This window comes from Kurthia sp. Dielmo (genome assembly GCF_000307285.2).
Taxonomy (GTDB): domain Bacteria; phylum Bacillota; class Bacilli; order Bacillales_A; family Planococcaceae; genus Kurthia; species Kurthia populi.
In genome coordinates, this window is record NZ_HE578967.1 from 7,720 (window position 1) to 55,329 (window position 47,610).

The following is a 47,610-nucleotide window of genomic DNA, read 5'->3' on the forward strand; positions in this document are numbered from 1 at the left end:
CGCAACGAAAAACCGGAACCGCGCCACCGCGCGATTCCGGTTTTTCTTATGCTCATAGGAACGGTTGTTTTTATACGTATGTCCCAGCCTCTTTTTCTATTGAGTAAATGTTACAAAGGTATTTAATAAAATATGCGCAATCATCGGTGTAATAATGCGACCGGTTTTAGTATATAAAAATGCCATAACGAAGCCAGTAATCGCATAAAGTAAAATATGCACAAAATCAAAATGCATAAGCGCAAAGAATAACGAACTAATCAGTGCTGCTACCCAGAAGCTTGTGCCCTGATAAAGTGAACCGAAGATGACACGACGAAATACGAGCTCCTCTAAAATGGGACCAAAGAGGGCGATAGCTAAAATGGCGATTGGCACAACATCCGTTATACCGAGAAGGGATGTTGTATTTTCAGAGCTGCCGCTAATACCGAGCAATGACTCAATCATGCCACCAATCATTTGGCCAGCGAGCACCATAACAAAACCAATAATTCCCCAAAGAATCGCTTGTGGGAGTGGCATTTTTTCTTTAAAGTTGTCAAAAAATTGTTTGTCGCGTGCAATGAAAAGAATCGATACAATCAGTGCTAAAAGCATACTAAAAAACATATACCAGCCCTGCGTATGAAGTGCCAATTTATCGTGCGTCCATGTAGGGTGTTGGTCTTTATAGAAAGTATACAGCGGTTGCAGTAAAACAGCACCACTTAGCTGCATAATAATATACGTAATCAGTATATAGAAAGCTGTTTTTTTATTTTTCACAATAGGAATCCTTTCCTTTACAGTAAGTGTTCTTCTTTATTGTAGAGGAAAGAATGTTAAATTCAAAATTTTTATGCGTAATACTTGCAAGTTCAGTTGAAATTCATTAATATAATACTTGTGTTAGCACTCAAGACTAAAGAGTGCTAATAAATTAAGATATCTTATTAGGAGGTTGTTTCATTTGTTAAAACCATTAGGCAAACGTATTATTATTGAGGTCGTAGAAGTAGAAGAAAAATCTGCATTCGGCATCGTATTACCAGACTCTGCAAAGGAGAAACCTCAACAAGGTAAAGTATTAGCTACTGGATCAGGCGTTACTTTCGACGTGAAAGAAGGCGACGATGTTGTGTTCGCAAAATACGCAGGCACAGAAGTTACTTACGGCGATACTGCTTACTTAGTCCTTTCAGAAGAAGACATTTTAGCGGTAATTGAATAATCCTTGCATATCTTACTTTATTAATTTAAAAATTTCAGGAGGTTTTCAAACATGGCAAAAGATATTAAATTCAGCGAAGAAGCACGTAGCTTAATGCTACAAGGTGTTGATAAATTAGCGAATACAGTAAAAGTGACATTAGGTCCAAAAGGTCGTAACGTTGTTTTACAAAAATCATTTGGCACACCACTTATTACAAATGATGGTGTAACAATCGCAAAAGAAATCGAATTAGAAGATCCATATGAAAACATGGGTGCAAAACTTGTATCTGAAGTAGCTTCTAAAACGAATGAAATCGCTGGTGATGGTACAACAACAGCTACTGTACTTGCACAAGCAATGATTACAGAAGGTCTTAAAAACGTAACTGCTGGCGCAAATCCTGTTGGCATCCGTAAAGGGATCGACAAAGCTGTTGCGACTGCAGTAACAGAACTACAACAAATTTCTAAAACTGTTGAAACAAAAGAAGCAATTGCACAAGTTGCGGCAATTTCAGCAGCGGATGAAGAAGTAGGCGAATTAATCGCTGAAGCAATGGAACGCGTTGGTAACGAAGGTGTTATTACATTAGAAGAATCTCGCGGCTTCACAACTGAACTTGAAGTTGTAGAAGGGATGCAATTTGACCGTGGTTACTTATCACACTACATGGTGACAGATAACGATAAAATGGAAGCTGTTTTAGACAATCCATACGTATTAATCACAGACAAAAAAATCACAAATATCCAAGAAATCTTACCAGTGCTTGAGCAAGTGGTACAACAAAGTCGTCCACTATTAATCATTGCTGAAGATATCGAAGGCGAAGCTCTTGCAACAATCGTTGTCAATAAATTACGTGGTACATTCAATGTCGTAGCTGTTAAAGCACCTGGCTTTGGTGACCGTCGTAAAGCAATGCTTGAAGATGTAGCGGTATTAACTGGTGGTACAGTGATTACAGAAGATATCGGCTTAGATTTAAAACAAGCAACAATCGATATGCTTGGTAATACTGGCAAAGTCGTTGTGACAAAAGACCATACAACAATTGTTGAAGGTGCTGGCTCACAAACTGAAATTGAAGCGCGCGTTGAAAACATCCGTAAACAACACGATCAATCAACTTCAGAATTCGATAAAGAAAAATTACAAGAACGCCTTGCAAAACTTGCTGGTGGTGTAGCTGTAATTAAAGTCGGAGCTGCAACTGAAACCGAATTAAAAGAACGTAAATTACGTATTGAAGATGCATTAAACTCTACTCGTGCTGCTGTACAAGAAGGTATCGTAGCAGGTGGTGGTGTTGCACTTGTATCAATCTACAATAAAGTAGCAGAACTTGCAGATGCAAACGAAGGCGACGTAGCAACAGGTGTACGCATTGTATTACGCGCATTAGAAGAACCAATCCGTCAAATCGCAAACAACGCCGGTCTTGAAGGTTCAGTTATCGTAGACCGCTTAAAACGTGAAGAAGTAGGAATTGGCTTCAACGCAGCAACTGGCGAATGGGTAAACATGATTGACGCTGGTATCGTTGACCCAACAAAAGTTACACGTTCAGCACTTCAAAACGCTGCATCAGTTGCTTCTCTATTCTTAACAACAGAAGCAGTAGTAGCAGAAATTCCTGAAGCAAGCGCTCCTGCAATGCCTGATATGGGCGGCATGGGCGGTATGATGTAATACCACGTTAGGACTTTATCTACCCTAGCGCTTAGCACACATTAATAAAAAGAGCCTTACGACGCTTTGTCGGAGGCTCTTTTTTGTCTATTTTTTTAAAGCCATAATACGTGCGCATACCTTCTAAGGTCGCGACCATAAAGCGTGTTTTTTTCGATTTATATTCAGCCGTCACATAGTATTCATCGACTTTATAAAGGGCGATGTTTTTACGACCGTCTGTATAGCTGACTTGATTGCTACGTGATTTTTTTAGCGTTTTTTCAGTTGTTCTGCCGTCATATAATACGGCAATGCCCTTTGCAGGAATGCCAGGCAATACGACATCATTTGCTAGGAAATAGTAGGTAGTTTTTTGAGCCGAGTAGCTAAAAAAGCCGTCGTACATATTGATCAGCGCATCGTCATCACCGGCTGAAATCGCGTCCCAATCTTATACGGATGGTCCGGTAAACGTCCTTTTTCAAATTACTTTACAAACGATGCTTCAAATTTTTTCGCATTGGTCAATTCGTTAAAACTTGTAAGGCTTCATACGATTACTGTTAAAAAGATAATATAATTACGTATACGACACCTTATCTCCCTTGAGTATATTATAATGAAAAGAATGCTGGATAAGATAATATGATTTTTGAGGAAGTGGAAAATTGAAGAAATTGAGTGTGGTGTTATTATTCATTTGCTTTGTGGTAACAAGTGGTATCCAAGCAAATGCAGCAAAAGGCGATACGCTTGTTCATGAAGTACATAAAAAATACGGAGAGTTTTTAATATTTGATAATAGTGATGTCAACGATTCGGAGCGCGAGCGTGTTCTAGTTACTTACACAATAAAAGATGATAAATTGACGAAGCCAAAAATTAAAACACATCAGGCAAAATATCAAAAAATGGCAAAAGATAAAAAAACACATAATAAGTTGTGGAAGCAATTCGCGAATATGATACCTAAAAAAACCGTCAAGAAATTACGCAGTTTCATGTTTTCACTGATGGCCATGATGAACTACTCGCATATGTATTACCCCTTAATTATTCAATATCAAATTGGGCCTTAGCTGTAGATTATAAGGATAGCATCGCTAATAAAAATATGTATTATTCAACACTTGTTCATGAATACGGCCATATTTTAATGTATAAGCAAAAGCAATGGAATCGCATGTTTTCACCATTTTGTAGTAACTATGTCTCACTCGGTAAATGTTCAAATAAAAATTCTCGTGCTAATCAATTTTATGAGGAATTTTGGGCAGGTGATTTAGAGAAGGATTGGAAGACAATGCGCGTAGATGGTGAAGTAGACTATGAATTTTACGATTTATATGAAGCTGATTTTGTAACGTTTTATGCGATGACAGACCCAGATGAGGATTTTGCGGAAACATTTGAATATTTCTTATTTACAAAAGAGCCTACTAAGACAAAAAAAGGAAAATATAAAAACTTAGCAGATGCAAAGCTTGGATTTTTCTTTGAAGATCCTCAAATGCTCAAATTACGTGAGAAGATGTTGAAGAATTTATTGAAGCATTATTAAAACTTTTTTATTTCTCTAGACGTCTAATTAGAGGAACAGAAAAAAGCCGAATCCATGTTAGATTCGGCTTTTTTCTCCATTATTTTCCGACAACGGTTTCTTTTTTGTTTTGGATGAACCATCTTTGGTAGTCGCTGTGACGGTGATTATTGTTTTCCCTTTTGTGAGCTCCTTTTTGTATTACTTATAGTTATCCCTTTTAAACTACCAATTGAAACCTTCTTACACGTTATGTTTTTTAATGAAAGGGGAACAATAAGTAAAAAAGGAGTGGAAGCTTATGAAAGCTGTTATGATTGTTAATCCTTCTGCAGGAAAAGAAAAAGCCGTTAGCTATAAAGAACATTTAGAACGGGAACTTTCAAAGAAATATGATGAGGTAGAAGTTCTTGAAACACAGCAAGAAGGGGACGCTACAAAATTTGCGATAGACTGTGCAGCAACGACTGATTTAGTCGTTGCGATGGGCGGCGATGGGACGCTTAGTGAGGTGATTATGGGGATTGCACCGCTTGAAAAGAGACCGACACTTGCTTTTATGCCACTTGGTACAGTAAATGAATTTGCACGTGCGCTTGATATGCCACTTGTCCCTGAAGAAGTGATTGATGAGATTTTGACCTACAAGCCGCGCAATATTGATTTAGGCTATATTGAAAATCAGTATTTTACAAATAGTGTTACAATCGGCACAATTCCAAGAGCGATGCATGAAGTGCCATCCGAAGCTAAAACGATGTTTGGCCCGTTTGCATTTGTTATGAAGGGTGTTCAGACATTAGCGAAAAATGAAAATTATCATTTTGATATCACGTATGATGGAAAACATTGGCAAGGAGAAGCGGCAATTGTTATGATTGGGCTAACGAGTTATATTGCAGGGCTTGAGCATTTTTTCCCGAATGCGACACCTGATGATGGTCTTATGCATGTCATGATTATTCCTGAGCTCGGTTTTAGTGAGTTAGTCAAACTTGCACCAGATTTATGGAAAGGAAAAATTATGGAGTCAGAGCATGTAGAAATGCTGACGTGTAAGACATTAACGGTTTCTGCAAAAGAGCCACTCGTAACGAATGTAAACGGAGATGAAGGGCCTAAACTACCAGTAGAAATCACCGTGAAACCACAGTTTCTAACGGTATTATCGCCACATTAAAAAAACAAAAAAACCGCACATTTCGCGCGGTTTTCTTCTTTTTAATGATTAGTCAAAGTAATTAATTACACCTTTAACAATACCTTGTGCAACGTATTTACGATAGCTATCTTTATTGATTTTTTTCAGCTCACTTGGTGTAGACATATAGCCATATTCAACAAGTGTACCGATGTATGGGTTTTCACGTAATACATGTAAGTTTTGGTAGCGGTAACCTTCATATGGCACTGTTGTTTTCGTTGAAAGCACACTCTTCATGCCGCTATAAACCGCTTTTGTGAATGCTTTTTCTTTACTCTTTGTATAAAGTACTAAGTAGCCTTTATCAGTTTTATTACCAGTTTTACTAGCGTTGTGATGCAGACTAATATAAGCATCTGGTTTTATTTTTTTCGAAATTTTAACACGGCCTGGAAGTGATAACGTTTTATCTGTAGAACGTGTCATCACAACTTCAGCACCTTCGTATTCAAGTTGTTTCTTTAATTCTTTAGCGGCTTTTAAGTTCACGCTTTTTTCAGATGTATTGTAATAAAACGCACCGTCATCTGTGCCGCCGTGACCTGCATCGACCACAATGGTGAAGTTATCTAATGGGAATGTTGCACTTTTGATTGCAACTTTACGAAGATATTTTGTTGAAACCCAACCACTTTCACCTTTGTATGTAATTTTAGACCAACTACCTGATACTTTAGTACGTGTAACAACGGTATTATAGTTTAATTTACGGATTGTCGAATATTTCACGCCCGGACCCTTACGCATATTCAATTTGTCTGTGTTTGGTGCAGTAACTTTCATTTTTACACTAGCAGCATTTGCACTTGATGAAGACATCACAGTAAGCGCTGCTGCGGCAATTGTAAACATTGAGATCGCTGCAATCCATTTTAAAATAGTTTTTCGCATGATGTTCCCCCCTACTTGTTCTATCATAATCTTTTTGTATCGGAATGGCTCTCGATTTCGTTATCTGTGACAAAATTGTATTATTTGTAATTTTGATGCAATAGATAGTATAGGGAAAAAGACTGGGGACTCTCGTTTGACTAATAGAAGAATGTTTTTTAAAATTTGTAAAGTATGAATCGAACCGTGGATTTGAGGAGTTTTTTTAGTAGGAGGATTTACAATGCCACAACCTGTCAAAAAAAATCATCGGTACATAAGTGGTTTGGATGGATTACGCGCAATTTCAGTATTAGCTGTTATTTTATATCACCTCCATTTCCCATGGATTAATGGGGGATATTTAGGTGTTACCGTATTCTTTGTCTTATCCGGTTATTTGATTACCGATTTATTAATTAATGAGTACCAAAAAACAGGTACGATTGATTTCAAAAGTTTCTGGGTGCGTCGCCTAAGACGATTGTTACCGGCACTTTTCGTCATGCTTATTTTAATTACGGTATGGATTACGTTATTCCAACGTGATTATCTAGCAGGACTACGCGGAGAAATTGGAGCCGCCTTCGTTTACATTAGTAACTGGTATTACGTTTGGCAGGAGCACTCATACTTCACGAAATTCTCACCGCCATCGCCACTACAGCACATGTGGTCACTTGCGGTAGAAGAACAATTTTATATTATTTGGCCAATTATTATGCTAATTGCATTAAAATTTGCGAAATCGACAGGTAAGCTTGCCTTTCTAGTGATGCTATTATCCGTTGTATCAGCAGAAATGATGGCATTCATGTTTACACCGGGCACAGACCCAAGCCGCGTATACTATGGTACAGATACACGTGCCTTTTCATTATTGATTGGTGCGGCACTAGCGATTGTATGGCCAAGTCGACGTTTGAAACCAAATGTTACAACTGAAATGAAGCGTGCGCTAAACATTACAGGTGTTGTAGCATTTGCGCTCATGATGGTATTTATTGTCTTTATGCGTGAAGATGGTACATTCCTTTATTATGGTGGTATGTATTTAGCATCAGCTATCGTTGCGTTGTTGATTGCAGTCATCGTCCACCCAGCAAGCTTTATCGGCGATATTTTAAGTTGGAAGCCGTTATTATGGGTAGGTGTGCGTTCGTACGGTATTTACATTTGGCATTTCCCAATTCTTGTCCTTCTTGGGTTAGGTGTCGATACGGGTGATTTAAGTATGTGGCGCATTTTATTAGCGCTCGTTCTAACGTTAGTGTTATCGGCATTGTCATGGACATTTGTTGAGGATCCGATTCGAAAAGGTGAATGGAAAACATGGCTGAAGCATATGCATCCACGCAATTGGTCATTCAATATTCGCCATTGGAAGGTTCGTACGCGTGTAATGAACGGCTTGCTTGCCGCGTTATTAATCGTCTTTACAGTTGGCTTAATGATTGAACCATCACCAAAAGCGAGTGGTAACAAAGCGCTTGAAATGCATCTGCAAGATCAACAGAAAAATTTAAAAATGACAGCCGAAGAGAAAAAGGCGGCCGAACGTAAGGCGCGAGCCGAAGAGAAAAAAGCGGCGGCAGAAGCGGCAAAACGTCAAAGTGAAAAAGAGAAAAAAGAAGCAGCGAAGTTCAACAAAGATGTCAATCAAGCAAAAGCGAAGCTAACGAATGTACCAATTACAGCAGTAGGCGATTCAGTTATGCTGAGTGCTGCGACCACGCTTCAAAATAACATGCCGAAAATGACGGTGGATGCAACCGTTGGACGCCAAGTAAAAGAAGCCATTGACGTACTTGAAACAATGAATAAAAAAGGCAAGCTTGCGAATAATGTTGTACTTGGACTTGGCTCAAATGGAACGTTCACTGAAAAACAATTTGACGAAATTTATCAAATCTTAGGTAAAGACCGTCATATTTACTTAGTAAATGTGCGCGTACCACGTAGCTGGCAAGATAGCGTGAATACAACGCTTGCTAATGCTGAGAAGAAATATAGTAATGTGTCGATGATTGACTGGTATGATGAATCTGCTACAAAAACAGATATCTTCTATGATGATAAAATACATCCGAATGTTGAGGGTGGAAAATATTATGCTGGTTTAATCACACTTGAAATTGCAAAGCAGTTTAATAAAAAATAAAAAGAGGCTGGGACATACGTATAAAAACAACCTCTCCTATGAGCATAAAAAAACCGGAATCGCGCGGTGGCGCGGTTCCGGTTTTTCGTTGCGAACGCTAAAAAAAGAACATAACGTGTTTTGTCCCAACATCTCTTGTGTCAGAAATTAATCGACGTATTCATACAACGATACACTTTCGATGTAATTAACGAAGCGTCGTAGTTCTTTTTCTTGCTCACGTGAAATTTTACCTTCTTCGTACATATGGTGAATTTCACCACGCTGAACCTCCATCACTTGTAGGTGAAGTTCCTCGCGAAGTTCCTCCTCACGAGCAGAATCAATCGTGACGACTTTACGTAATTTTTCATAGGCTTTTTCATATTCGTAAATGACGATAACATATAGCGGACGTTTGCGTGGGTCGACCGTTTTACGTTCCTCTTTTAAGAAATGAAGTGCCTTTAAATAGCACTGACGACGGATATCTTGGCGCATTCGAATGTAGGAATAAAATTGTGTTTTATCCGTATCATTTTTGCGCGTCATAATCCACATGCGAATGACTTGACGCAAGGTAATGAAGAAGCTCATAAACATATTCGTTTCCTGTCGATTCAAGCGATCTTCAATTGTTGATAAAAGATTTGCATACATATCATCATCGAGCTGATTATCATCATGCAGTTCCTCAATATGCTTTCGTTCAATGTTAATGGCGCGCTCGCGTAATTTCGCTAGCTCTTGTTTTTGTTTATCTGATTGTTCCGCATTTGCTTCTAACTGCAGCTGCCTAAACATTTGCTGCAACTCATCTATTAGCTCATAGGTGATGCGTCGATTTTCATCATTAATCGATGTTTGTAGTGATTTAACGGATTTTAAGAGCACTTGCATTTTTGCACGATTAAATGAGTACTGTCCTTCTGCAAGCTCAATTCCCTCATCCTTATCGGTAAGCATCGGAAGAAAAATCGTCGCTGCAAGTAATGTGAATAAAATAACAGCAGACGCTAAAAAGATAATAAGTGAGCGCTCTGGGAAGTTTGCTGTCCCATTTTGAATAAAGTAAGGAAGCGATAAAATCCCGGCCATTGTAACGGCACCGCGCACACCGACAAGGCTACTGATTAAGCTCGTCTTTAATGTTGGACGTACTTGGTCGCGCCCGAAGCGATATTGGAATGTACCAAATGTATAGGACCAGATGAAACGAACACCTAAAATAACAAACCCAATCGCTACAGCATCAAAAATTAAAATCCAGTTATTCGTATGACGATCGGATAAAGAATTCGCCATGGAATCAGGAATGTTTAAGCCAAGTAATAAGAATACGAGACCATTTAAAATAAATAGCACAATCGACCATGTATTTTCTGTGAGCATCTGCTCTTCCGCAAGCATAGGCTCGGCTTTTTCATTAATGAGCGCATGAACAATCCCACCAATTACGACGGCGATAACGCCAGATGCGTGAAATAAATCTTCGGCGATCAAATAAATAATAAACGGTGTGACGAGTTGGAATAACGTATGGAACACCGTATCGCGAATACCTGAGCGACGAAGCCAAAAGCGAATTTGACTAAGTACAATGCTAATTGCCAGTCCGAGTAGTGCCCCAACGATAAAGGTATAAGAAAATTCAACAACGGCTGATTTTAACGAGAAATAGCCTGATACTGCGGCACCAACCGCAAATTTAAAGGCAACTAAGCCTGATGCATCATTGATTAATGATTCACCACGAACAACACTTAAAATACGCTCAGGGATTTGTACACGTTTGGCAATCCCGTTCACCGCAACGGGATCGGTTGGTGATAAAATCGCCGCAAGCGCAAAGGCCGCCGCATATGGAATAGATGGAATGAGCCAGTGAATAAACAAACCACCGAGCACAGTCGTAATAATTACGAGCACAATGGCATTACTTAAAATAAAGCCGCGCATATTCCATAGCTCTTCACGCGGGAAATTGCGCCCATCATTATAAAGAAGTGGTGCAACGAATAACAGCAAGAACCATTCGGATTCAAGCTGGATATCAAAGCTTGGGAAGATAATGGCTAAAATAATCCCAAAGCCAATTTGGACAAGTGCCATCGGAAGAAATGGCAAATAATGACCGAGAATATTTGATAGTAATAAAGAAAGCATTAATAAAATAACTAAAATAAGTAAGTCCACTGAATTTGACGCTCCTTTCTTAAAATATGTACAATTCATGGAAATGAGTAGAACTGCTAGCGATGCCACTAAATGAACGAGTATACTAAAAGACGAAGAAGTTAAAGGAGGCCGAATAATGGCTCAGTCTATGAAAACTATCGTTGTTGTAGGTGGCGGTATCACTGGATTATCAACGATGCACTACTTAACACGCGAATTACAACATAAAAATATACGTCTTGTATTAGTTGAAAAAGAGGCACAGCTTGGCGGTAAAATGGCGACGCATGAGGAAAACGGCTTTATCATGGAGCTTGGCGCAGATTCCATTGTGGCACGTCATAAAAGTGTCATGCCTTTAATCGAAGAATTAGGGCTAGAAGATCGCGTCGTTTATAACGGCACAGGCGTCTCTTATATTTATACCCAAAATGAGCTACATGCTATCCCATTTGAGAGCATGTATGGCATCCCGATGAATAAGGAAGCACTACAGCAAAGCACCCTTATTTCTGAAGCGGGTAAGCGAGCTGCTCTAAATGATTTAACATTACCAAATGAGCAATTTACAAAGGATTCATCTATTGGCGAATTCCTTGAATATTTCTTTGGTGAAGAGCTCGTGAAAAAGCAGATTGCCCCTGTATTATCGGGTATTTATTCAGGTGATCTGTATTCATTAACATTAGCATCTACCATCCCCTATTTAATCGATTATAAAAACCAGTATGGCAGTATTTTAAAAGGCTATGCGGCGAATAAAGACAAGTTTATCAATCTATCACATAATAAGTTTTTATCATTTAAAAATGGCTTACGTGAATTATTTGAGCGCTTTGAAGAAGTATTAACGACAGTTGAGTTTTTAAAAAATACGGCTGTAACGAAGCTTGAAACAGTGAATGAGAAAACCATCGTTCATTTTGACCACCATGAGGCGATTGAAGCAGACCATGTCGTATTAGCGACACCACATCGCATGGCACAGGAAGCGCTAGGTGATGAACGTTTAACACCTGCCTTTGATGCCTTTAAAACGAGCTCGATTATTACCGTATATTTAGGTTATGAAGTCGGCAATGACGTCCTACCAGCAGAGGGCACTGGTTTTATTGTAGCAAATAGTGACGCCGTAAACTGTGATGCCTGTACCTGGACAAGCGCAAAATGGCCAAATACATCAGAAGATGGCAAGCTACTACTGCGTGTCTTTTATAAAAAAACGAATCCGAAATTTGCGGAGTTAATCAAGCTCACAGAAGAAGAGTTAGCACAGCTTGCGATGAAGGATGTCGCGACATCCCTTAATATTGAGGAGCAGCCGTCGACAATTAAAGTATCGAAATGGACACAGCAAATGCCGGTGTATAATTTAGAGCACGCGGCCGCTGTGAAAAATCTAGAGCAACAAATGCAGAGCTATTATCCAACTATTACACTGGCAGGCTGCTCGTATTATGGTGTGGGCATCGGGTTATGCATCGCGAACGGTAAAGAGATTGCGACTCGCATTGCAGCGCAACTTACGACGGTTTAATTCGTTCCAAAACAGGTATTAACAACATAACGAATCGTCGATGAAAGGAAGTAAAATAATGGCGGAGAATACAGCTAAAAAAGGCGGTAATAAATGGTTGACCATTATAGGTGTACTATTATTAATCGCAGGGTTAATTCTCGTATTTAATAAGCCGATTATGGGCTTCGTGGTCAACCATATGACGGATTCAACATTGCAAAATAAAGCGGGTAAAAACTACGATGATAGCATCGCAAAAGCGAAGGAATCAGAAGATGTCACATTTGATTTTGAGCAAGTAAAAGACATTAGCCTCGGCGAAGTATTGAAGGCACAAATGGATTCGAAAAAGCCTGATTCAATCGGTATGGTGAGTGTGCCAGATGTAAACATGCAGCTACCGATTTTATATGGTATTTCGAATAAGAATTTAGCTATTGGCGCAGGCACAATGAAGGAAGAGATGCCAATGGGGACAGGAAACTATGCACTGGCCGGCCATAATGTGCGTAATGAGCGCTCTTTATTTAGTCCACTAACATTAGCGAAAACAGGTATGAAAGCATATGTGACGGATTATGATAAAGTATATATTTATGAAATCGATAAAATTTATAATGTTGAAGCGTCACAAGTCGAAGTCATTAATGACCATAAAAATAAAAAAGAATTAACACTCGTAACATGTAGCTTTAATGGTACGAAGCGTCAAATTACACATGCGAAGTTTATACGTGCAATGAATATTAACGAGGCACCAAAAGAAGCCTTTAAAGAAGAAAAATAATGACAGAGAAATCATCGTTGTCGGTGGTTTCTTTTTTTGATTGAATGGAATGCATCATTGCATTGTCTTTCTAATTTTGCATGAAAATCATGAAAAAAAGACAGAGCTATTGACGTTCTTTCATCTAAGATGTATTATTCATATAATATTCTAAAAATTAAATCAATTTCTTATCAAGAGAAGCAGAGGGACTGGCCCTACGAAGCTTCAGCAACCAGCCGAAAGGTCAGGTGCTAATTCCAGAAGGTAATAACCTTAAAAGATAAGAAGGACTATGCATATATCCCTTCTTATTCTAACGAGTAAGAGGGTTTTTTTATTGGGGAGATTGATAAATAGAAGGGAAGTTCATAGATGGGATTGCTGAACGATTTAAAAACGAAAGTATTAACAGCGGACGGTGCGATGGGCACGCTACTTTATTCATATGGGATTGACTACTGCTATGAGGAATTAAATGTGTCAAAGCCAGAAATTATCGAGGATATTCATAAGCGTTATATCGAATCAGGTGCAGATATTATTCAAACGAATACATATACAGCCAATGCGATTAAATTAGCTCGCTATGGTATCGAGGACCAAGTTGTAGCGATTAACGAAGGTGCAGTTGCGATTGCAAAACGAGCTGCAGCGCCAGGTGGTCAGTATGTACTTGGGACAATCGGTGGCATTCGAGGAATTCGCAAAACGGATGAAACACTAGAAGAAATTTTAGAAGCACTGCATACGCAGGCAACAATTTTAATCGAAGGCGGCGTCGATGGCTTATTACTTGAAACATTTTACGACTTTGAAGAGCTATCAGCATTAGTGAAATTACTACGTGCACACACAGCGCTACCAATCATTGCACAAGTATCGATGCATGAGCCGGGTGTTCTACAAAACGGTGTCTCATTAAATGAAGCACTTCATACACTCGAATCCCTTGGTGCCAATATCGTTGGCGTGAACTGTCGTCTAGGTCCGCATCACACCATCCAAGCGTTTGAAAACGTAGAGCTACCAGAGACAGCCTTCTTATCAGCCTATCCAAATGCGAGTTTATTAGACGTTGAGGACGGTAAAGTTGTTTATGAATCAGAGGCAGATTATTTCGGCCGCGCAGCAGTACTATTACGTGATGAGGGCGTGCGTCTAATCGGCGGTTGCTGTGGGACGACACCGGCGCATATTGCCGAGGTGAAAAAACGTTTAGCAGATCTTCCACCGATTAAAGCGAAAATTGTCGAAAAGAAAAAGTCATTAATTATTAAAGATGCAGATGAAGCTGCACATGAACCACTGCATGTACAGGCGAAAAAACAGCGTACGATTATCGTCGAGCTTGATACGCCACGTCATTTAGAAACGGATGCGTTCGTTGATGGTGCACGTATTTTACAAGATGCCGGTGCAGATGCGGTGACGATGGCGGATAACTCGCTTGCTTCACCTCGCGTCAGTAATATGGCGATGGGTGCTCGTTTGAAATATGAAAAGAATGTTCGCGCACTGGCACATATTACATGTCGTGACCGTAACCTAATCGGTCTGCAATCGCATTTAATGGGCCTTGATGCGCTAGGCATTACGGACATTTTAGCGGTGACAGGGGACCCAACAAAGGTAGGAGACTTCCCGGGGGCAACGAGTGTGTATGATGTTTCAAGCATCGAGCTACTTGAGCTAATTAAAAAATTAAATGAGGGCATTTCATTCTCAGGAAAGCCGCTTCGTAAAAAGGCGAACTTCTCTGTCGCAGGCGCCTTCAATCCGAATGTACGAAATGTGGCGCGCGCTGTACCACGACTTGAGAAAAAAATCGCAGCCGGTGCAGATTACTTTATTTCACAGCCGGTGTATACGAAGGAAAAAATCATTGAGGTGTACGAGGCAACAAAGCATATTGAAGAGCCTATTTTCTTAGGTATCATGCCACTGACAAGTCTACGTAACTCAGAATTTTTACACAATGAAGTACCGGGCATTAAGTTATCCGAAGATGTACTTACGCGTATGCGTGACTGCGAAGAGGATAAACAGCGTGCGCGTGCAGAGGGACTTAAGATTGCGAAAGAGCTAATCGATGTCGCCGCACCACTATTTAAAGGAATTTATTTAATTACACCGTTCATGCGCTATGACATGACCGTTGAGTTAATTGATTATATTAAGCAGCTAGATGCACAAACTGAGGGGGAACAAGTAAATGTCGAAACAACGCATTGAGGACCGTATTCAAGATCATATTTTAATTTTAGATGGTGCGATGGGGACAATGCTCCAAAACGCTGATTTAACAGCAGAAGATTTTGGTGGCGAAGAGTTAGATGGCTGTAATGAAAACCTGAATTTAACACGCCCAGATGTTGTACGTGATATCCACCGTGCTTACTTTGAAGCAGGAGCAGACATCGTAACGACCAATACATTTGGTGGGACACCGCTTGTATTAAATGAATATGGTTTAGGTGAGCATGCGTATGAAATTAATAAACGTGCGGTAGAGCTTGCGGTTGAAGCAGCAAATGAGTTTTCAACACCTGAATGGCCACGTTATGTTGCAGGTGGGTTAGGGCCAACGACCAAAACATTATCGGTAACAGGTGGTACGACATTTGATGCACTACAACATGATTTTTATGTGCAAGCAAAGGGATTAATTGATGGTGGTGCGGATGTTTTATTAATGGAAACATCACAGGATATGCTGAATGTAAAAGCAGGAACACTTGGTATTAAACAAGCGTTTGATGAGCTAGGAAAAGAATTACCGGTTATGATTTCAGGAACGATTGAGCCAATGGGTACAACACTTGCGGGTCAAACAATCGATGCATTTTATATTTCAATCGAGCATATTAAACCACTGTCAGTCGGCTTAAACTGCGCGACTGGACCAGAATTTATGACAGACCATATTCGTACACTTGCGGAAGTAGCGACGAGCTATGTTAGCTGTTACCCAAATGCTGGACTTCCGGATGAGGAGGGTCATTACCATGAAACACCTGAGTCATTATCGAAAAAACTAGCGGCTTTTGCAGATAAAGGCTGGCTAAATGTTATTGGTGGTTGCTGTGGAACGACACCTGCGCATATTAGCGCGATTCGCGAGGCAGTAAAAGACAAAGCACCACGTAAGCGTCCAGACCATGATCATCCGCATATGGTATCAGGTATTGAGCCATTAATGTACGATGATTCAATGCGTCCATTATTTGTAGGGGAACGTACAAACGTTATCGGTTCACGTAAATTCAAACGTTTAATCGTAGAAGGTAAGTTTGAAGAAGCGGCAGAAATCGCCCGTGCGCAAGTGAAAAATGGTGCGCATGTACTCGATATTTGCCTAGCCAACCCAGACCGTGATGAGCTAGAAGATATCCGTAACTATATGGAAGAAGTCGTGAAAAAAGTAAAAGTACCATTCGTTATCGACTCGACGGATGAGAAGGTAATCGAAGAAGCACTAAAATATTCACAAGGGAAGGCCATCATCAACTCCATTAACTTAGAGGACGGCGAAGAACGCTTTGATGCCGTACTACCACTTGTAAAAAAATACGGTGCCTCAATCGTTATTGGGACAATCGACGAAAAAGGGATGGCTGTTGACCGCCATCGTAAGCTTGAAATTGCAGAGCGCGAATACGATTTACTTGTGAATAAGTGGGATATCGCACCAGAAGATATTATTTTTGACCCACTTGTTTTCCCAGTTGGTACAGGGGACGAGCAGTATATTGGCTCTGCTGTCGAGACAATCGAAGGAATTCGTTTGATTAAAGAAAAGCTACCACGTGCCTTAACAATTCTAGGGGTATCGAATGTATCATTCGGTTTACCACCAGTAGGTCGTGAAATTTTAAATGCGGTGTATTTATATAACTGTACACAGGCAGGACTTGATTATGCGATTGTCAATACAGAGAAGCTCGAGCGTTATGCGTCGATTCCTGAACAGGAAATCAAGTTAGCGAATGATTTATTATTCAATACGAATGATGAAACACTCGCGGTATTTACCGATTTCTATCGTGATAAAAAGAAAGAAAAAACAGAGGATGATATTCCAAAAACTGTGCCAGAGCGTCTTGAATATTATATTTTAGAAGGTACGAAGGAAGGTTTAATTGATGATTTAGAGGCTGCGCGTGACATGTATGATGCACCACTTGATATTATCAATGGTCCACTGATGAAGGGGATGGCGACCGTTGGGAAGCTATTTAATGAAAATCAACTAATCGTTGCGGAGGTATTACAATCAGCGGGTGTTATGAAGGCTGCTGTTGCGCATTTAGAGCAGTACATGGAGAAAAGCGCAGATGATGTTGGGAAAGGGAAAATGCTTATTGCAACGGTTAAAGGTGATGTGCATGATATCGGTAAAAACTTAGTCGACATCATTATGAGCAACAATGGCTACACAGTTGTTGACCTTGGTATTAAAGTGACACCACAAACATTAATTGAAGCGATTCGTAAAGAAAACCCAGACATCGTTGGGTTATCGGGTCTGCTTGTAAAATCGGCACAACAAATGGTTGTGACAGCACAGGACTTTAAAGAAGCGGGGATTGATACACCAATTATCGTTGGGGGTGCAGCGCTTTCTCGTCGCTTTACCGATACAAAAATTGCCGCCAACTATAATGGCCCGGTCATGTATGCAAAAGATGCGATGCAAGGACTTGAAACGATTAACCGCCTAATGAGTGATGACCGCGAAGGCTTACTAACGGAAATTTTTGAGGCACAGGAAAAACGTAAAGTACAAGATGCAAATCGTGCAGAGCGTCCGGCAGTTGCAGTGAAAACGCGCCCAGCGAAAACCGTACGTACAGATGTGCCAGTCTACAAACCAACCGATTTAGAGCGCCATGTGCTACGTGATTATACACCAGCTTATTTATATCCATATGTGAATATGCGCACATTAATTGGTCATCACCTTGGTTTAAAAGGCTTTAAAGAAGATATGATTAAAGAGGGTGACAAGCGTGCAGTTGAGCTATTTGAATTAGTGCGAGGTTATTTACAGTCTGATTTATTACATCCAAAGGCCATGTATCAATTCTTCAAAGCACAATCAGATGGCGACGATGTCATTATTTATGACAAGGACGGTGTCACAGAAATCGAGCGCTTTACATTCCCGCGTCAAGAAAAAGAACCATTCCTCTGTCTAGCGGATTTCTTAAAATCAAAAGACAGCGGCGAAATGGACTATGTAGGCTTCCTACAAGTAACGGCGGGTAAGGGCATTCGTGAAAAGGCACAGCAATTAAAAGAGCAGGGAAAATTCCTTGAAATGCATGCGCTTCAAGCAACAGCACTTGAACTTGCAGAGGGCTTAGCAGAGCGAGTTCACCAGGAGATGCGTGACCATGCAGGATATCCAGATGGTGTGGATTTCACGATGCGTGACCGCTTTGCGGCGAAGTATCAAGGACAGCGCTTCTCATACGGCTACCCAGCATGTCCAAACTTAGAAGATCAAAAGAAATTATTTGGTCTGATTCACCCAGAGGATATTGGTGTGAATTTAACAGAGGAATTTATGATGGACCCTGAGGCATCAGTTTCTGCGATGATGTTCTCACATCCAGATGCACGTTATTTTAACGTTTAATAGAGAAAAGAGAGGGGCTAAATGGCCTCTCTTTTTTCCTACATAAAAGTGAGTGGTTACTAATAGATACTTTCGATTATTTTGTCGTTTAACTAGTGATGAATGTCATATGATATGTGTGACATCCACCTATGTGACCTCCAACTAATTTATTTTATACTAGAAACAATAAATTAGTTGGAGGCAAAAAAATGACGGATCGCGAAAAAATTAAAGAACTGAAAAAAGCCGTTGCGCCGTTCTCAAAATCAGAGATGGGCACGAGCATTCGCCAATTGATTAATACGCTCGTACCGCTACTTCTATTATGGGGTGCTGGCTACGGCTTATTTCATGTATCACCTATCATTTCAATCGTCTGCGCAGTAATCGCAAGCGGCTTTGTTGTGCGTACATTCATTATTTTCCATGACTGTACACATGGATCATTTTTCAAAAACAGAAAATTAAATGCGTTAGTAGGGAATATCACAGGCGTTATTACGACATTTCCATACGAACAATGGAAACGCGAACATTTAATTCACCACGCATCAAGCTCAAACTTAGATGAGCGTGGTGTCGGTGACATTTGGATGATGACAACAGAGGAATATAATGAAGCATCGAAATGGCAACGTTTTTGCTACCGTTCATATCGTCATCCAATTATCATGTTCGGCGTAGGACCACTTTATTTAATTTTAGTATCAAATCGTATGAATGCAAAAAAAGCGAAGAAAAAAGAACGTCTTAACACGTATTACACAACGCTTGCGCTAGTCGTTATGCTTGTTGTAATGAGCCTATTATTTGGCTGGCAAGCAATGTTGATTGTACAAGGGATTTCAATGTACATCGCAGCGGTACTAGGCATTTGGTTATTTTATATTCAACATACCTTTGAAGATTCATATTTCGAGAATGAGCAAGATTGGGATTATGTAAAAGCAGCTGTAGAAGGAAGTTCGTATTACCAATTACCAAAATTACTACAATGGATTTCTGGTAATATCGGGTACCACCATGTACATCATTTAGCACCGCGTATTCCAAACTATGAGTTAGAGGAAGCACATGAAAAAACGCCACCACTACAACGTGTCACAACGATTACATTAAAAACAAGCTTCGAATCATTACGTTATAAACTGTATGATGCATCAAACAAACGCTTCATTACGTTTAAAGAGTATGCGGCATTAAAGAGCGCTTCAAATAGAGGTTTGCTATAATAAGCATATAAAATAGGGCGTAAGGAAGTGAGTTTTACATGATTAAAATCGTGTTAGCAGAGGATCAAGGCATGTTACTTGGTGCCATGCAGGCATTAATCAATATGGAGGATGATATGGAAGTTGTGGCAACAGCACGTAACGGTGTTGAGGCATTAACGGCAATTACAGAGCATCAGCCAGATATCATCATTATGGATATTGAAATGCCCGAAAAAACAGGTCTTGATGTAGCAGAAGAAATTAAAGGACAGGACTATAAGGTTGTTATTTTAACGACTTTTGCACGTCCTGGATATTTCGAACGTGCGAAAAAAGCGGGGGTTCGTGGGTATTTATTAAAAGATAGTCCGATTGAAGAGCTTGTTAATGCGATTCGTGTCATTATGGATGGCCGCCGCATATATGCACCTGAGTTGATCGACATCGTCTATGAAGAAACCGTTGAAAATCCTCTGACAGAGCGTGAGACAGAGGTTCTTGGCCTTGTTGCAGAAGGAAAAACGACAAAGGAAATTGCAAAAGAGCTTTTTCTATCGCCCGGTACGGTACGCAATTATATTTCAACTATTTTAGACAAATTGGAAGTAAGTAATCGTATCGAGGCAATCGTTCGTTATAAAGAAAAAGGCTGGAATAAGTAATAGCCGTTCGGTATTGTGAAATATTAAAATGACCGACTCAAAAGATTAGAATTTCGTTTGAAGCAGAAAAATTGAATATCCTAAATTTAGGGTATATACTCTAATTGTGTATAACATTCTTTTGCCAAGAAGTTCCAAATCCGTTCGCTTATGTACAATTTTCAAGGAGATATGCGGTAATTGGCTCGTTTCTGACCATTTTTAACGCGATTCGTTACTTGCTATTGAATTGTCTCTTTAAAATAGGTAACGTTGAGTACGGTACACAATAATATTATGACAAAAAAGTCGCCTTCCCTACATGGAATAGGGAAGGCGATTTTTATTGTCCGGTAAATTTTTCTGGAATTATTTGCAGTTTCTGATTAAATAAAGTACGGTAACTTAAAAAACCAAGTAGCACGCTTGACACAGAGGCGGTCGTCAGTAGCATGAATTGTACAAGTAACTGGAACATAACCGCCTGGACCGGGTCCGCACCGGCAATGATTTGGCCACTCATCATACCTGGTAGCTGTACGAGGCCAATCGTTTTTTGGCTTTCAATTGTCGGAAGCATACTCGCTTTAATCGATGTAATGAGCTGGCGGTGAATGGCCTGCTTCGGTGTGCCACCGAGCGATAAAATAAGCTCGACTTCCTGTTCGTGTGCCTCGATTTCGGCGGTGAATCGGTTGAGAAATAAAATACTCATAACCATTGAGTTGCCGATTGCCATGCCGCTCAGTGGAATAATATATTGTGCTGTAGCCGGTACAATATGAAATCCTACTAATACGCTCATGACAATGGCTTCAACCACACATAAGCTTAGCGCCAACTTCCACGTAATGCCGTTGATTTGGGCGCCTTTTTTGCGTGCATTCAGCGTTGCCACGGCAATCATGATTGCGACCATTAAGAAGCTAAATACCACATTTTGCTGGTCAAAAATGAGCTGTAATACATATCCAATTGCAAGCAGCTGAACGATGGCACGAATCGTAGCGATGATGACATCTTTACCAAGTTGTAAATTTAATGCTTTCGATAAGACAAGTGGAATACAGACGAATGCGAGTGTAATCGCTAGCGTTGTAAACGTCATAAAAGCTCACCTCGCATAAATTGTTGGACGCGTTCGTTTTGTGAGGTTTCTAGTAAATGAATGCTGCCACTCTCGATTAATTGGCCACGATGCATTAGCCACATATAATCCCCAATGCGACGAGCCTGCTCTAAATTATGCGTAATCCAGATAATCGTGACACCACGCTGTTTCATCGTTAAAATCAATTGCTCAATTTCCGTTACCGAATGCGGGTCAAGCGCAGAGGTGATTTCATCCAGTAACAGTACATCGGTCGGATTTATAAGTGTTCTTGCAATCGATAATTTTTGGCGCTGTCCACCAGAAAGGTCATGCGCTTTTTTATGTATATTTTTAGCATCTAAGCCGACTTGCTGAAGTGCCTGTATCGCCTCGTCTTTGCTTAATGTTTCACCTTGAAGTTGTCGCGGTAAATTTAAATTATCATAGACGCTTCCTTTAATCATTGGTGCATCTTGTAAGGCCATGCCAACACAGCGGCGTAAGGTTAGAGGATTGTATGTTTTTAACTCCTGATCATTATAAAAAATAGTCCCATCTGTAGGCGATAATAACGCGTTACATAATTTTAAAATGGTTGTTTTGCCTGCGCCAGAAGGACCGACGAGTGTGGTAATCTGCCCTTTTGGAAACTGTCCGGAAATCGTATTGATAATCTGTGTATCTTGCATCGTAACAGAAATATTATGAAAAGTAATGGCTGCGGTCATATGCAAAACCTCCTTCTGTAGTAGCGTAACATATCATTATTTAAAAACTATTAAAATCTTGCGATGATAGTGTGAAAAATTCGACTCGAAAAAAATCTACTTTATAATGAAGAAAAAGGAGGTGTACACCGAATGATGAATGAGGGCGTAAGGCCAACCGACGAACAATGGGCAGCCATTGAGACAAATGATAAAACGTATAATGAGCGTTTTTTATATGGGGTGCATTCGACGAAAATTTGTTGTAAGCCAAGTTGTCCATCACGTCTTCCTCACCGGGAAAAGGTGTGCATCTTTCATTCACTTGAAGAGGCGATGGCGCAAGGATTTCGACCATGCAAGCGTTGTCGGCCCGAAAATGTGACATTGCCGAATGACGAATGGGTGGCGCTTATTAATGCATTTTTAGAAACGCATTATATGTATGATGTGACACTTGATAAGATTGCGGCGCGTTTTCATGGCAGTAAATTTCACTTGAGTCGTATTTATAAAGAAATGACGGGGGAGACGCTTACACAGCATATTACACAGCTACGTTTAACAGAGGCCAAACGTCTACTGAATAATACGACGCTACGCATCCATGAGATTGCCGCACGTGTAGGATTTCATAGTAGTGCCTATTTTGTAGCGGTATTTAAGCAGTACGAGCAACAAACACCAAAGCAATATCAGTTGAAAGCGAGGAATAAACGATGAATTACACTACATTAGCAGTACCGAATGATGTTCTCTATATAGCAGCAACAAATAAAGGCTTATGCTATGTGGGAAATGAAGAGCAGGAACTATTTGATTATGCGGCGAAGCGTAAGGAAGTACTAGTACAAGATAATGAGGCAATGTCAGTTTATCGTACACAGTTCGCACGTTATTTTTCAGGGAACTTAGAAACCTTTCATCTCACATTAGATGTCACAGGAACGGCGCTTCAACAACAAGTTTGGCAAACACTGATGACGATTCCGTTTGGTGAGGTGTGGACCTATTCAGATGTCGCAGAAAAAATCGGTAAACCAACTGCTGTGCGCGCTGTTGCGAATGCGATTGGACGCAATCCAGTGCTTGTCGTTATTCCTTGTCACCGCGTTATCGGCAAAAATCGAAAGTTAACAGGTTTCCGCAGTGGACTAGCGATGAAGAAAACATTGCTTCACCTTGAAGGCTTTACAACATATAAAGAATAATAAATATTGAGCTCCTTACATCTAGATGTGAGAAGCTTTTTTTGCGTAACGACTTGTGACAAGTCAGAAGGTTTTTAATTTCACTTGAAAGAGCTATAATAGAGCTACATCCAGAAAACAGGCGAAGATTGTAGATGACGTAAGACGCTTCGTCTGATACGATGTATCATGTTTATACATATGGTTTCGTGGGAGCGGAAACGAATTGCATATAAAAAGGTATTTTGGGGAACGTAATTAAGAAGTGAACCACGTTCTTAACTTAACTTTTAGAAGAAGGGACTAATTATTATGAAATCAATCTATTCAGATGATAGTTTAGCGTTACATACAGACCTTTATCAAATCAACATGGCAGAAACGTATTGGGCAGATGGCATTCACAATCGTAAAGCAATTTTTGAACTTTATTTTAGAAAGCTACCATTTGGGAATGGGTATGCAGTATTTGCCGGCTTAGAGCGTATGCTAGAGTACTTACGCAACTTTAAATTTAGCGAATCGGATTTAGCTTATTTGCAACAAGAGGTCGGCTATAAAGAAGATTTTATTAATTATTTACGCGATATCCGTTTTACAGGGGATATGTATTCAATGCTTGAAGGTGAGTTAGTCTTTGGTAATGAACCAATTGTACGCATTGAGGCACCACTTGTAGAGGCACAATTAATTGAGACAGCATTACTAAATATCGTGAATTACCAAACACTTATCGCAACAAAAGCGAGCCGCATCAAGCATGTGGCGGGTGAAGAAACGGTCATGGAATTTGGTACACGCCGAGCACAGGAAATGGACGCAGCGATTTGGGGTACGCGTGCTGCGATTATTGGTGGTTTTGATTCAACAAGTAATGTACGCGCGGGTAAATTATTTGATTTACCAGTTGCGGGTACACATGCGCATTCACTTGTGCAATCATACCGTAGCGACTATGAGGCATTTCATGCGTATGCACGTCGTCATAAAGATTGTGTCTTTTTAGTCGACACATACGATACATTAAAATCTGGTGTACCGATGGCGATTAAAGTAGCGAAAGAACTTGGCGATAAAATTAACTTTATCGGTGTTCGTTTAGATAGCGGGGATATTGCATTCTTATCAAAAGAAGCGCGTCGTATGCTAGACGAAGCGGGATTCCCAGAAGCGAAAATTGTCGTATCAAATGATTTAGACGAATATACAATGCTGAATTTACGTGCGCAAAATGCACGTGTTGATTTATGGGGAATCGGCACAAAAATTATTACAGCGTATGATCAACCCGCATTAGGTGCTGTTTATAAAATTGTTTCAATTGAAGATGAAAATGGTGTTATGCAAGATACAATCAAAATTTCTGCTAATGCAGAAAAGGTGACAACCCCTGGACATAAAAAGGTATATCGCATCATCGACCGTGAAAATGGCAAAGCAGAGGGCGATTATATTTGTATGCATGATGAGGACCCAAGCTCAGAGGAACGTTTAAAAATGTTCCACCCAGTACACACATTCATTTCAAAATTTGTAACGAACTTTGAAGCGAAAAACTTACACGAAAAAGTGATTGCAAATGGGGAAGTTGTTTACGAATCACCAACTGTGGAAGAGATGAAACAATATGCTTTCGCAAATCTTGACCAGTTATGGGATGAATACAAACGTTCATTAAATCCAGAAGCATACCCAGTGGATTTAAGTCAAAAATGTTGGGATAATAAAATGCGTAATATCGAAGAAGTAAAGGAAATGGTACAACGCACTGTAGATGAAATTGAGGGGGCATAAGCATGACATTGCAACAACAAATCATTGAAGAGCTTCATGTACAACCAACCATTGATGCGGAGCAAGAAATTCGTCGCACCATTGATTTTTTAAAAGACTATGCGCATAAATATAGCTTTGTAAAAGGCTTTGTGCTAGGTATTTCAGGCGGACAAGACTCGACGCTTGCTGGTAAATTAGCGCAGCTTGCAGTCGATGAGTTAAATGAAGAAGCAGGCGCCGCAACGTATTCATTTTGGGCTGTACGCTTACCATATGGTATCCAAGCAGATGAGAAAGACTGTGAGGATGCACTTGCATTTATTCAACCAACGAAAACGTATACAGTCAATATTAAACCAGCTGTTGATGCGGGCGTTAGTGCGTTAAAAGAAGCGGGTATTGAACTAAGCGATTTTGTTAAGGGGAATGAAAAAGCGCGTGAACGTATGAAAGTACAGTTTGCGATTGCGGCAGTAAATGCGGGTGTTGTCCTTGGTACAGATCATGCAGCAGAGGCGATTACAGGCTTCTATACGAAGTTTGGTGATGGGGCAGCAGATTTAACTCCGCTTTGGCGCTTGAATAAACGCCAAGGCAAGGCGTTACTAAAAGCACTAGATTGTCCAACTCATTTATATGAGAAAAAGCCAACAGCTGACCTAGAAGAAAATCGACCAGGTATTCCCGATGAGGATGCACTAGGTGTGACGTATGAGCAAATCGATGATTACTTAGAAGGTAAACAAATCGATGAAGCGGCACAGAAGATTTTAGAAGGTCATTATTTGAAAACACAACATAAACGTCATCTACCAATTACGGTATATGATGATTTTTGGAAATAATAAGCGAGGGGAAGCTTTGACATACGTGTAAAAACCACCTCTCCTATGAGCATAAAAAACCGGAATCGCGCGAAAGTGCGGTTCCGGTTTTTCGTTGCGAACGTTAAAAAAGAAACATGACGTGTTGTATCCCAGTCTCTCTTTTTTTATTAGTTGTATTTAAAACGTCAAATTGATTTTTATCTTATTTCACAATTGCTGGCTACAATAAATGATAGAAACAACTTGAAGGGAGTTTTAAAACGTGAACTATCAATTGGGTGGAGCAGTGGTAATAGCAGGGTTATTATTAGCAGGTTGTGGAGAAAATACAACTTCAGTAAACAGTGAAAATACAACCATTTCAGAAAATCAAACGACCGCAGCACCAGTAGACAATCGTTTAAAAGAACCAGCAAAGGATGAAAAATGTGCATTCTGTAACATGAAGGTTTATCAAAAAAACAATAAACTAGGTGCTTTTACGGCTCAGGCAATCGATGATAAAGGAAAAAATTTATTTTTTGATGATGCGGGTTGCATGTTGAACTACGAACGAGAACATAACGTAACACTTGAAAAATTTGTGCGAGATTACGATTCAAAAGAGTGGATTCATTTAGAAGATGCAGCTGTTGTAGCAGGCGATATTAAAACACCAATGAATTACGGCTTTGCTTATTTTGCACAGAAGGTGGATGCACAGAAGTTTATCGATAAGCATGAAGGATCAAAACTAGTTGCGGTAGAGGACATAGATGATAAGGCACATGAAAAAATGAAGATGAAAATGAACATGCAAAGTGAACAGATGGACGATTCAACGGAGTCACATGGGCATTAAATGAATGGGGGATACGTCTTTGAGAAGACTGCATTTTTGGATAGCCTTTTTTGCTACGTTGTTTCTCTTTACACTTTCAGCAAGTGCCGATACATTGCAACAACAAATTGATAAAACACCTGTAGGAGGAACGTTAACATTATTTAATCGTGAATATATGGAAACTGCTGTAATTAAAAAGCCCATTACCATAATAGGTGGTGAAGAAACCCTTCTCATGTCTGATAGCGACAAGCCGGTCTTTACAATTAAGGATGCCGAAAACGTCACGTTAAAAGGGCTACACTTTTTACAATCTAATGCAGCAGTTGTCGTGAAAAATTCATCAAAGATTCAATTAGACAAGCTTGAGATGATTCAAATGTTTAGTGGGGTTCAAGTATATGACTCAAAAGACGTGACGATTAAAGGGTTGACGCTAAAAGGAATCGATGGACAGTTCGCTTCAAAAGGTTATGGTCTAGCGGTATTTAAAAGTAGTAACGTAACGCTTGATCATAATAATGTAACGTCTGTGCAAGACGCATATTATTTAGAACATACAAAAGATGTTACGGTGACAAATAATATTGCGACAGATAGCCGTTATGGTCTTCATTTTATGTATGCAGATGGTATCAAGGCGGAACACAATACACTCAAGCGAAATGTAACAGGGATTATGCTGATGCTCGCAAAAAATGCCTCACTTCGCTATAACGATATTAGCTTACAATGGGACTGGAATTCCTCTGGATTTACATTATATAACGCTGAAAATATTGTTGCAGAAAACAATGTTTTTTCAGGGAATCGAACTGGTATTTTGAGCCAAACATTAAAAAATGCGCAAATACAGCATAATATTTTTTCATCCAATCAAACCGCGATTGAATTTACAGCGGCAGATAAAAACAATACGGTAACGAACAATGATTTTGTTGGTAACATTTTAAACATTCGTTCGGATGGTAGTGATAGTAGAATCGACAAAAACTATTATGATGATTACGATGGAAATGATATTGATGACAACGGAGTAGGCGACACAAATTATGTAGCACTACAAAGTTTTGGCCAGTGGATGGTGCGAGAGCCGGCGTATCAATACTTTATTGAATCACCCGCTGTCATTATGTTGAACCAAATGGATAAGCAAACGAATCGTGTCGAAACAAATCAGCTAGTCGATAGTACGCCGATGATGGAACCAACGAGTGCGTTTCATAAAGAGTACGCTTTTCATTTATGGTCATTTTTGATTGGTCTTATCATGCTAACTGGTGCAATATTTCTTTGGAGAAAGGGTGTTAAACAATGAAGAAAAAAATATGGCTAGCAGGTGCGATGGCAACCTCATTATTGTTAAGTGCTTGTGGAGATAAATCGTTTGAAGCACGTGATATTAATCCGGCGACGGATATTTGCAAAATTTGTAATATGAGTGTAGCTGCTGAAAAATATGCAGCACAAGTAGCACTCGCAAATGGTGATTACGAGACATTCGATGATATTGGCTGTCTGATGGAATACTATACAAAAACGGATAAAAAACAAATTGGAGAAGCGTTTGTTAAAGATTTTAGCGGAGACACTTGGGTAAATGTAGAAACGGCGATTTATGTATCAGATAAAGAAATTTCTACGCCAATGAGTTACGGTGTGATTGCCTTTAAAACGAAGGAGGAAGCACAGCAATTTATTGATTCGGAAGGTAAAGGGAAAGTCATCTCATTTGAAGAGGTGAAAGCGATGGACTGGAGTGGGCATGCGTAATGGCTTTATTCATTAAACTAGAATGGAAGCAAATGCTACGCAGTCGCTGGATGCAACTTGTAGCAGTGCTCTTTGTCGTTGTCTTTGCAGCAATATCCCTTATTCAGCAAATGGCCTTACCGATGGATGGATTTACACGGCAAACAGCAAGCTTCCTTAATTTATTATTATTTCTATTACCTTTATTTACATTGACGATTGGTAGTATGAGTGTGGCAGGTGATATCGAGTCAGGGTGGTATGCGCTTTTAAAAACATATCCTATGAGTATTTTCGGGTTTTTATGGAGTAAATACGTTGCCATCGTATTATCTTTCTTGCTAATTTTATTACTAGCATTCGGTGTTGTCCTAACGATGTCTGGCATCACGGGACATATGCAGCTACCTGTTGTTTTTATTTTCTTATCGATTTTTATGGTACTTATTTTTTCAGCGCTTGCCGTATTTTGTGGGGTACTTGCGAAAAATCGTTTGCATGCCTTATCTCTTTCACTCGTCATATGGGCTGTGAGCTTACTACTGTTTTCATATATTTTAATGGCTCTTGGCACGATTGTGTCTGGCACCATGCTTAAATGGCTGACTATCGTGATGATTCACTTAAATCCAGCAGAATGGCTACGCTTTGGTTACTTTATGTTCTCTGGTCAAACGACTGTTCTCGGACCTGCTTTTTATGATTTCACGGAATTTTACACATCATTTTTTGGCTATTTCTTATTTATTATGCTAAGTGCATTGTGGGTCATTACACCACTTGGTTTAGCAAATTGGATTTTAAGTAAAAAAGGACGTGACGTATAATGAAGACCATTGTTGAAGGCGAAGCTGTAACAAAAGAATATGCCAATCATCAAGGATTGCATGGCATTAAGTTCTCATTAAATGAGGGGCGAATTATTGCTTTAGCTGGTGGAAATGGGGCCGGGAAGTCGACGTTAATTCGTTTATTAATTGAGGAAGAAGAGCTAGATGCAGGAACGATTGTTTGGGCAGATGGAAAGTCAATTCGGTATATGCCAGACGATATTAATTTTCCATTAGCACTTACAGCACAAGAAATTATTCAACTACTTGCGACGATGAAACAATTGCCAACATCCCGCTGTCAGGAAGTGCTCGAACGTGTTGGTTTATGGCAGTATCGTAAACAACGTGTACGCCAATATTCGCGTGGGATGCGTCAGCGACTTAATTTAGCACAAAGCCTTTTAGGCGATGAGCAATTACTTATTTTAGATGAACCGACAAATGGCCTAGACCTGCACTGGATTGCAGAGCTAAAGCAAATTTTACGTGAAGAAAAGAAAGCAGGAAAAACGATACTTTTCTCAACACATCTACTATCGTTTGCTGAAGAGCTAGCAGATGATGTGCTGTTACTTCATGATGGCAACGTGTTCATGACAGGAGAACTGCAATCTATTTTACAACAAGAAAAAGTGTCACATTTGGAAGAATTATTTATGCGCAATGTCGGATTTGCCACACATAATTAACACGGAAGAGCTGATGATATGCGGCTCTTTTTTTTATGGCAGGTTGTTTAACAAATACTTTCGACGCAAAAGAAAACGTAGGTACATGGTATAATTGATAATCATTAATACTTGGAGGATGAGGAATGGATACACAAGTAAAGCTACAAGCAATCATTGATAATATTGAGAAAGTAATGATCGGGAAACGTCATATCGCCGAACTAAGCGTCGTGGCGTTACTCGGGCAAGGCCATGTACTACTAGAAGATGTACCAGGTGTCGGTAAAACGATGATGGTACGCTCGCTCGCAAAATCCGTTGGTGCAACATTTAAGCGTATTCAATTTACGCCGGATTTACTACCGTCTGACGTGCTTGGCGTGTCAATTTACAACCCAAAAGACATGGCGTTTGAATTCCGACCAGGACCGATAATGGGGAATATCGTCTTAGCCGATGAAATCAATCGTACGTCACCCAAAACACAGGCAGCGCTACTTGAAGGAATGGAGGAAGCTGCTGTGACGGTTGACGGGGAAACGATTGAAATTCCGAAACCATTTTTTGTGATGGCGACACAAAACCCGATTGAATACGAGGGTACATACCCATTACCAGAAGCACAGCTTGACCGCTTCTTATTAAAGTTAAAAATGGGCTATCCAGATATTTTAGATGAAATTGAAGTGCTACGCCGTGCGGAATCAACAAAACCAATCGAAACATTAACATCGGTTGTGACACTAGAAGAGTTGATTCACTTACAGCAGCAAGTAAAGGAAATTCATGTCGATGATTTAGTAAAACAATATATTGTGACATTAGCGCAAGCAACGCGTGAGCATCCGTATGTTTATTTAGGTGCTAGCCCGCGTGGTTCGATTGCCTTAATGAAAGCTGCACAGGCATATACGTTATTAAAAGGACGTACATTTGTGACACCAGATGATATTCAATATTTAGCGCCATTTGTATTTTCACATCGTCTGATTTTAAAACCTGAGGCGCGCTATGACAATGTGAGCGCAGAAGATATCGTTGGTCGTATCGTCCTTAATACAGCTGTACCAACAAGAAAGTCTGAAGCGCTATGAAAAAGCAATACACACGATTGAGCTCATCCGCATTATTTCGGTTGCTGTTTGTTGTCGTGTTATTAATCGTGTCATTTTGCTTTGCACTACTACAGGGAGGATTTACGAGCTGGTTTATTTTTTACATGCTCGTACCACCTTTTGTGTATTCTATCATGCTTTGGTTTATGCCAATTAGTCAATTTGACGTCAGGCGCTCGACCGATAATACGCGACTAGAACAGCATGATACGTTAGAGATGACCGTCACATTAACACGTGAAAATCGATGGCCGTTATTGTACGTCATCGTAGAGGAAGTGCTACCAAAAGGCGTTTTTGATTCGGTTGAGCAACACGAAACACGACGTCTTGTGGCGTTAGGATTTCGCAAGGAAGTGTCGTGGACGTATGCAATTCAGGATGTACCACGCGGTGAGCATCAGCTCGTTGGCGTGTATGTAACGGTGACGGACTTTTTTGGCTGGGTAAAGAAAACGAAATTTATCGAGGGGAAGCGAACGGTTATTGTATTCCCTAAAATTCAGCCACTTGTTTATAAAAAAATGCTGCGCTACAAAACACCAGGTAGCGCGAAGGCACTACAAAGTCGCTTGAAGGATACAAATGTCGTTGCCGGTATTCGGGATTATGAAGCGGGTGACCGCATGAGCTGGATTCACTGGAAGAGTTTTGCGAAAACAGGGAAGCTTCAAACGAAGGAATTTGAGCCATATCGTGATGATAGTACATGGATTGTTCTTGATACATTACCGAGCGAATATTTTGAGCCACAGGTTTCCTTTGCTGCATCCATTCTTGCATCGGCTCAAAAACAGCATGAATCACTTAGCTATATGACCGCTAGTACACGTCCTTTTACCGCGCAAAATTTACAGACGAATGAGCAATTACAAAGTTTGCTCGTTCATTTAGCAGGTGTACAAGAAGAAGTATTTGATGCGCAAAAAATGTATTCGTATAACGAGGACTTACGCCAAGCAGCAATTATCCATTTTATTACCTCTTCTTTAACGAATGAATGGGTTGAAGCATTATCCAATACAGCAGCAACACCGAAAAATTGCGTCATTTTTATTATTGTAAATCCAACAGAAGTCCATGCCGCAACGGATGTCGAAAAACGCGCAGCAACAAGAGGAATGCGTATTATCTATGTGCCGGCAAATCGTTTTGCGGCAGCATTTGAAGGAGGGAAGGCTTAATGAGAAAATCACCTACCCTCCACTGGGCAAGTTTACTTATTTTATATACACTCGTTTTTTTAATGTTGTATGAATGGCTCGGTCCAATTAGTGAATTGACGGGAACAGGTCATTTACCACTTATTACAACCTTTGTAATCTTATGCTTTGCGACCAATCTTATTACGATTTGGCCTGCTTGGTGTAACACGGCATTAAAGGTAGGCTTTATCGCTTTTATTGTCTTTTATATTCATGGCAATTTAACACCATCTGAAATCCCCGTAATTTTTAATGAATTTATAACGAGTGTGAAGGCACTACTTACATTGCACATCGATAATGTGACCGATAGCGCGCGTACATTTATTTTTCTCGTGCTACTATGGATGACGATTTATTTAATCCATCATTGGTTAACTGTACGTTATTCGATCTTTTTATTTTTCTTTATGACGATTTTCTTCCTCGCATCGATTGATACCTTTACAGAATACGATGCGACGTATCCATTAATTCGCGTCATGTGTATTGGCTTCTTTTTAGTTGGGATGCTATTTATTGAAAAAGTATTCGTCAATCATCATATGAAACCAACGCTACTACGCTATATTAAGCTAATGGTGCCGCTACTCTTAATGATTGTTGTTAGTAGTGCCTTTGCGTACTTTATGCCAAAAAGTGAACCTGCAGTCGATCTTCCTGCGCCTATTGAAGCAATCAATGATTGGGTAAATAAGCAATTATCGCCAACCGGGAAAATTGGCTACGTAGAGGATGACACACGACTTGGTGGTAGCTTTGAACTGGATGATACACCGGTATTTGATGTGTGGGCGAAGGATGCACAGTATTTACGTGTCGATACAAAGTATGTTTACACAGGCAAGGGTTGGGAACGGAAGAAGGGCGATATTTATGTCCGCTCATTTGATTATGATGATCGTGTGCCATTGTCTATTAAATCTGGTCCATCCGATGATACCGATATAATGAAAATTAATATGCATAAGCAATATCAATTTTTAGCACAGCCATATGGACTGCGAAAAATCGAGTCAAATGATAAGGACACGAATCGATTTTATGTTGAGCTCGATACTGAAAAAATCCGTCCGACTGTGGATGAACAGCGTACAACACTTACAAAATACAGTATGCGCTATAGTCCGCCAACGTATAAATTAAGTGAATTAAATAAAACATCGATGCATGAACTACAAAACTTAGATGAAGATTTTGATAAGTATTTACAACTGCCAGAATCTTTACCTCGTCGTGTACGTGCATTAGCTCGTGAAATCACAAAAGATGAAACGAGTGTCTATGACAAGACGACCGCGATTGAATCTTATTTTAGTGTTAATGGTTACCGCTATTCACGTAGTGATGTCGATTATCCGGAAGACAATCAAGATTATGTTGACCAGTTTTTATTTGATACGAAGATTGGCTATTGTGATAACTTCTCAACAGCGATGGTAGTGATGCTACGTTCACAAGGGATTCCTGCACGTTGGGTGAAAGGTTTCTCTGAGGGCGATGTTGTCGATACAAACAACAAGACAACGCATTTTGAAGTGACGAATAATAATGCTCACTCATGGGTTGAAGCTTATATGCCAGGTGTTGGTTGGATGCAATTTGAGCCGACAATTGGCTTTAGTGGCTTTAATCAATTAGAGGATGATACACGTCCAGAGAATGACACACAACCTTCTGCAGATGAGCAAACACCTGAAGCAGAGGAAGAAAAGAAAGAGCAACAGCAACAGCAAGAAAAACCAGAGCCGCAACAACAAGAGCCACAAACAGATACTAGCAAAGCAGATGAAGAGGGCATTACATGGTGGCCTTGGCTTGTAGGTTTCGTTGTCCTTGTCGTAGCATATGGTTTCTGGCGCACGCGTAAGAAATGGATTCCACAATATGTGAAAACACGCTATGCATCAAAATCGACTGTATCGATTGAACAAGCATACAATGACTTATTAAAGGTACTTGCTATGTATGGTTTGAAAAAAGCAGATAGTGAAACACTCCAGCAATTTGCGAAGCGGGTCGATGAAAAACTTGGCGAACATCATATGAAGGCATTTGTTGCACAATATGAGCGTTATATTTATGATCCAAGTGCGGAAGAAGTGCAGTGGGATAAGTTGAAAGAAAGTTGGCAATATTTAATCAATAAAGTAAGAGGTTGATTTTACACCATTCAAACGGTACACTAAGCTCAAAGAGTTATAATTGAATTACCCTCATATATGTTCGATAATATGGATCGAATGTTTCTACCAAGTTGCCGTAAATGACTTGACTATGAAGGTGAATGCACGAAGTCCCTTACTATAAGGTGTTTTCGTCTATTCATCTATCAGTTGAGAGGACGTGTAGAAAATGTTTATTTTCGCACGTCCTTTTTTTAAAAAGATTGGGTCATCAGTTATACACAAAATACATTGAAGAGGTGGAAATAAGTTGTCAGCTAGTACACAACTAAAAGATCAAGAAAAAATCATCGTTCTTGATTTCGGTAGTCAATACAATCAATTAATCACACGTCGTATTCGTGAATTCGGTGTTTATAGTGAATTACACGCACATACAATTACTGCACAAGAATTAAAAGACTTAAACGCAACAGGTATCATTTTCTCGGGTGGTCCAAACTCAGTTTATGACGACAATGCTTTCAAAATTGATGAAGCAATTTTTGAACTTGGTTTACCTATCTTAGGTATTTGCTACGGCATGCAATTAATGTCTCACACTTTAGGCGGTAAAGTAGAAAAAGCTGCTCACCGTGAATATGGTAAAGCTGAAATCAACGTATTAGAAGAGAATGCATTATTCGCTAATACACCGAAAGAACAAGTTGTATGGATGAGCCATGGTGACTTAGTAACCGAAACACCAGAAGGGTTCACAACAATCGCAACAAGCGCTTCTTGCCCAATCGCTGCGATGGCAAACCCAGAACGCAAATTCTACGCTGTACAATTCCACCCAGAAGTACGTCACTCTGTATACGGTAACGATTTACTTCGTCACTTCGCATTAGACATCTGTGGCTGTAAAGGCGACTGGTCAATGGCGAACTTCATCGAAATCGAAATCGAAAAAATCCGTGCTCAAGTTGGCGACAGACAAGTTCTTTGCGCACTTTCAGGTGGCGTTGACTCATCAGTTGTTGCGGTATTAATCCACAAAGCTATTGGTGACCAATTAACTTGTATGTTCGTAGACCACAACTTAAACCGTAAAGGTGAAGTTGAACAAGTAATGAAAACTTTCACAGAAGACTTCGATATGAACTTAATCAAAATCGATGCACGTGATCGCTTCATGAACAAACTTAAAGGCGTTTCTGACCCAGAACAAAAACGTAAAATTATCGGTAACGAATTCATTTACGTATTTGACGAAGAATCTGCGAAGCTTAAAGATATGGACTTCTTAGCACAAGGTACACTTTATACAGATATCATCGAATCAGGTACAGCAACAGCACAAACAATCAAATCTCACCACAATGTGGGTGGTCTTCCTGAAGACATGAAATTTGAATTAATCGAACCACTTAATACATTATTCAAAGATGAAGTGCGCGCACTTGGTCTTGAATTAGGCCTTCCAGAAGCTGTTGTATGGCGTCAACCATTCCCAGGTCCTGGTTTAGGTATCCGTGTTCTTGGTGAAGTAACAGAAGAAAAATTAGAAATCGTACGTGATGCGGACTTCATCCTACGTGAAGAAATCAAAAAAGCCGGCCTTGACCGCGACATCTGGCAGTACTTCTGCGTATTACCAGACATCCGTTCAGTTGGTGTAATGGGCGATGGCCGTACGTATGACTACGCAATCGGTATCCGCGGCGTAACATCTATCGACGGTATGACATCTGACTGGGCACGTATTCCTTACGACGTACTTGAAAAAATTTCTGTACGTATCGTAAACGAAGTCGACCACGTCAACCGTGTACTGTATGATATTACATCTAAGCCACCAGCTACAATCGAGTGGGAATAAGATAAACGAAAAGACTCTCGCACCATGTGAGAGTCTTTTTTTTAATGCTTTAAAACGGTATATAGCTATTTTGCACCCTAATCCTATTTTGAAACTAAATGCCATCGCCTCATTAACTTTTTACGTCTTTTCTTTATAATTATTTATAAATTACTTATAAAAAATTATAAGAGGTGAGTGTGTTGGAAAAGAAATTACCGATTATTGGTGTGTCAGGCAGTGTCATTATTGATCAAGGTGGGCTATTTCCAGGATATCGTAGAAGTTATGTAAATGAGGATTATATTCATGCGGTCGTGCAAAACGGGGGTGCGCCGTTTATTTTACCGGTTGTAGAGGAGGAAACGGTCATTGCAAATTATATCGACACGATTGATGCACTGATTTTATCTGGTGGTCATGATGTTAGTCCGCAGTTTTATGATGAGGAGCCAGAGCTTGCGCTTGGCGACATTTATCCAGCACGCGACCGATTTGAATTTACATTAATCGAGCTTGCGAAAAAGAAGGGCATTCCGATTTTAGGTATTTGTCGCGGGGCACAGGTCATTAATGTGTGCCATGGTGGCAGCTTGTGGCAGGATTTAGCGCATCGTGAAAATACGACAATTAAGCATATGCAGGGTCATAATCCAGAGCTTGTGACCCATACGGTGACGATTGAAGAAGGAACGATATTACAAGGAATTTTACAAGAGAAGACGCTACGTGTGAACTCATTTCATCACCAATTAATTAAGCACCCAGCTAGAGAGTTCGTCATTAGCGCAACTGCAGCAGACGGGGCCATTGAGGCAATTGAACATACGAATTATCCATTTCTTCTAGGCATTCAGTGGCATCCAGAAATGCTTCATAAAAGTGAGCCGCTAATGAATCGCCTATTCCAACAACTTATTGACTACGCTAGAGGGGCGGAGGAATCTAAATGAAAACAAACACAAAATTATTACATGACTATCCGGTAATTGATGCATACACAGGCGCGTCATCCATTCCAAAGTACCAAACATCGACGTTTCATCAGCAAAAGCTTTATGACGATTCACAGCAATTCTCGTACACACGCTTTGGTAATCCAACTGTTCATGCACTAGAAGAGGCGCTAGCATCATTTGAAAATGCGCGCTATGCACTCGCTTATTCATCAGGCATGGCAGCGATTTCGAATGTGTTAATGCTTGTAAAGGCTGGTGAGCATATTATTTTACCGAATGAAGTATATGGCGGCACATGCCAATTTGTAAATGAAGTATTGCCGAATTTTCATATTGAAACGACTTTTGTTGATTTTGCGGATCTTCACGCAGTCGAGGCGGCAATTCAGCCCAATACGGCGATGCTGTATTTAGAAACACCATCGAATCCATTGCTGAAAATCAGTGATATCGAAGCAATTGTGGCACTGGCGAAAAAGCATGAGATTTTAACAGCAGCGGATAATACATTCATGACGGCGCTTTACCAATCGCCACTTGGGTACGGCGTAGATATTGTCGTTGAGAGCGTGACGAAATTTATTAATGGTCATAGTGATGTAGTGGCAGGGCTTGCGGCAACGAATGATGAAGTGCTGTACGAGAAATTAAAGCTGTACCAAAAAAACTTTGGAGCTATTTTAGGCGTAGAGGATACATGGCTCGTATTACGAGGTATGAAAACGATGGGGCTTCGAATGGAGCGTTCGATTGAAAATGCTGAAAAGATTGCGCAGTTTTTAGTACAGCATCCACAGGTGAAGAAAGTTTATTATCCAACATTAGCGCATCATAAAGGACAGGCTATTCACATGAAGCAGGCACAAAATGGTGGGGCTGTTTTATCGTTTGAGCTACATACAAAAGAGGATTTAATTCGTTTTACAGAACGTATTCAGCTACCGATTTTAGCAGTGAGTCTTGGTGGCGTGGAATCGATTTTATCACACCCTGCCACAATGTCCCATGCTTGCTTACCTGCGCATGAACGTTTAAATCAAGGAATTTGTGATGAACTATTACGTCTATCTTGTGGCATTGAAGATATTGAAGATTTACTCGAAGACTTAGCTCAGGCATTACAATAGAGGTGAGCAGATGAATCCGGAGTTAAAAAAATACATTCCTTTATTAGAGTTTTTATCCCATGTACTCGGGCCACGTTCAGAAATTGTACTACAGGATATCGGTAGTGGCCTTACGTCATCGGTTGTGTATATTAAAAATAATTTATCGGGTCGTGAAATCGGTGCTCCAGCAACAGATTTTTTAATTAAAATCTTACGTGAAAAAGGGTATGAGCAGCAGGATTTCATTACAAATTATCAGACGATGACAGCTAGTGGTTTAACACTAGAGTCATCTAGTTTCTTTATTAAAGATGAATTAGGTGAGTTGATCGGGATGATTTGCATTAATCGTGATAACGCACAGCTCCAAACACTTGAGCAACTTTTGACTGAGGGACTTGCGATGATACAGCGAGAAAAAGTGGATAAGCGACCACCTCAGGAAATTACCGAGAATTTTTATTTGAATGCAGATCATGTGGTAGAAGATACAATTCAACAATTGACGAATGGGCGCAATTTACAGAATGAGCCGTTATTGAAACGTGAAAAAATCAAAATAGTTGAGGTATTACATGATAGAGGCTTTTTTGAATTAAAAGATGCAATTGTCAAAGTTGCACAAGCATTTCAAATGTCGGAGGTTAGTATTTATAAATACATTCAGGAAATAAAAAAACGCATTGACACCTAGTACTAAGACCGATACACTTAATTTATCTACGAAGGGTGTACGCATTTGTGCATAGCATCTTCGTAATAAACGGAAATGTACGACCAATTAGATTCTAAACAGTTGTGAGGGAAAAGGCATGCGAAATGATACAATCAATAAAATCATGTTCGATAAAATTGAATTTGTCATGACACGTATTTCAGGCGAAGTTGAACGAGCAATGCGTGTACAAGAAGATATTACTTCTAAGCCACCTACAACAACTGAATGGAAATAGTCTAATTGAAGTGAATCTAGCGCAGCATTTATCGCTAATTGCACGGTTCTTTGTCATAGACAAAATCTGTCCCATTTAGGATTGTATGCACCGCGTTTGTTCAGGCAAAAAGCCATCCATTCAAATTCAATCGATTATTTCTACAATCCACTCTTATTTAGCAATGAAAATATGAGTGGATTTTTTATGTTCTCCAGTTGGTTTAGAAGGCCAAAAAACATCATTTCATTGGCGAAAGTGAAATGAATGAGGGGGAATCAGCATGGTAACATACATACCATCAAAATTTAACGCATTAACAAAAACAGAGGACGGCGGGTTAGTTGTTTACAACAGCTATACAGGCGCTATTGTGAACTTCGAAGCAGGCGAACGCGAGGAAGTCATGACAGCACTGAAACGCCAAGGCTCGACAGCACTTGATACAGAAGTAAAGCAAGCGCTATTTGAGAGTGGCTTTATCGTCAAGGATACGGTAAATGAAATGCAACGTGCCGATTTATTACACCAATCGATGCACCGTACCGATATGTTGCACTTAATTTTAATGACAACGGAACAATGTAATTTCCGCTGCCGCTACTGTTATGAGTCTTTTGCAAAAGGACGTATGACAGATGAAACAAAAGCAGGCGTTAAAGCATTAGTAGCTGAGCGTGCAGGAACATTGAATGATTTACACATTAGCTGGTTTGGCGGTGAGCCATTGCTTGAGCTTGGTATCATCGAAGAGCTTTCTAAAGAATATATGACGATTGCGGCGGATAATAATATTAATTATTCCGCAGATGTCGTAACGAATGGTTACTTCTTAAATCGTGAAACATTTGAAAAGCTATTATCATGGAATGTCTCTCAATATATGGTGACAATCGATGGTGTGCAAGCAGTCCATGATGCACGTCGTCATATGATTGGGGGCCAAGGCTCATTTGAGCGAATTGTAGATAACTTAAAAACATTACGCGATGTTGAAGGTGACTTCAATATGACAATCCGCATCAACTTTGACGAAGACAATTTACGTGAAACAGAACATTTAATCGACTTCTTAAAAGAACATTTTGCAGAGGATAAACGTTTTGGTGTATTCTTCCGTCCAGTAGGGCGTTGGGGTGGTCCAAACGATGAGGAAATTCCAACATGCACACATATTACAGCGAATAAAAAAATCTGGGAATTTACAGAAACAGCAATCGATAAAGGGCTTGCAATGAGTAATATGGTTGAAGGTGCACTGAATCCAACAGCTGCTGTATGCTACGCTGCAAAGCCTAATGCAATGGTAATCGGCTCAGACGGTCAACTTTATAAATGTACGACAGTGCTTGACGAAGAAGTGAATAAAGTTGGGCATATTAATGCAGATGGTACGATGGATTTAGATTACGATAAAATCGCTTCATGGTTATTGTCAGGAGAAGAAACAGATACGGTTTGTCAGTCGTGCTTCTTCCGCCCAGCTTGTCAAGGCAATCACTGCCCATGGTACCGTGTTGTATCCGGAGAACGTCCATGTCCTTCAGAGAAGAAGAATATTAAAAAAGTATTGAATCTTGTATGGAAAAACAGCTTACAAGAAGTGTAATCTAATGATTCTTTGAAGGGAGGTGACAATATGCGTGTATTACGACCAGCAACTACACCCGTGAAGAAAGTAAACTCGGGTCGCATCATGAAGACTGTACCAGGTAACTTAAACTAATATAAAAATGAGCCACGCATGATTGTGTGGCTCATTTTTTATTGGATGACACGTAGTAATCCTTCTGCTAGTTTTTCACCACCATGAAATCGTTCATAGTTTGAAAGTGCCTCCAGTTGCGTATCACTTATTTTTTCACCATACATAATAAGCGGGATTCCTGGTGGATATGGCGTCACCATTTCAGCGCTAATGCGTCCACTCGCTTCTTTTATTGAGATAAATTCAGTTGAAGCGTTACGTAGCTCTGCATAACTCATTGCAAGCATTGTCGTGTGAGAAGGAACACTTTGTATAGTAGGCAGTTTTTCTTTTGCTAAATTTTTTAAGGCAACAGCTATATTTTGAAGTATTTCCGTATAATCCGTAACAGCGAGAGGTAAAACAAATAGCACATTATAAGGATCTGCAAGTTCTGGATAAATACCAACCGATTCAAGAGCGGCTTGGAGCGTATAGCCACTTACTTGCTGTGTTGATTGAATGGTTACCTTTAAAGGATCTACATAATAGTAGTCAGGAGCTTCTACTACTCGGATCATTTCAAGTGAATTGAGCGCTTCCTTGAATCGATTTATCGATTGTATTAATGGAGTTTCTTCTATATAAGTGGCTAAATAAAACCGAGCAAGATCAAGAGACCCCATAATCGGATAAGAAGGGCTACTAGACTGCAACATTTGAAGATAATGTTCAATGCGTGCACAATCTATGCGCTGGCTTCCAATATGTAAGTAAGAGCCCATTGTCATGGCAGGCAAGGTTTTATGAGCAGATTGGATAACTATATCAGCACCAAAGTGAAGAGAACTCTTTGGAAAGCTATCTAACGTAAAATGAGCTCCGTGCGCCTCATCTACTAAAACAATTGCTCCGTAATCATGTGCGGTATCAATGAGCTCCCTAATATTTTGCTGAGCGAGTCCATAATAATTTGGATAGGTTAAAATCAACGCTTTTACTTCCTTGAATTGTTTGAACGCTTGCTTGACACAATTAGTTGTTAAACTTGTTGCAAGTTGCCAGTCACTGTTATAGGAAGGCGCGAGAAAAATAGGGTGTGCGCCAGCTAACTCAAGACCATTTAAAATCGATTTATGACAGTTGCGCTGGACAAGTACAAAATCTCCAGCTTGAAGTGTTGCTAAAATCATCGTTAAATTTCCTACAGTCGAGCCATTTACTAGAAAATAACTTCTTTGAGATTGATAGTGATCTTGCAATAATTGCTGTGCTTCTAAAATGGCCTCCTCTGGTGCATGCAAATCATCCATTCCAGTAATCTCTGTTGCATCGATTTGTAAAAGAGATTGATAGTAGGTACGCGCCCATGTAGGAAATACCGTACCATTTTTATGCCCTGGTACATGAAACGTTGTTTTACTTGATGCATAGTTTTTTAGCTTATCAAAAAGCGGTGTTCGTTGTTGATTCATTGAAAAGCTCCTCTCGTAATTTCTTTATTATAGAAGAAAGCGTCATGTAATAAGCTCATTTTAAGTGATTTTAAGGCCTTTTACTTATAAAACATAAGGTGCTAAAAAAAATAAAAGAATGAACCATACATTCAGCTTAAAAACGAAAATGTTATTTACAAATTAAGTTAAAAATAATTCCTTTTTTATACTTAAAAAGTAAAAAAAGTTAAAGAAAACACCCGGAATTTAAAAAAATACAAGAAATTTATTATTTTTCATTTTTTTTATTCTTTTTATAAAAACCATATAAACCCTTTTTTTATCGAATAACATTAAAAAATGAATAAAAAAAGACCTAAATAATCTGAATTGTCTTTATAAATTACTGCAATTTGTAATAAAAGGCATGTCCTTTAATATTTTTGTAATATTTCCGACTTCTATGTCAAAATTCAGCATGGTAATCTTATCTCAGCTTAAAACAAGCGAGCGCAAAACGAAGCGCAGGAAAATATAAGCGTGCAAGACGAGACGTGAAAGTGACAAAACTTAAAAAAAGGTGGAAAATTATTTAATATGAAATCAATCAAAGCTTTAGTAGCCGGAACAACATTAGCCGTAGGATTAGCAGCATTTGCAGGAGCTTCAAATGCGAGCGCACAAACAGCATATACAGTTCAGTCAGGAGACACTTTAGCAAAGATTTCTCAAAAATATGTTGGTGACTTCTCTCTAGTAAACAGTATTGCTTCAGCAAATGGAATTGCAAACCCTAATATGATCTATGTAGGTGAACGTTTAACAATTCCTTCAAAAGGACAAGCTGTAACAAAGACTTCTCAAGCCACAACAACTTACAGTGCACCTAAAACACAAACAACTTACAAAGCACAATCAACGTATAAAAAACCAGCATACAACACGCAAAAATCATACAGCACAAACACGGCTGCTAAGAAATCTTATACACAAAAAGCAACTTACAAAAAACCAGCTACTCAATCATACAAACGTACAACTTCAGCATCAACAGGTTCTAACTCAGCTAAAGAGTGGATCGCAAACAAAGAATCAAGTGGTTCATACTCAGCACGTAGCGCAACTGGTAAATACATCGGTCGCTACCAATTAGATAAATCATACTTAAATGGTGATTACTCTGCAGCTAACCAAGAACGCGTTGCAAACAACTATGTTAAACAACGTTACGGTTCATGGGAAGCAGCTAAATCTTTCTGGGTTAAAAACGGTTGGTACTAGGAAGTAGTCTAGTCGAATAAATTAGAGAATCGTGCTATTGCGCGGTTCTTTTTTTATGCCGTTTACCGCTATTTTCCAAAGGGTATTAAATAGATAAATGTCTAGAATAAAGGGTGAAGCATGCATGGAATTTCAAATGAATTATTTTGTTACAAGTGACCAAGCAACACTTTCTTATTTTGATGTCGGAGAAGGACAGCCTATCGTATTAATTGCGGGTTACGGCGGAAACGCAAAATCATGGTTTAATCAAGTAGAGGCGCTACTTGCGTATGGCGGCTTTCGTGTAATTGGCTTTGACCGTCGAAATCACGGTGCATCACAAAATGTCACGTATGGTCAGCATATTGCACGTCATGGTGAAGATTTACACGATTTGATTGAGCTACTGAAGTTAGAAAAACCTATCTTAATTGGTCACTCGCAGGGGATGTCAGCAATTTACGCTTACATTATGCTACATGGCAGTGAAAATGTACGAGCGATTATGTCTATAGACCAAACACCGAAAATGATTAATGATAAGTCGTGGAAATATGGTATGTATGATGTCACATACGACAATTTCGATGAGACGCTAGCGCGCGATTTACCAGAAGCTACATTCAAAGAGATTGATATCGTGCTTCGGGAGAAAATTGCCCATTATAAAAAGCAAGACCATCAGTTTGATTATATTGTAACGAAGCCACTATTATTTAATCACTTCTTTGAAAATTGGTTGGATGTATTACCTCAAATAACAGTACCGATTTTATTTGTTGGTTGTGAACATAGCGCGTATTGGTCACATCAACATGCACAGGAATGCGCTAAGCGTGTTAAAACAGGCCATTCCTATATATTTGAAACATCTGGTCATTTACCTCAGTTAGAAGAACCTGTGGAGTTTAATAAAATGCTCCTCGCATTCGTTGACCAATATGTAGGTGCATAAAAAGAAGGAATCGTGCGTTAGCGCGATTCCTTCTTTTGTTATGTTTTAATATTTAATTGTAACGCCGAGTGGAGGGAGTAAACTTGCAGCTTGGTCAAAGCGAATCGTTAAGCCCTTTAAAGCATTTGCATCAATTTGGATTGTATCGAACTCACAAGTGGATAAGTCGATTCCTTTAAACGATGTTTCAGTAAAATCACTATCATGTAATTCACAGTAGTCGAAAAGTACATCATTTAGTGTCACATATCGGAAGAGGGTCTCTTTTAATTCGCATTTTTTAAACTGACATTCTTTAAATTGACTTTCAGAGAATTGGCCATAGTTAATAACAGAGTCAAAAAATCCAACATGCTTCATGGTTGTTTGTAGAAATTCCGTACCAAGTAATTTCCCTTGATAAAATTCCGTGCGATATAAAATAGCATCGTGGAATAAAACATTGGATAAATCACACTTTTTAAATACGACATCTAGTAATTCAAAATTAGAAAAATCACACTCTTGAAAGCGACAATTCTCGAAACAAACATCATGCAGTTGATTTGTAGAATCATCCCACATGATGACACATTCAACAAAGTGAGTAGGCTGTGTGATGTCACTTAGCCATACACGTTTTTCAGAAATGAGCTGTTGATATCTTTCAGCGGGTGCAATATAAGGCATTTTAGTATCCTCCTCGTAAGTGGTTTTCTTCAGTTAACACTTTTTTTATGTAAAATTGCAAGGAATAATCCTTTTAAGTGCTTTGATCTGAAAAACTCAATTGATTCACGAACTATAGTGTTTAAAATATAATAAATGTTCGTAAAATAGCTTGAAAGGTGATGGGAGTCGTGTTATATTATCACTGTAATTAAATAACGTCGTCGTATAAAATCGAGAATAAGGCTCGAAAGTTTCTACCAAATCACCGTAAATGATTTGACTACGATTGAAGAAACAATGTGTTTCTTCTCTCTGCAGTAGCAGAAATCGTTGAGGTATATGACAAAATCGTCGTATGCCTCTTTCTTTTTTTCAAAAGACGACATCGGAGGAATTAAGTATCATGAAAAAGTATTTCCTATTTGATGAGCTCGGTACTACTTATAGTCGAGAAATCATTGGGGGTGTCACAACATTCTTAGCAATGGCCTACATTTTAGCGGTAAACCCTCTAATTTTAGCAGATGCAGGAATGGATAAAGGCGCTGTATTCGTAGCAACTGCTCTTGCAGCTATCGTTGGTTCATTAATTATGGGTGTTATCGCAAAATTCCCAATCGCACTCGCACCAGGTATGGGATTAAATGCATTCTTTGCTTATGCCGTTGTATTAACATATGGTATTCCATGGCAAACTGGTTTAACAGGTGTATTCTTCTCAGGTGTTATTTTTATTCTTTTATCATTAACAGGTATTCGTGAAACAATTATTAATGCTATTCCACAGCAATTAAAATATGCGGTATCAGCAGGTATCGGTTTGTTCATTACGTTTGTTGGTTTAAAAGGCGCAGGAATTATCGTTGCAAGTGAATCAACTTTTGTTACATTAGGCGACCTTTCACAAGGTAGTGTTCTATTAGCAATCTTCGGGATTTTCTTAGCGGTCATTTTCTTAACGAAAAAAGTTAGTGGTGGTATTTTCTTCACAATCGTCATTACAGCAATTGTTGGTATGGTTACGGGTGTAGTTAAAACACCAGAATCAATCGTTTCAGCAGTACCAAGCGTATCATCTACATTTGGTGTTGCACTTGATCCAATCATTCATGATTTCGGCTCATTATTAAATACACAGTTCTTAATTGTCGTATTAACATTCTTATTCGTTGATTTCTTTGATACAGCAGGTACATTAATGGCTGTAGCAGATAAAGCTGGTTTAATTCGTAAAGATGGTACAATGCCTCGCGCAGGTCGTGCATTAATGGCTGATGCGCTTGGTACAACAATTGGTTCACTTTTCGGTACATCAACAACAACCGCTTATGTTGAATCAACTTCAGGTGTAGCAGCTGGCGCTCGTTCAGGTTTCTCATCTGTTATCGTTGCCATTTTATTCGCTTTATCGCTATTCTTCTTCCCATTACTAGATGTTTTAACTGGAGCAGTAACAGCACCAGCATTAGTAATGGTTGGAGTACTAATGGTATCGTCATTACGCTTAATTGAATGGAATGACTTTGAAATCGCTGTTCCAGCATTCTTAACCGTATTTATGATGCCGATGGGCTACAGTATCGCAACGGGTATCGCGGTCGGTTTTATCTTCTATCCAATTACGATGATCTTAGCTGGTCGTCGTAAAGAAGTACATCCATTAATGTATGTTATGTTCTTTGTCTTCTTAGCGTACTTTATCTGGGTTCGATAATATATAGAAGAAACAATACGTGAATTATCATAAAAGTAGGAGGCGTTGTACAATGCCTCCTACTTTTTTTTTAGAAAAACCGCTGAAATAGATGATGTTTTAAATTTATTAATTATAGAAGAAAAAAAGTTGAAATAGATAATGAAGTTTGTGATGTAGTGAACAAATCATTATATTAGATAGAGAAGTAATGATCTGGACGAAACATTGTTGACAGTCTATAAAACGAAATGTATAGTTATAAACGTTGATTGGCAAACAACATTATAAAAAATGTTTGACAAGCCTTGAAACAATTGTTATTATATAAAAGTTGTGAAAACAACAAAACATCATAAAAAACTTTTTTAAAAAAGTTGTTGACTTCTTGGAA

41 protein-coding genes and 3 riboswitches are annotated in these 47,610 nt (G+C 39.4%); of the genes, 33 read left to right on the forward strand and 8 right to left on the reverse strand.

Annotation, left to right across the window (positions count from 1 at the left end):
- Nucleotides 1-96: 96 nt before the first annotated feature.
- Nucleotides 97-768: a CPBP family intramembrane glutamic endopeptidase gene (locus KTHG_RS19955; protein ID WP_255512517.1), complete on the reverse strand. Its 672-nt coding sequence runs from the start codon at nt 766-768 to the stop codon at nt 97-99.
- A gap of 184 nt (nt 769-952) precedes the next feature.
- On the opposite strand from KTHG_RS19955, the gene KTHG_RS19960 reads away from it, so the two are divergent.
- Together KTHG_RS19960 and groL are read left to right on the forward strand one after the other, a co-directional pair.
- Nucleotides 953-1,213 carry a co-chaperone GroES gene (locus KTHG_RS19960; RefSeq protein WP_126989631.1) on the forward strand — a complete coding sequence of 87 codons (261 nt, stop codon included), beginning with the start codon at nt 953-955 and terminating at the stop codon, nt 1,211-1,213.
- Nucleotides 1,214-1,264: 51 nt separating this feature from the next.
- Nucleotides 1,265-2,890: a chaperonin GroEL gene (gene groL, locus KTHG_RS19965; protein WP_126989630.1), complete on the forward strand. Its 1,626-nt coding sequence runs from the start codon at nt 1,265-1,267 to the stop codon at nt 2,888-2,890.
- Between the two features lie 31 nt (nt 2,891-2,921).
- On the opposite strand, the gene KTHG_RS19970 is transcribed toward groL, so the two are convergent.
- On the reverse strand, nt 2,922-3,278 hold the full coding sequence (locus KTHG_RS19970; protein WP_139996132.1) for a hypothetical protein: 357 nt from the start codon (nt 3,276-3,278) through the stop codon (nt 2,922-2,924).
- Nucleotides 3,279-3,540: 262 nt separating this feature from the next.
- On the opposite strand from KTHG_RS19970, the gene KTHG_RS19975 reads away from it, so the two are divergent.
- The 3 genes from KTHG_RS19975 to KTHG_RS19985 all read left to right on the forward strand — a co-directional run bounded on the left by KTHG_RS19975 (nt 3,541) and on the right by KTHG_RS19985 (nt 5,592).
- Nucleotides 3,541-3,951, forward strand: a complete 411-nt coding sequence (locus tag KTHG_RS19975) for a hypothetical protein (RefSeq protein ID WP_139996134.1) — start codon at nt 3,541-3,543, stop codon at nt 3,949-3,951.
- Between the two features lie 35 nt (nt 3,952-3,986).
- Entirely contained in the window at nt 3,987-4,433 is a 447-nt protein-coding gene (locus tag KTHG_RS19980) for a putative zinc-binding metallopeptidase (protein WP_139996136.1), read from the forward strand.
- A 280-nt stretch (nt 4,434-4,713) separates the two neighbouring features.
- The gene (locus KTHG_RS19985) at nt 4,714-5,592 is read left to right on the forward strand and encodes a diacylglycerol/lipid kinase family protein (protein ID WP_139996138.1); all 879 of its coding nucleotides are present in this window, start codon (nt 4,714-4,716) and stop codon (nt 5,590-5,592) included.
- A 48-nt stretch (nt 5,593-5,640) separates the two neighbouring features.
- On the opposite strand, the gene KTHG_RS19990 is transcribed toward KTHG_RS19985, so the two are convergent.
- On the reverse strand, nt 5,641-6,507 hold the full coding sequence (locus KTHG_RS19990; RefSeq protein ID WP_186439701.1) for an N-acetylmuramoyl-L-alanine amidase: 867 nt from the start codon (nt 6,505-6,507) through the stop codon (nt 5,641-5,643).
- 223 nt (nt 6,508-6,730) lie between these two features.
- Here KTHG_RS19990 and KTHG_RS19995 point away from each other — a divergent pair, with 223 nt between their 5' ends.
- Entirely contained in the window at nt 6,731-8,647 is a 1,917-nt protein-coding gene (locus KTHG_RS19995; RefSeq protein ID WP_139996142.1) for an acyltransferase family protein, read from the forward strand.
- Nucleotides 8,648-8,794: 147 nt separating this feature from the next.
- On the opposite strand, the gene KTHG_RS20000 is transcribed toward KTHG_RS19995, so the two are convergent.
- Nucleotides 8,795-10,822 carry a Na+/H+ antiporter gene (locus KTHG_RS20000; RefSeq protein WP_139996144.1) on the reverse strand — a complete coding sequence of 676 codons (2,028 nt, stop codon included), beginning with the start codon at nt 10,820-10,822 and terminating at the stop codon, nt 8,795-8,797.
- Between the two features lie 130 nt (nt 10,823-10,952).
- Here KTHG_RS20000 and hemG point away from each other — a divergent pair, with 130 nt between their 5' ends.
- The 6 genes from hemG (at nt 10,953) to KTHG_RS20030 (ending at nt 20,591) form a co-directional block, all read left to right on the forward strand.
- Nucleotides 10,953-12,341, forward strand: coding sequence for a protoporphyrinogen oxidase (gene hemG / locus KTHG_RS20005; protein WP_139996198.1), 1,389 nt, complete (start codon nt 10,953-10,955; stop codon nt 12,339-12,341).
- A 58-nt stretch (nt 12,342-12,399) separates the two neighbouring features.
- A complete protein-coding gene (locus tag KTHG_RS20010) occupies nt 12,400-13,110 on the forward strand; it encodes a class A sortase (RefSeq protein ID WP_139996146.1) in 711 nt (236 codons plus the stop codon).
- 167 nt (nt 13,111-13,277) lie between these two features.
- Nucleotides 13,278-13,379, forward strand: a riboswitch (SAM riboswitch).
- 85 nt (nt 13,380-13,464) lie between these two features.
- Entirely contained in the window at nt 13,465-15,324 is a 1,860-nt protein-coding gene (locus KTHG_RS20015) for a bifunctional homocysteine S-methyltransferase/methylenetetrahydrofolate reductase (protein ID WP_139996148.1), read from the forward strand.
- On the forward strand, nt 15,305-18,733 hold the full coding sequence (gene metH / locus KTHG_RS20020) for a methionine synthase (protein ID WP_139996150.1): 3,429 nt from the start codon (nt 15,305-15,307) through the stop codon (nt 18,731-18,733). Before KTHG_RS20015 ends, metH begins: the two co-directional genes overlap by 20 nt.
- A gap of 191 nt (nt 18,734-18,924) precedes the next feature.
- Entirely contained in the window at nt 18,925-19,947 is a 1,023-nt protein-coding gene (gene desA, locus KTHG_RS20025; RefSeq protein WP_139996152.1) for a Delta(5) desaturase DesA, read from the forward strand.
- Between the two features lie 38 nt (nt 19,948-19,985).
- A complete protein-coding gene (locus tag KTHG_RS20030; RefSeq protein ID WP_126989621.1) occupies nt 19,986-20,591 on the forward strand; it encodes a response regulator transcription factor in 606 nt (201 codons plus the stop codon).
- A gap of 322 nt (nt 20,592-20,913) precedes the next feature.
- Here the strand turns inward: KTHG_RS20030 and KTHG_RS20035 are convergent, their stop codons facing one another.
- A complete protein-coding gene (locus tag KTHG_RS20035; RefSeq protein WP_139996154.1) occupies nt 20,914-21,678 on the reverse strand; it encodes an ABC transporter permease in 765 nt (254 codons plus the stop codon).
- Nucleotides 21,675-22,391, reverse strand: coding sequence for an ABC transporter ATP-binding protein (locus KTHG_RS20040; RefSeq protein ID WP_139996156.1), 717 nt, complete (start codon nt 22,389-22,391; stop codon nt 21,675-21,677). Before KTHG_RS20040 ends, KTHG_RS20035 begins: the two co-directional genes overlap by 4 nt.
- Before the next feature lie 132 nt (nt 22,392-22,523).
- On the opposite strand from KTHG_RS20040, the gene KTHG_RS20045 reads away from it, so the two are divergent.
- From KTHG_RS20045 to KTHG_RS20130, 18 genes are all read left to right on the forward strand, one after another.
- Nucleotides 22,524-23,093 (forward strand): bifunctional transcriptional activator/DNA repair enzyme AdaA, encoded by a 570-nt coding sequence (locus tag KTHG_RS20045; RefSeq protein WP_139996158.1) that lies wholly within the window; start codon nt 22,524-22,526, stop codon nt 23,091-23,093.
- Nucleotides 23,090-23,581 carry a methylated-DNA--[protein]-cysteine S-methyltransferase gene (locus KTHG_RS20050; protein WP_139996160.1) on the forward strand — a complete coding sequence of 164 codons (492 nt, stop codon included), beginning with the start codon at nt 23,090-23,092 and terminating at the stop codon, nt 23,579-23,581. The genes KTHG_RS20045 and KTHG_RS20050 overlap by 4 nt, the downstream gene beginning before the upstream one ends.
- A gap of 291 nt (nt 23,582-23,872) precedes the next feature.
- On the forward strand, nt 23,873-25,354 hold the full coding sequence (locus KTHG_RS20055; RefSeq protein ID WP_126989616.1) for a nicotinate phosphoribosyltransferase: 1,482 nt from the start codon (nt 23,873-23,875) through the stop codon (nt 25,352-25,354).
- Between the two features lie 2 nt (nt 25,355-25,356).
- Complete coding sequence (gene nadE / locus KTHG_RS20060; protein WP_139996162.1) at nt 25,357-26,181, forward strand: ammonia-dependent NAD(+) synthetase; 825 nt, start codon at nt 25,357-25,359, stop codon at nt 26,179-26,181.
- Nucleotides 26,182-26,425: 244 nt separating this feature from the next.
- A complete protein-coding gene (locus KTHG_RS20065) occupies nt 26,426-27,004 on the forward strand; it encodes a nitrous oxide reductase accessory protein NosL (RefSeq protein WP_139996164.1) in 579 nt (192 codons plus the stop codon).
- 19 nt (nt 27,005-27,023) lie between these two features.
- Entirely contained in the window at nt 27,024-28,304 is a 1,281-nt protein-coding gene (locus KTHG_RS20070) for a right-handed parallel beta-helix repeat-containing protein (RefSeq protein WP_255512518.1), read from the forward strand.
- A complete protein-coding gene (locus tag KTHG_RS20075; protein ID WP_139996168.1) occupies nt 28,301-28,759 on the forward strand; it encodes a nitrous oxide reductase accessory protein NosL in 459 nt (152 codons plus the stop codon). The genes KTHG_RS20070 and KTHG_RS20075 overlap by 4 nt, the downstream gene beginning before the upstream one ends.
- The gene (locus tag KTHG_RS20080) at nt 28,759-29,565 is read left to right on the forward strand and encodes an ABC transporter permease (protein WP_139996170.1); all 807 of its coding nucleotides are present in this window, start codon (nt 28,759-28,761) and stop codon (nt 29,563-29,565) included. The genes KTHG_RS20075 and KTHG_RS20080 overlap by 1 nt, the downstream gene beginning before the upstream one ends.
- Nucleotides 29,565-30,260 (forward strand): ABC transporter ATP-binding protein, encoded by a 696-nt coding sequence (locus KTHG_RS20085; protein ID WP_139996172.1) that lies wholly within the window; start codon nt 29,565-29,567, stop codon nt 30,258-30,260. Before KTHG_RS20080 ends, KTHG_RS20085 begins: the two co-directional genes overlap by 1 nt.
- Before the next feature lie 125 nt (nt 30,261-30,385).
- The gene (locus KTHG_RS20090; protein ID WP_139996174.1) at nt 30,386-31,336 is read left to right on the forward strand and encodes an AAA family ATPase; all 951 of its coding nucleotides are present in this window, start codon (nt 30,386-30,388) and stop codon (nt 31,334-31,336) included.
- Complete coding sequence (locus KTHG_RS20095) at nt 31,333-32,541, forward strand: DUF58 domain-containing protein (RefSeq protein WP_139996176.1); 1,209 nt, start codon at nt 31,333-31,335, stop codon at nt 32,539-32,541. Before KTHG_RS20090 ends, KTHG_RS20095 begins: the two co-directional genes overlap by 4 nt.
- The gene (locus KTHG_RS20100; protein WP_139996178.1) at nt 32,541-34,724 is read left to right on the forward strand and encodes a transglutaminase-like domain-containing protein; all 2,184 of its coding nucleotides are present in this window, start codon (nt 32,541-32,543) and stop codon (nt 34,722-34,724) included. Before KTHG_RS20095 ends, KTHG_RS20100 begins: the two co-directional genes overlap by 1 nt.
- 34 nt (nt 34,725-34,758) lie before the next feature.
- A riboswitch (purine riboswitch) is annotated at nt 34,759-34,860 on the forward strand.
- Between the two features lie 138 nt (nt 34,861-34,998).
- Complete coding sequence (gene guaA, locus KTHG_RS20105; RefSeq protein ID WP_139996180.1) at nt 34,999-36,552, forward strand: glutamine-hydrolyzing GMP synthase; 1,554 nt, start codon at nt 34,999-35,001, stop codon at nt 36,550-36,552.
- 182 nt (nt 36,553-36,734) lie between these two features.
- Entirely contained in the window at nt 36,735-37,484 is a 750-nt protein-coding gene (locus KTHG_RS20110; protein WP_222424358.1) for a gamma-glutamyl-gamma-aminobutyrate hydrolase family protein, read from the forward strand.
- Nucleotides 37,481-38,617 carry a trans-sulfuration enzyme family protein gene (locus KTHG_RS20115; RefSeq protein WP_139996184.1) on the forward strand — a complete coding sequence of 379 codons (1,137 nt, stop codon included), beginning with the start codon at nt 37,481-37,483 and terminating at the stop codon, nt 38,615-38,617. Before KTHG_RS20110 ends, KTHG_RS20115 begins: the two co-directional genes overlap by 4 nt.
- A 10-nt stretch (nt 38,618-38,627) precedes the next feature.
- Entirely contained in the window at nt 38,628-39,293 is a 666-nt protein-coding gene (locus tag KTHG_RS20120; RefSeq protein WP_139996186.1) for a helix-turn-helix transcriptional regulator, read from the forward strand.
- A 118-nt stretch (nt 39,294-39,411) separates the two neighbouring features.
- A complete protein-coding gene (locus KTHG_RS20125; RefSeq protein ID WP_126989602.1) occupies nt 39,412-39,552 on the forward strand; it encodes a GMP synthase (glutamine-hydrolyzing) in 141 nt (46 codons plus the stop codon).
- Between the two features lie 262 nt (nt 39,553-39,814).
- On the forward strand, nt 39,815-41,140 hold the full coding sequence (locus tag KTHG_RS20130) for a radical SAM/SPASM domain-containing protein (RefSeq protein ID WP_126989601.1): 1,326 nt from the start codon (nt 39,815-39,817) through the stop codon (nt 41,138-41,140).
- Nucleotides 41,141-41,295: 155 nt separating this feature from the next.
- Here the strand turns inward: KTHG_RS20130 and KTHG_RS20135 are convergent, their stop codons facing one another.
- On the reverse strand, nt 41,296-42,693 hold the full coding sequence (locus KTHG_RS20135) for an aminotransferase class I/II-fold pyridoxal phosphate-dependent enzyme (protein WP_139996188.1): 1,398 nt from the start codon (nt 42,691-42,693) through the stop codon (nt 41,296-41,298).
- Nucleotides 42,694-43,251: 558 nt separating this feature from the next.
- Here KTHG_RS20135 and apf point away from each other — a divergent pair.
- Together apf and KTHG_RS20145 are read left to right on the forward strand one after the other, a co-directional pair.
- Nucleotides 43,252-43,935 (forward strand): aggregation-promoting factor, encoded by a 684-nt coding sequence (gene apf / locus KTHG_RS20140; RefSeq protein ID WP_139996190.1) that lies wholly within the window; start codon nt 43,252-43,254, stop codon nt 43,933-43,935.
- Between the two features lie 124 nt (nt 43,936-44,059).
- Complete coding sequence (locus tag KTHG_RS20145; RefSeq protein ID WP_126989598.1) at nt 44,060-44,872, forward strand: alpha/beta fold hydrolase; 813 nt, start codon at nt 44,060-44,062, stop codon at nt 44,870-44,872.
- A 45-nt stretch (nt 44,873-44,917) separates the two neighbouring features.
- On the opposite strand, the gene KTHG_RS20150 is transcribed toward KTHG_RS20145, so the two are convergent.
- Nucleotides 44,918-45,541 (reverse strand): pentapeptide repeat-containing protein, encoded by a 624-nt coding sequence (locus tag KTHG_RS20150; protein ID WP_139996192.1) that lies wholly within the window; start codon nt 45,539-45,541, stop codon nt 44,918-44,920.
- A gap of 183 nt (nt 45,542-45,724) precedes the next feature.
- Nucleotides 45,725-45,826: riboswitch (purine riboswitch) on the forward strand.
- Nucleotides 45,827-45,926: 100 nt separating this feature from the next.
- Here KTHG_RS20150 and KTHG_RS20155 point away from each other — a divergent pair.
- A complete protein-coding gene (locus KTHG_RS20155) occupies nt 45,927-47,237 on the forward strand; it encodes an NCS2 family permease (RefSeq protein ID WP_139996194.1) in 1,311 nt (436 codons plus the stop codon).
- The last annotated feature ends 373 nt before the right edge of the window (nt 47,238-47,610 follow it).

Bases quoted from the DNA above. Each gene is read 5' to 3' on its own strand.
- groL (WP_126989630.1), top strand. From the start codon at position 1,265: ATGGCAAAAGATATTAAATTCAGCGAAGAAGCACGTAGCTTAATGCTA.
- KTHG_RS19970 (WP_139996132.1), bottom strand. From the start codon at position 3,278: ATGTACGACGGCTTTTTTAGCTACTCGGCTCAAAAAACTACCTACTAT.
- KTHG_RS19980 (WP_139996136.1), top strand. From the start codon at position 3,987: ATGTATTATTCAACACTTGTTCATGAATACGGCCATATTTTAATGTAT.
- KTHG_RS19985 (WP_139996138.1), top strand. From the start codon at position 4,714: ATGAAAGCTGTTATGATTGTTAATCCTTCTGCAGGAAAAGAAAAAGCC.
- KTHG_RS19990 (WP_186439701.1), bottom strand. From the start codon at position 6,507: ATGCGAAAAACTATTTTAAAATGGATTGCAGCGATCTCAATGTTTACA.
- KTHG_RS19995 (WP_139996142.1), top strand. From the start codon at position 6,731: ATGCCACAACCTGTCAAAAAAAATCATCGGTACATAAGTGGTTTGGAT.
- hemG (WP_139996198.1), top strand. From the start codon at position 10,953: ATGAAAACTATCGTTGTTGTAGGTGGCGGTATCACTGGATTATCAACG.
- KTHG_RS20010 (WP_139996146.1), top strand. From the start codon at position 12,400: ATGGCGGAGAATACAGCTAAAAAAGGCGGTAATAAATGGTTGACCATT.
- KTHG_RS20015 (WP_139996148.1), top strand. From the start codon at position 13,465: ATGGGATTGCTGAACGATTTAAAAACGAAAGTATTAACAGCGGACGGT.
- metH (WP_139996150.1), top strand. From the start codon at position 15,305: ATGTCGAAACAACGCATTGAGGACCGTATTCAAGATCATATTTTAATT.
- desA (WP_139996152.1), top strand. From the start codon at position 18,925: ATGACGGATCGCGAAAAAATTAAAGAACTGAAAAAAGCCGTTGCGCCG.
- KTHG_RS20030 (WP_126989621.1), top strand. From the start codon at position 19,986: ATGATTAAAATCGTGTTAGCAGAGGATCAAGGCATGTTACTTGGTGCC.
- KTHG_RS20035 (WP_139996154.1), bottom strand. From the start codon at position 21,678: ATGACGTTTACAACGCTAGCGATTACACTCGCATTCGTCTGTATTCCA.
- KTHG_RS20040 (WP_139996156.1), bottom strand. From the start codon at position 22,391: ATGACCGCAGCCATTACTTTTCATAATATTTCTGTTACGATGCAAGAT.
- KTHG_RS20045 (WP_139996158.1), top strand. From the start codon at position 22,524: ATGATGAATGAGGGCGTAAGGCCAACCGACGAACAATGGGCAGCCATT.
- KTHG_RS20050 (WP_139996160.1), top strand. From the start codon at position 23,090: ATGAATTACACTACATTAGCAGTACCGAATGATGTTCTCTATATAGCA.
- KTHG_RS20055 (WP_126989616.1), top strand. From the start codon at position 23,873: ATGAAATCAATCTATTCAGATGATAGTTTAGCGTTACATACAGACCTT.
- nadE (WP_139996162.1), top strand. From the start codon at position 25,357: ATGACATTGCAACAACAAATCATTGAAGAGCTTCATGTACAACCAACC.
- KTHG_RS20075 (WP_139996168.1), top strand. From the start codon at position 28,301: ATGAAGAAAAAAATATGGCTAGCAGGTGCGATGGCAACCTCATTATTG.
- KTHG_RS20080 (WP_139996170.1), top strand. From the start codon at position 28,759: ATGGCTTTATTCATTAAACTAGAATGGAAGCAAATGCTACGCAGTCGC.
- KTHG_RS20085 (WP_139996172.1), top strand. From the start codon at position 29,565: ATGAAGACCATTGTTGAAGGCGAAGCTGTAACAAAAGAATATGCCAAT.
- KTHG_RS20090 (WP_139996174.1), top strand. From the start codon at position 30,386: ATGGATACACAAGTAAAGCTACAAGCAATCATTGATAATATTGAGAAA.
- KTHG_RS20095 (WP_139996176.1), top strand. From the start codon at position 31,333: ATGAAAAAGCAATACACACGATTGAGCTCATCCGCATTATTTCGGTTG.
- KTHG_RS20100 (WP_139996178.1), top strand. From the start codon at position 32,541: ATGAGAAAATCACCTACCCTCCACTGGGCAAGTTTACTTATTTTATAT.
- KTHG_RS20115 (WP_139996184.1), top strand. From the start codon at position 37,481: ATGAAAACAAACACAAAATTATTACATGACTATCCGGTAATTGATGCA.
- KTHG_RS20120 (WP_139996186.1), top strand. From the start codon at position 38,628: ATGAATCCGGAGTTAAAAAAATACATTCCTTTATTAGAGTTTTTATCC.
- KTHG_RS20125 (WP_126989602.1), top strand. From the start codon at position 39,412: ATGCGAAATGATACAATCAATAAAATCATGTTCGATAAAATTGAATTT.
- KTHG_RS20130 (WP_126989601.1), top strand. From the start codon at position 39,815: ATGGTAACATACATACCATCAAAATTTAACGCATTAACAAAAACAGAG.
- KTHG_RS20135 (WP_139996188.1), bottom strand. From the start codon at position 42,693: ATGAATCAACAACGAACACCGCTTTTTGATAAGCTAAAAAACTATGCA.
- apf (WP_139996190.1), top strand. From the start codon at position 43,252: ATGAAATCAATCAAAGCTTTAGTAGCCGGAACAACATTAGCCGTAGGA.
- KTHG_RS20145 (WP_126989598.1), top strand. From the start codon at position 44,060: ATGGAATTTCAAATGAATTATTTTGTTACAAGTGACCAAGCAACACTT.
- KTHG_RS20150 (WP_139996192.1), bottom strand. From the start codon at position 45,541: ATGCCTTATATTGCACCCGCTGAAAGATATCAACAGCTCATTTCTGAA.
- KTHG_RS20155 (WP_139996194.1), top strand. From the start codon at position 45,927: ATGAAAAAGTATTTCCTATTTGATGAGCTCGGTACTACTTATAGTCGA.